The organism is Verrucomicrobiia bacterium (genome assembly GCA_019634635.1).
Taxonomy (GTDB): Bacteria; Verrucomicrobiota; Verrucomicrobiia; order Limisphaerales; family UBA9464; genus UBA9464.
In genome coordinates this window covers 115,344-172,824 of the sequence record JAHCBB010000003.1, presented here as the reverse complement: position 1 = coordinate 172,824, position 57,481 = coordinate 115,344, and the positions used below count along the sequence as shown (strand labels likewise).

The window sequence follows — 57,481 nt, the reverse complement described above, 5'->3', positions numbered from 1 at the left end:
GAAGTGTTGGAGGTGGTCCGAAACGGCGAGGTGATCGGTGAGGTGAAGGTCACAGGACCGTTCCGGGCCAGTACCGTGGGCGCCGATATCGTGCGCGGCGATCCGGAGGCGGGGGATGTGGTGCGTCCCGCACCGGTGGCGTCCACTTTGCCGTGACAGGCGGCCTGGCGGTGCCTGGTGGTGCCGGGTGGACCCGGCGGGCGACCTTGGTGGGGGCACAAATGAGCTGTCCCACTGCTTTGGTGGGGTGAGGGGGCCACCAATGACCTGTCCCTCTGCTTTGGTGGGGCAAGGCTCCTGCCGCGCCGTACGCGAAACAGTGAGGCGACCTTGTGGGGACTCCACGGGGGCACGGCTCGCCGGAGGCTCCCACCGGGGCGGGGGGCCCGGGCGGGTGACCCCGGTGGTGGGGTGCGAGGGGGCCACCAATGACCTGTCCCTTTGCTTTGGTGGGGCAAGGCTCCTGCCGCGCCGTACGCGGAACAGCAAGGCGACCTTGTGGGGACTCCACGGGGCACGGCTCGCCGGAGGCTCCCACCGGGGCGGGGGGCCCGGGCGGGTGACCCCGGTGGTGGGGTGCGAGGGGGCCACCAATGACCTGTCCCTTTGCTTCGGGCAACAATTGACCTGTCCCTCTGCTGTCAGCCGTACCAACCCTGATGCACCGGATCCGGTCCGCCGCAGGGAAATGGATTTACCTTCAGAGGACCCGCAATATCGTCTCACGAAATCGAGACGGTTGTGTCCGTTGGGTCGCATGCATTCCATCAATGAATTGTTCGGATGGGGGGTCAGACGCCGCCGCTGGGTGACGGGAGTCCTGGCGGCGCTGGGCGCCTTTTCGTGGGTGCCGGGAGCGGACACGGCGAACGGCGTCCTGAGGACCATCACCTCTCAAGGTGCCAGTGACGTGGCGGTTGTTGGGGAGCTTGCGCTTTTTGTCCCTGCCGGAGAGCCGGCGACGCCCCTGGTGCCTCCGGGACCATTCACGGCGCGGTGGGAGGGGTTCATCAGTTCAGACCTGCGGGCTGAGTACGGGTTCGCCGCAGCGCTTGCCGGAGAAATCCGGCTGACGGTCAACGGCACCCTGGCATTGGAGGCCGCATCGGACGGCGATGGTTTGTTGACCGGACGCATGGTGCGGCTTGGCAAGGGACCCAACCCGTTCCGGCTGGAGTACACGGCTCCGGCCCGGGGCGATGCGTGGATGCGCCTGTACTGGACGAACAGCGAAACCCCTCTGAATCCGGTGCCCATCGCGGTGCTGACGCCGACCAACCATCCGGGTCTCGACGCGTCCGGGGCGGTGCGAGCCGGTCGTGATCTGGTGTACGAGTGGCGTTGCGTGCGCTGCCATGGGACCTCCGGGACGTCCCCCGAGCTGTCCATGGATGCCCCTTCCTTCAATGGCATCGGCGGCCGGAGGCAGACCGAATGGATGGCCCGTTGGATTGCGAATCCGGAGGCGATGCGTCCGGGTGCGAGCATGCCGCAACTGTTCCACGGGGCGGGTGCGGCCGTGAAGTCGGCGTCGGTGGCGGCCTATCTGGGAACCCTCAAAGGGCCCGCCACGGAACCGATGTCGGGCGACACGGAGGCCGGACGTGCGTTGTTCGAACGGTTTCACTGCATCGCGTGTCACGGGGAGCCCACCGACTCTTCGGTGGGTCCCGGCCTGGTTTCTCAGAGGCAGGTCCGTGCCAAGTTCTCCCCGGGGGCTCTCGCCGCGTTTCTGAAGAAGCCCGAGGAGCACTATCAATGGATCCGGATGCCAAACTTTCAGTTGAGCGACACCGAGGCGCGGGATCTCGCATCGTACCTGGATTCGGTGGCGGATCCCGCTGGTTCCGCCACGGAACCGCCAGGAGACGAACAGATTGCCGAAGGGCGGACCCTGGTCGCCACATCCGGCTGCCTCAACTGCCACCAACTCGACGGGGTGAATAACGAGTTCTCCGCAGCGGCGCTGGCGGACCTCCCTGCGGCGGCGTGGACCCGCGGGTGCCTGGCCGAAGCGGCATCGGGAGACGGAAAGGCGCCCCGCTTTCCCTTCGGCGGAGAGCAACGAACGGCATTGCGGGCCTTTGCGTCCACCGACCGGTCGTCGCTGGCCCGTTTCACGGATGCTGACTTCCTGGACCGACAGTCACGGCACCTGCAGTGCGCGGCCTGCCATGGCCCGTTTGAGGGCGTTCCCCACTGGGAGTTGTTGAAGGGCAAACTAAACCCGGAGTGGGCAGCCCGCTTCATCGCGGGCGGCGAAACCCGTAAGCCGCGCCCGTGGCTGGAGGCGCGCATGCCCGGGTTTCCGGCCTATGCCGGCCCGCTCGCCCGTGGCCTTGCCACGATCGCGGGGCATGGCCCCGGGGCGCCCGCGGATCCGGTGCCGCCCGATGCGTCCGAACTGGCGGTGGCCGGCCAGAAGCTGGTCTCGGGCAATGGGGGCTTCGCCTGCGTCAGCTGCCACGGTGTCGGCGACTTCGCGGCCACCCAGGTGTTTGAGGCTCCGGGCATCAACCTGGCCTACAGCCACGAACGCCTGCTGCCGGACTTTTTCGGACGCTGGTTGCGCGCGCCAACCAGCCTCGATCCGGAGTCCAAGATGCCCGTGTATTTTGACGAGTATGGGCGCAGTCCCCTGCCGGACGTGCTCGACGGGGACGGCCCAAGAACGATCTCTGCGATCTGGGAGTATTTGCGGCCCGGCTGGAAGGCCCCGCGGCCGGAGTGAGCACCAGCCGGGATGCGGGCGTTCACCGCGGCGGCGGCGTCAGCTCAATCCCCACCGGGCAATGATCGGAGCCGGGGATGTGGGAGGCGATGAACGCCCGCCGGAGGTGCGGGCGGAGCCGGGGACTGATCAGGAAATAGTCAATGCGCCAGCCGACGTTTCGGGCCCGGGCGCCGGACATCGGGCTCCACCAGGTGTAATGGCCGCCACCGGTTTCAAACTCCCGGAAGGTGTCCACGAACCCCGCGTCGAGGAATGCGGAGAACCCGGCGCGCTCCTCGGCGGTAAATCCGTGGTTCCGCGTATTGGCCTTGGGGTTCGCGAGGTCCAGTTCGGTATGGGCGACGTTGAGGTCGCCACACCAGATCACCGGTTTGGTCGTCTCCAGGGACTTCAGATAAGCGAGGAGATCGCGGTCCCACTCCTGGCGATAGGGCAGGCGCACGAGATCGCGCCTGGAATTCGGGACGTAGACATTGACCAGGAAGAAGCCGGCGTACTCCGCGGTGAGCACCCGGCCTTCCCGATCGTGGTGCGGCTGCCCGATTCCGGTGATGATCCGCTGTGGACGCTCCCGGGTGAAGATCGCCGTGCCCGAGTAGCCCTTCTTTTCGGCGCAGTTCCAGTAGGTGGTGTAGGCCGCGGGCCAGAGGGCCTCGATCTGGTCCGGGGAACACTTGGTCTCCTGGAGACACAGGATGTCCGGTGATTCCGCGGCGAGGAATTCGAGGAAGTTGCGGCGCAGGACCGCCCGGAGCCCGTTGACGTTCCATGACACCAGCTTCAACGGCGGCCTCCTGGCGCGGGTCAGCGGCATCGGAACCCCCGAAACAGCCCGAAACCCGTGAAGAATCCCGTGGGCAGGATTCCGGTGGCCCAATGACGGGCGGTTTCCGCCTGGTGCTGGGTCCAGGAGGCACCCTCCCGGACCTGACGCTCGAACCCCTGCCAGTCGAGTTGGAAGATGCCGGTCAGCTTGAGCACGGCCAGGCCGCCCAGCAGTGCCCCGGCTGCCACGAGCGCGAAGCGGGTGATCCCACGGAGTGCGAATCCGATCAGGAAGCCGCCTGCGTATCCGCCGGCAAGCCGGACGGCTGCGAGAGAGGACGGTCGGGGATCTCCGGTCCCGGTGAGGCGTCCGTAGATCCAGAAGGCGAGGCCGGCGATCACCGCCACGGCGGCGAGTCGAAGCGTGCGTGACCGCCACAGGGGCAGCAGTTCCCGTTGCATCCTCGATTGAAGCCGTTCGGACAGGCTTGGTTCCGGGGCGTCCATGGCGGGGTGCTGTGTACCCGTGCCGGCTCGCGGATCACAACCGAAACTTTCCGGGTACGGCGCGTTCCTCAACGGCGGTCTTGCATCGGGCATGGCGCGGCAGAGATTGCTCCGAAGATGCCCATGTCTGCCCACACGCGGCGCCGTTTCCTGATGCTGGCCGCCCATGGCCCGGCACTGGCGGTTGCGGCGCCGCCGGACGTCCTGTCGCTGGACGACCTCCTGCGCTCGGGCCGGCGCCTGGCGGAGGAGTCTCTGGACGAATCGGCCCTGAAGACGATCCGCGGCGGGGTGGATCCGACTCAAGCCGAGGCGCTGTTGAAAGGTCTGCAACAACAGTTCCAAGGGGACTACGTGGTGGATGTTGCCCGCTTTCGCAGCACGGCCGAAACGGTGCTGCCGATCCTGGAACGGGTCCCGGCAATCCGGCCCTATGCCGGATGGCTGCGGCCCCGGATGGATTACTTCGACGTGGCAGACCAGTTGACGGTGAGGGTCCCAGCGCCGCGCCCCGACCGGCCGGTGCCTCCGCGGACCAATCCAACCCCGGTGCGGGAGCGGCAGGCCTGGGAGGCGCAGGTGCGGCGGACGCCGGCTCCGAAGGGCGCTCAGGCCTGGGTGCCACGCCTCAAGCCGGTCTTTCGTGGGCAACGGGTTCCTCAAGAACTGGTCTGGCTGGCCGAGGTGGAGTCCTCGTTCGATCCACAGGCGCGCAGCCCGGCGGGTGCGGTGGGATTGTACCAGCTCATGCCGGCCACCGCTGAATCCCTGGGGCTGAAGCTCCGGCCCCAGGACGAGCGGCTCTTGGGCGACAAGAATGCCCGGGGTGCGGCAGCGTACCTGAGGACGTTGTACCTTCAGTTTCGGGAATGGCGGCTGACGCTGGCGGCGTACAATGCTGGGCCCGGGCGGGTCGGAGGTCTCCTCAAGTCCCGCAACGCACGCAGCTACGATGAGATCGCCACCCGGCTTCCCGCGGAGACCCAGATGTACGTCCCCAAGGTGGAGGCCGTTGTGCAGCGTCGGGAGGGGAAGGCGTTGACCCGGCTCCCACCGGCCGCAAGCTGATCCGGACCTTGGTCGAGCCGTGAACGGGGCCCTTCGCTCCTCGGGGGGAGGGCTCGTTGAAAACGAAAAAGCCCGCTGTGAAGCGGGCCTGTGGGCGGAGACCTCCGCTGTAGAAATCCGGGATGCTCCCTCAGGACTGGTCACCAAAATTGCCGATGGCCTCGACGGGGCAGCCCTCCATGGCCTCCTTGCAGGCCGCCTCCTCCTCGGGGCTTTCGGGCTGCTTCTTCACATAGCTGTAGCCGCCCTCCTCCCAACGCGTGAAGTTGTTGGGCGCGGTTTCGCGACACAGGTCGCAGTCAATGCACTGGTTGTCCACGAAGTAGCGTCCCGTGACGTTCTCCGGATACTTGTTTGCGATGTCAGCCATGGGGTGGGGCGATGGATAAAAGTGGCCCGCGATATATGGGATGGGACGCCCCGGGCGGCAAGCCGGTTTTTTGATCGAAGGCCGGAAATCGGTGCGGCGCGCCGCCCGATGCCGGCCCCGGGATCACGGACCGGTCGGATGCAGGTCCACCACCTCGCCACCGATGACCCGGAGCCCGGGGGGCAGGCTGACGAGAAATGGCAGGCCGTACTCGATGGTGCTGGGGGAGGCGGCGCGGGGAAGCAGTTGCGGCAGGATCGGCTCCATCTGCGTGCCAATCGCCACCACCCTCCCAACCCCGGTGTCGTGGTGCCGCGAACGGGACCGGACCGTCATGAGCGTATTGGTGGTGAGCTCCAGATTGGCGGGTTGGCGGAGATACCCGACAACCTGGCGGGATTCCAGGGCGCTGATCGTCAGGAAAATTTCCCCGGCGAGGACGTGCTCGCCGACCCGACGGAGCACGCTCGAGACGGTGCCGTCCATCGGAGCCACCAGCGTGATCGGTTGCACCTGGGATTCCATGGCCCGCAGCTCCTGATCCTCGAAATCCAGAACGGCGCGCACCACCGCCGGCATTTCCGCGTCAATGCGCCCGGCCTCGGGCTTCAAGTCCTCCATGGCCCGCTCGATCCCCGCGACCAGTTGCTCCCGCTCCCGGATCTGGCCGGTGACGTCCGCAAGGTCACGGGTGGCGATCTGGTAGTCGGCCACCCGTTCCAGCCCGGCACCGGACAGGATCCAGGTGGGCGACTGCGGCGCCGGGGTGGTTGCGGCTTCGGCTTCGGCTTCGGCTTCGGCTTCGGCTTCGGAATCGGGGGCGCCGGAAACGCCACCGGAGCCGGGCGCGGCCTCGTCATGAAAGCGGGACTCGGTGATCCGGGCGCGTTCGCGCAGCCAGTTCATCAGCTGCTCCTGGCGGTCGAGCTCGAGCTGGAAATAGGTCTGATGCGCCTTCAGGGAGGCGAGTTGGGCGCGCTGATCCATCCACTCCAGTTGCAGCCGCAGGAGGGAGATCTGGTTGTTTTGCTGACGCAGACGCGCGTCGAGGCTCTCGCGCAGCAGTTCGAGGCGCTGGCGTCCGAGGTCGAGTTTTGCAGCGATGGCCCGGGGGTCGGTCGGGATGACGACCGCGAGCGGCTGGCCGGCGCGGACCTGCTCAAGTAAGCGGACCTGCAGTGCGGCAATCTCGCCGCTCTGCGGGGGCGCGATCTGGGCCCGGATGGCCTCGACCTCGCCCACAAGCTGGGACGGCCCGACGTAGCGCTTCCAGGTGACCACGGTCATCCCGAGCACCGTGGCAAACACCACCACCGGCAGGACCGCGATGCGGAACTCTCGAAAGACGGCGCCCGGGGGCGCCGGAATGCGGGGGAGGGGTTCCATCAGGGTCACACTTCGGATTCATCCTCCGCCCGCAGGCTGGTCACCCGGGACACTCCGGGAAGGGCCCGAAGCTCGCCGAGCAGTTCCTCCAGCCGGGAGTGGTCGCGCAGCAGCAGCCGGTAGCTCAGATCCGTGCCCTCGTAGCCGACGTTGGACCGCTGGCTGGCAATCGTGGTCCGCCGCGCGTGCCGGTCGAGCAGTCCCGACAACTCGCCCAGATCCCCCTGCGGACGCCCCCAGTGCAGATTGAGGATCAGGTCGTACCGGTGGCGCACCCCGAACTGCGTCCAGTGCAGGTAGAGCATGAGGATCGCGAACACGAGGGTGCCCACGATGGCGGTGGTGAACTTCCGGGTGCCGCAGGCCATCCCGATGGTGATCGAGGCGAGGATGTAGGTGGTGTCGAGTGTGTCGCGCAGGATGTTGCGGAACCGGACGATGGCGAACACGGCCATCAGCCCGAAGGCGATGAGCAGGTTGTTCGCCATCACCATCATCACCACCGAAACAATCAGGCAGAGGACCACCAGGGCGTTGACGAAGGAGCGGGAGTAGCTGAGGCCGCTGTGGCAGGCCATGTACACCCAGGCCACAACGTGCCCGCCCAGGAAGGCGAGCATCATCCCAAGGGCCATGCCCATGAGATCATCCGGCCCGCTGCTGTAGTCGCCGTGCAGGAGGAAGTTGCCCATGCCTCACCCGGGTTATGCCGCGGTCGCGAGGAGGTTGTCGAGCCGGCTCAGGCGGGCCTCGCGCCGTCGTTCGGATGCCGCCGCCGACATCGCCGCAAACGGGGTGACGCCCGCCGGGCAGAAGGAGGCTTCGCCCTTCCGCGCCACGCCGTCGGCATACTTGGACGCCGACCCCTGGCGCAGGTTGAAAACGCGCACGAGTTCCTTGAACCAGTCCGGGAACCGTCCGGTGAACTTCAACTCGAGCACGACCAGCCGGCCAAACACGCAGGTCGGGTCGTCCATCTGCTCGGAAAACCGGGTCACGAACTCGGGCGAAATCGCGACGTTGCGGTCCAGGGTCACCCGCACCGAGTTGTCGGCCACGCTGATCCAGGCCTCCCGGTCGTAGCGCACGTGCGCCACCGGGACCGCGCGGTCCCGGTGCATGAGGTCCACGAAGCGCTGGATCGCCACCAGCTGGCGGGGATCCCCGGACACGAGTTCCGATGGCGACGGCAGGTGACCCGCGAGCACCGGTTCCACCGCCGAGCGCTTGATGCCGGAGCGCTGTTTGAGAATGGCGTCGTTCATCCGGCGCTTGATCTCGAAGAAGACCGGGGCGTGCGTGTTGTCCTCGTAGAATCGCAGGCGCAGCTTGTAGCGGTTCTTGTTGCCGTTGATCGTGCCCCAGTAGATGGCGAGGTCCGTGGAATCGAGATAGAGGTTGTGGATGGTGTAGCTGAGGTCGGGCCGCTTGGCGCCATACTCGTCGAGCTCCAGGTACGGGCGGACGAATTCCCGCACGGCCAGTGCGAGTTCCTCGGGAACCACGTACTTCAGCTCCCATCGCTGCAATTGTAGCTTGTCCTCGCCCATGTCGTGCGTCGTCCGTTGCCCCGAGGGTTGCACCCGTCCGTCACTTCGATGACACAAAATTGTCACGCAATTCTCAAAGAAATTCTGGAGGCCGTCTCCCGGTTGCAGCCGTCGCGGAGTACGCCCATCCTAGCACACGCTGTGCCGTTACAAAGTTCCCCCGATCTGGAGTTCGGATTGCCTTTGACCTGCGCCGGGGTGGCGACTCAGCCTCCCGTCCGTTTGATCGCATGAACACCGCAAATCGAGTCCTCACATCCCTGGGCCTCCTCACCGGGGCCGTCGTCCTCTGCATCGCCGGGGTGGATCCCGGCAAACTCCCGGCCCCGGCCCCGGTCCAGGGCGTCACCTTCGACAAGGACATCAAGCCGCTCTTCGAAAAGTCCTGCGTCAAGTGTCATGGGGCGGAGAAACAGAAGGGCAAGTACCGGCTGGATTCCCTCGAGGCGGCGCTGAAACCCGGGGAGAGCGGGGACGCCGTCCTGAAGGGAGACAGCGCCGGAAGCCCGCTGGTGCACAGCATTTCGAGGCTGGACCCGGACATCGAGATGCCCCCGGACGGCAAGGCGGATCCGTTGACGCCGGAGCAGGTGGCTTTGGTCCGTGCCTGGATTGATCAGGGCGCGAAGTAGGCGCCGGCCACGCTGCGGCTCGCCGGGTTTCAGGACGGATCGCCGTCCTCAAGGGGCAGATCCAGTGTCGGGTCCTCCGCAACTTCGCGGATCGGCGTGACCCATTCGGGATCCGGGACGCGGTTTTCCCGGGGTGACGTTTCTTCCTCGGCGACGGTCACCAGGATGCGTCGGAGCGCCTGCCCCTGGTAGGTGTAGCCGCACGCGATGGTGGACGCGATCCGGGCTCCGGGGCCGGGCTCGCGGGATTCCGGAGTCTGGTGGGCGGTGGGGTCGAACGGCTCCCCGGACTGGGCTTCGTACGAGACGAGTCCGATCCGGCGGACGGCATCCAGACAGGCCGCACGAAACTGCCCCAGCTGGGTCACCAGCGGGGTGTTCCCGTGACGTGCTGCGGCTTGGAACAGGGCGTGGACGTGGTCGAGCACATGGACCAGCACCTGCAGGTGCTCGGTGCCGCCGCGGCGGAGTTTCTCAGCCTCCAACCGCAGGGCCTGCTTCTCCTGGTCGTTGGCCCGTCCAAGGGCCTCGGTCAAATCCCGGGCCTCCTTCGTCACCTGCTCCACCGTGGTTGCAGCGGCCCTCGAAGCCTGGAGCGTGCCGTCGTGGATCGCCTGCCATTGGGCGGTGGTGTCCCGGACGGCATCCGCGACGGACCGGAGCTCACCAATCTGTCGTGCGGTATCGGCAAGGCCGAGTTGTTCCTGGAGCCGGACGGCCGCCGCATGCTCCTTGAGGAACGGCAGGATCATCACCCAGGCGCCCGCGGCACACAGACCGGCGATGACCAGCGCGTGCGACGGGGTCAGCGGCCGGTGACCCAGAAGGACCACCGTCGCCGCCGCAGTGACCAGGACGAGATCCCCGACGACGAAGGGCCAGCGTGGAAGCCGGGGCGGTGCGATCGCTGCCATGTCGGCGGCATCATAGGGAGACGGGGATTGGCGGCAACGCAGGTTTCCTGTCCGCCGCCGCCCTCGCGGTGATCCCGGGGCCCGGCACCAGGTTCCCGCGCTTGTTCCCGGGGATGGATGCGTGTTGATTGCACGGGTTCGTCGCATGCCACGATTTCACAGCATCCATCGGCCGGCCTTCCTACTGGGGGCCTTCGTGGTGTTGCTGGCCCAGCTTGGCGCCGCCGGGACCGGCCTTCCGGATCCCTCCGATCCGGCGGCCGTGCGCCGCGGCGGCCAGCTTGCCCGGACCTACTGTGTCACCTGTCACCTTTTCCCGGAGCCTCAGGCGCTGGACCGGGCCACCTGGCACGACCAGGTGCTGCCGCGGATGAAGTACCGGCTGGGGTTCTCGTCTCCCGATCTGGAACAAAGCGCCAACATCCGTCTCCTGCGCGAACAACGTCGCATCCCGGATAAGCCGGTGATCTCCGAAACGCAGTGGCTGGACCTCGCGGCCTACTATCTTGCAACCGCCCCCGAACAGTCGTTGCCCCAGGAGGCACCGCCGCCCATCGCGGTTGGCATTCCGGGATTTGAGGTGGTGGTTCCCGAGGTCCGTGTACCCCGGCCCTCGGTGACTTCCGTAAGGGTGCTTCCGGACGGTGGGGCGCTCGTGGCGGACAACGAGCGGCAGGCGGTGGTGGTGGTCGGACGCGACGGCCGGTTCGCCGGGGTGGTGCCGGTGGGCAATGCCGTGGCGTCGCTTCGGCATTTCCCCGGGGGCATCCTGACCGGCGGCCTTGGCAGCTTCCTGCCGGCGGACGACCTCCGGGGCGCGGTGTTCTGGCTGACCAATTCGGCGGGATGGCAGCGGGGTCCGGACCTGATCGCGGATCTGCCGCGCACGGCCGATGCCAACGCCGCGGACCTCAACGGCGATGGCCGGCTCGACTACGTCGTCAGCGTCTTCGGCAACAACGTGGGCCGGCTCTCCTGGTGGGAGGCGCGTCCGGATGGCGGTCTGACGGAGCACGAGCTCTTTGGGCTGCCGGGCACGCTGCGGACGGAAATCGCGGACTTCAACGGCGACGGGCATCCCGACATTGCGGCCCTGGTGGCCCAGGAGACCGAGGCGTTGTTCCTGTTCCTAGGCAACGGCCGCGGCGGATTCGAGCGCACCACGGTGTTCCAGCGTCCCCCGTATTGGGGGCACAGCCATTTCGAGACCGCGGACTTCAACGGCGACGGTCGCCCCGACTTCCTGGTGACCAACGGCGACAATGGCGAATTCACCTCGCCCTCGAAGCGCTACCACGGCATCCGGATCCATCTGTCCCAGCCGGAGGGTGGATGGAAGGAGGCGTCTTTTTTCCCGATGTACGGCGCCTACAGGGCGGTGGCGCGGGACGTGGACCTGGATGGCGATCTGGACATCGCCGCCATCGCGTTCTTCCCGGACTACCAACGCTCGCCCCGGGGAAGTTTTGTGTTCCTGCAGAACGACGGGACGGGTCGCTTTCAGGCCAGCACGTTTGCCGAGAGCGCGACCGGACGCTGGCTTGCCCTGGATGGCGGGGACTTCGACGGGGATGGCGCCGTGGACTTCCTGCTCGGCTCGTACATCAAGGGACCCACCCCGGTTCCAGCCTTCCTGATGGAGGCATGGGAGGAGGCGCAACGGCCTTTGATCCTCCTGAGAAATGTCCGGCCGCGACCGTCGGCACCGTCGGGGAGCGCCGTCGGTGCACCAAGGTGACCCGGACGGGTCTCTCAGTTCAGTTGAAACCAATCGCGGGAGAACCGGGTCGTCACATGGCGGCGGGTTGCCGGAGATGAATTCCGGTCCGTTGACGAATCATGAGACTTTCCCGGAGACGTTGGATGGCGGTGCTGTTCGGTGGATTGCTGGCGTCACTCGTTGGAGCGATGGCGGGGTGGTGGGTCCGCGGGTATCGGATGGCCACCACGGTGACCACAGTCTCGGGCCGGACCTGGAACCTGGAAGATTTCGTCCATGCCCGGTCCTTTTCCCTGGTCGAGGTCGCACGCGCCGAACTTGCAGGCCTCGCCCAGCTCTACCGCTCCGAGGCGCGGGTGCGCCTCCTCCAGGGTGCCGTGACCCCGGTGTCCGGCGATGCGCGCTGGATGGAAATGCTTGCGGACCTCGAGCGAGCCTGCCGCGAATTCCGCGATACTCCGGGCGAGGCGCCGGTGCTGCAGGATTACCTTCTCCTGTTGCGGCGAACTGCGGCCCATGACCGCTGGCTCGATGCCTACCTGGATTTCGCGTACCGGCGTCCCACTGAGGAGGTCATCGGCCTGTTCGCGCGCGACGCCGTGGACATCGCCGCCAGGGTCGGACGGGAGTCCGAAGTGGCCGCGGTGCTGCGACACGTGCTGGAGATTCCCCTGGAGTTTCCGGGCAAACTGCAAATCACCCTCCCGCTCGTGCGCCTGAACCCCCATGACCTTCCGTCGTCCGTTCTCTAAGGGGCGTCGGCGCGGCGATCGCGCCCGGCGACTGTGGGTCCTCGCCGCCGTGCTGTCCCTGGTCGGGCTGTTCTCCCTCCGATACCGGCTGATCTGGGTGGTCGGAGACAGCATGCTGCCCACGTACGCGTCCGGAAATCTCCTGGTCGTGGACCGCTGGGCCTACCACCGGTCGGTTCCGGGGCGGGGTGACGTCGTGGTAGCGAGGCACCAGGCGGACTGGATGGTCAAACGAGTGGTCGGCCTTCCGGGCGAGCTGATCGCCGTGCGCGACGGGCAGGTGCAGGTGGACGGCGTTTCCGTGCCGGAGTGGCATCCGGTTCGCGAAGGATCTTTGCAAATCGAGCCGGGCCGCCTGCCCGCCGACCGCTACGCCCTGCTGGGAGACAATCGGGAGCTTCCACCGGATGCCCTGGTCCACGCGGTGGTGCATCGCGACCGGTTGATGGGGCGGGTGGTGTTTCCGGCGCGTTCTTCCATTTCGCCAGCGAAGGAGAGCCGCAACCTCCCCTCAGAACGGATCGCGCAGGGAACCGGGGGGGCGGGCGCGCCTCCAGAACGAGGGTCCTGACGGCGCCTCAAGAAACGAGCGTCCGAGGAGCCGCAGCAGCAGAGCGGTCGGCACGAGAATCAGCACGAAGATTAGGCCCAGCACGAGTGCGAGGAGTCGGTGGCCGATCCAGGATTGGATCCGCTGAACACCCCGGTGCCAGCCCTGAAAGGGCCTGGGGATGACCAGGCCCAGCAGGACGACGAGAGGCATTGCCACCAGGCACGCCACGGGAGGCACGGGCACCCACCCGGCACGCGCCGCCGCCCAGAGCAATGCGACGGGCGGCAGCAGCGAAGCTCCGATCTGAAACCGCTGCCCGGCCGATATGCGACCCGTCATGCGGGCAGGCTATCGCGGGGGTCTGAATTGAACACTCCCGATTCCGGCGGACCGCCAGGATCGCTCCTTCGTCGGCATTGGTCGGAAACGAACAAATCCGGTCGAAATGAGTGTCCCTTGGGTCTCCGGGCGATCCTCTCGGAATGCCGGCGCCCCCGTTCAGATTCAACGGCGCCGGCTGCGATGAGCCGCGACGCCGGCCTCCAGGGCTTCCATCTCGGCCTGGGCGACCGGGGCGTAGTCGTATTGTTCGACAAAATCCCGACCGCGCCGCGACTGCTGCAGTCGCGCGGCATCGTCCGCAAGCCAGTGAACCACCCGCGCCGCGGCCCGGGCGGTGTCCCCCATCGGCACCAGGTCCACCTGGCCGGGAAACACGTGATCGAAGATGGGCAGGTGCATCGCAACCACCGGCATGCCAAAGCCGAGGCATTCGGTGACGGACAGGCCCCAGCCTTCCTCTCGGGAGAGACTCAGTCCCACCCGGCATCGGGACATGAGCCGGTTCTTTTCAGCATCCGCGATCCCGCCGGTGAAGTGGATGCGGTCGCCGAATCCGGCGGTGGTGCACCGACGTTCCAGTTCCGCGCGGTCCGGTCCCTCTCCGATCACCAGGAGGCGGGCCTCCGGACGCCGGGCCAGCACGGCGCCCCAGAGGGCCGGCACGTCGAACACCCCCTTGTGACGGTGGATGCGACCGAGCAGGACGGCATCGAATTCCTTGGGGGCCCCGGCACTGTAGGCCACCTCCGAGAAGTCCAGGCCGTATCCGACCACTGCCGTGACTCGTGGTGTCAGTCCGAGGCGCCGTTCCAGGCGTGCGAAGTCCGCGGCCACCGGCGGGGTGCTGCACAGGATGACGTCGGCATGACGGTTCAGCAGGCGCGTGCTCCAGCGTTCCGAGAGGAGGTACAGCCGGTCGAAGAATCCGGCACGGCTCTGCTGCGCATCCAGGACGTGATGCACCTTGGCGCCAAAGGCGGCCCCGAGGCGTCGCGCAAGGACCCGCGACGGGTAGGTTTCAAAGATCGCCTGACAGCAGGCGTAAATCATGTCGTAGCCCGACGCCATCGGGACCCTGTGCGCGCTGATCATCCGCCATCCGTAGGGAAAAACGTATCGCCACGTCTTGTTCAGCCACCCGGTGGCATCGAACCAGTTGTCCGGGCTGATCAGCTGTGCGTGGGGATAGAGATCGCGGAATACCGGCCACGCCGCGCGCGCCACCAGGAAATCCACGGTGTGCCCGCCCGCGACCCAGTGGCGGGTGACGCCCGCGAAATGCCGCTGCACTCCCGACACCGACCGGCCGTCGAGCGCGGTGTTGTAGACAATCAGAACTCGCACTGGCGCACCGACCATGCCGGGCCGGTGCACGAACCTTCAATGCTGATCCCGTCCACAGGACGGCCGCGGAGTGTCATCTCCCGGGTCACCCCCCGGTGGGGCAAAGGTCCTCCTGAGCCGCGCGGGGAGCCCCCCCCGGAATGGCATGGAAACCCGCCTGAAGCTTGTCCTGCATTTGACTCGACGGGCGGTCGGGTCAGAGTCGGCCCGCTGTCGCGACTCCATGAAGCATCCGTACCAAGGCCTCTGGTCGCGCATTGCCTTTTGCGTCCGGCGGAACGGGTTGGCCGAGGTGTTCCTCATCCCGCTGCGCATGGGGGTCGGCCCGGTGCTGATCCCGCTGTTGCCACGCCGCGAATTTCCCTTCGAGGGCCGGATGCTGCCGTACGGCTACCACCGGTACAATGTCACCTGGGCCAACGAGCGGGCGCTCGAGATTCCCATCGCGCGTGCCGTCATCGAGGGAATCGCTTCTGAACGTCTGCTGGAAGTCGGCAACGTGCTTTCCCACTACCTGCCCGTGAGGCACACGGTGCTCGACAAATTCGAGGCCGGTGTCGGCGTGGTGAACGAGGACATTCTTTCTTGGAACCCCGGGCGTTCCTTTGACCTCATTCTGTCGGTGTCCACCTACGAGCACATCGGGTTCGATGACGACGACCGGGATCCGACCGGCGCACGCATCCTGGAGGCCATCCATCGGAGCCGGGGCTGGTTGAATCCGGGGGGGCGGCTGGTGCTCACCGCGGCGTCCGGATACAACCCGGCATTCGATGCCCTGGTCGCCGGCAACCGGTTTGGCGCCGCCCGCCGGCACTTTTATTGGCGGGCCACCTGGGGCCGTTGGGAGGTCTGTGACGAGGCGCGCTATCTGGCGACGCACTACAACCGGCCGCACGCTTTTGGGAATGCACTGGTGGTTGCTGAATTCCGGTCCCCCGAGTCCGCGGATCCGTCCAGCCACGCCCGATGAACCTGACACCGGAAACCGTGCCGGAAGCCCGGCGCCTGAACATCGGATGTGGCCTCGATCTGCGGGCCGGCTGGGTCAACTTGGACACCGTGGATTACGGGGGGAACACCGTGTGTGACCTGAACCGTCATCCGTGGCCCTTTCCGGACAACCACTTTGACGAGGTCCTGGCCAGTCACATCCTGGAGCATCTCGCCAACTTCAACGCGACCGTGACGGAGATCTGGAGGGTCTGCCGGCCGGGCGCCTTGGTCGTCGTGCGGGTGCCCTTCTTCCTGAGCACCAAATACTACTCCGAACCGGACCACCGCATCCCGTTCGGCATCCGGTCCTTTGACAATTACGAGGACATCTCCAGCCGTTCCCTGCGCTTCTACGAGCGATGGAAACTGGGGCACCGGACCAACTACGGTTCACCGGCACGGTTCCGGGTCGAGGATAAGCGCTTTCACTTCTCGAATTTCGCACTCCTGCGGTGGCTGAACGCCCCGATCAATCTCGAACCGGTGATCTACGAACGGTTCTTCGCCACGTGGCTGACACCCGAAGAAGTCTGGTTTCGGCTCCGGGTGAGCCAGAAGGGGGTGAGTTCATGATCCTGACACAGCTCATGTGGCGGTTTGCGCGTCACGGAGATGATGAAGAGTTCTACCGGCTTCAGGCGAGCGATGCGATCCGCTGGATTGCGAGCAGTGGAGTGCCGTTGGGCGCGCAAACCGAGGTCCTTGATCTGGGTTGTGGGCATGGCATCTTTGGAGGCCGGCTCGAGAAGTCTGGATGCCCGGTCACATTTGCAGATGCCGACAATTTCCTCCGACCCGAATATCGCCAGCACACGTTTCTCAAGGTAGATCTCGACCGGGATCCCCTGGACTCCCTGGGCCGGTATGACCTCGTGGTGTGCTCCAACGTCCTGGAGCACCTGTCCGCGCCCGGGCGCTTCCTCAAGGACGCCCACTGTTTGCTCAAGCCGGACGGTCTATTCTATCTGAGCTGGACCAACTGGCTATCGCCCTGGGGCGGGCACGAATTCTCCCCGCTGCATTATCTGGGTCCGCGGCTTGGACCTCGCCTTTACGACGCCCTGGCGAGGCGTCCCCGCTTCCACAAACCCTACGTCAACCTCTTTCCCACCTACATCGGATCCATCCTCGGCACCCTCAGGGACCAGACGGCATTCCGGGTGATCAGGATGGCGCCCAGGTACTATACGGAGGTTGAATGGATCATGCGGGTGCCGCTGGTGAGGGAGTTTCTCGCCTGGAACTGCTCGCTTCTGCTCGGGCAACGCCGTCAGAATGACTGAATTTGTTGAACGCCCGGATGTTTGTGCGGATTCTGGAAAGGGTGATTGACAGCAGGGCCGCTGTGGCAATAGCCTTCGTTAAGAGGTGGTCGAACCCTGATTCTCGGACGACCTCGGCGAGGCGGCCCAACCCATTGCGAATCCATATCATGTCCAACCGGCCAGGATGGTTCCGGAGCACCCCCGGGGTCTTCGAATTCGTGTTCGTCATCCTCGGAGTGCTGCTCTCAACATCCGGAATGGCATCCGCGGCCGCAGCGGAGTTCTGGCCGCCCTCAAACAGGCGAGATCCGGTCGGTTTCCAAGGTGCCGCCGGACCCGCAGGTGAGTTGATCAACGTCAATTTTGGAGTCAATGACACTCCCAATCGGACCGGCCCCGCTGCATTCGGACTCTCCACAGAGGACCATTGGAACCTCTACAGCCGCGACGATGGAAGTGGCGGCTACCTCGAACGCGGGGTGATTGCTGGGCTCAAGAACTCTCTGGGAATGGTGACGGATGCCGGCCTGGTGGTTTCCAATGCCCCCGGGGCGTGGGGCAATGGGGTTGAGGATCCGATGTACGGAGTCTTCCTGCACCCCTTGGGGACGGATCGGGTGGTTAGTGTGACCGTGACCAATTTGCCGCCTGGAACCTATCAAATCTATTGCTTCGGACATGGCGACACCGACTCGCTGAACACGGAGTTTGAAATCTTCGCCGGTTCGCAAAGTCTGGGGAGCCTGCGCACGACCACGGGCGCCGCCTGGCGGTCAACAGAGTGGAACCATGGAGACCAGTACGTGCATTTTGAAAATGTCGTCCTCGGTCCGCGGGAACCCCTGGTGATTCTAGCGCATCCTGGCAGCGGCCAATTCGGGGTGATCAACGGGATTCAGATCCACCGGGTTGATGACAATTTTCAGCGACGATTGATCAATATCAATTTTGGCATTGATGACACGCCGACACGAGCCGGTCCGGCCGCTTTCGGGATTGCGGGGGACGACTTCTGGAACCTTTACAGCAGGGACGATGGATTGGGGGGCTATCTCTCCTCGGGAAGGCTGGAGGATCTCAGGGACGCATCGGGTGCACGTTCCGGCGCATCCGTGGAAGTGGAGAATGCCCCCGGAGCCTGGGGGAATGGGTCCGCTGATCCGATGTTCGGAGTCTTCCTGTATCCGCTGGGTGCAGATCCCGTGGTTCGGGTCACGCTCAACGCCCTGCCTCCCGGCGTTTATTCGGTCTATTGCTACGGGCATGGCGAGCAGGATGCGCAGAACGTCGAGTTCGAAGTCATTGCCGGACCCCGGTCCGCCGGCGTGTCGCGGACAACCGAGTCGGATTCCTGGCGGATGACAGAATGGAAGGAAGGGGATCAGTACGTGGTCTTCAGGGAGGTCAGAGTCCATTGGGGAGATTCATTGATGATCCTTGGGAGACCAGCCGCCGCTTCCTCGGGTCTCATCAACGGTCTGCAGCTCTATCGTGCGGGAGATCTCCCACCGGATCGGTTGGTCAACGTGAACTTTGGTGTCAAAGATACACCGCAGCGAAGGGGCCCTGCAGCCGTTGGGGAGTCTCCGTTGGATTATTGGAACCTTTACAGCCGCGACGGAGAACCTGGGGAATATCGCCACCGAGGAGAGATTGCCAACCTGAGGTATGAATCCGGAAGGTTTTCCGGTGTGAGGCTTGGCATAACCAATGCACCGGGTGCCTGGGGCAATGGAGTCGAGGATTCGATGTTCGGGGTTTTCTTGTATCCCCTGGGAGCGGACCCGGTTGTTGCCGTGGGATTGGAGAACCTGCCGAGTGGGTATTATTCGTTTTATGCCTACGGTCACGGGGAGCTCGACATTCACAATTCAACATTTGAGGTGTTGAGTGGAGGTGTTTCGTTCGGCGTTCAATCCACCACGACATCCAGTGGATGGCGGGAGCCCGGATGGACCCGTGGGAGTCAGTATGTGCTCTTTGAGAGGGTCGTGGTCCGGGCGGGGGAGCCGGTCGTTGTCCGCGCTGGATCGGCCGAGGCTGGGCTGGGTATCGTGAACGGTCTGCAGGTGCTGCAACTGGAGGAAACAGGTCCCATGCTGCTTCCGATTGGGGATGCAGAGACGCCGGAAGGAGCCGCCTGGATGCTTGGCTTGATGGGGCTTCACCCGACTCAGGCGCTCGAGACACTGACGTATCGGCTGGTGGAGTCACCGGAGGGCATGGCAGTGGTGGATGGGGGGCAGATCCTGTGGACTCCGACGGAGAGCCAGGGTCCCGGGGACCACACGGTGAGGGTGGAGGTCCGCGACGCGGAGGGAATGACCGCTTCGCAGGAGTTCAGGGTCCGTGTATTGGAGGTGAATTCGCCACCGGATCCAGCACCGGTGGCTGATAAGGAGGTGGACGAGGGTGCGGAGTTCGCGTTGGAGTTGCTGGCGACGGACTCGGACCTCCCACCAAACTCAATCGCATTCGAGTTGATTGCCGGTCCGGTCGGGCTCTCGGTGTCTGGAGACGGGCAACTGGCCTGGATCCCCTCGGAGGCCCAGGGGCCCTCCACCAACGAGGTGGTGGTGCGGGTCACCGATGACGGCGTACCGCCCTTGTCGGCGACGAACCGGTTCCAGATCGTGGTCCGCGAGGTGAACCAGGCGCCGGTGCCGGTCGGGATTTCTGAGGAGGTGGTTCCCGCGGGAAGCGTGGTGAGCTTCCACCTGGGCGCGGTGGATCCGGACCTGCCGGCCCAGCAGTTGATTCACAGCCTGATTTCCGGGCCTGAGGGATTGGGCGTGACAGCGGATGGGGTGGTGACGTGGAGCGCCGGCGATTCCGTCGTGCCGGGGGTGTACCCGGTCTCCGTGCGCGTCACCGACGACGGGTCCCCCCCGTTGTCGGGCACCAATTCCTTCAGCCTGGTGGTGCCGGAACCCTCACCGATGGCGACGTTGTCCGGCTGGTCTTGGCTTGCGGATCCGGGACGATTCGAGGTGATACCCGGCGCATTCACCTGGGACGAGGCCCGGAGCGACGCGGCGGTCCGCGGAGGTCATCTGGCGACGTTTGGAAGCCTTGCCGAATGGGAGGCGGGACGCCGGGCCTGGGAGGATCAGGGAGGCCGGGTCTGGCTCGGCGGGTTGCGGTCGGGTGACGACACGAATCCCCGCCTGGGATGGGCCTGGATCACCGGGGAACCGTGGAGGTTCGAGGCCTGGTCGCCCGGGGAACCGAACCATCTGGGGGAGGATCGCCTTGATTTGTTTCCCTGGGGGGCGTGGAACAACGCGTCGGGGGATACCCGCCTGGGTTACCTGATGGAGCACCCCGACCGCGGAGGGGTCCGCGCGTTTGCGCCGGTGACGGTGGACGAAGGGGAGACGTTTGGCGTCGCCCTGCGTTGGTCGGGGCCGCCGGAGGGCGGAAGGCGGGGGACGGTTGAATTGGTGTTGGGTCCGGACGGCATGGTCCTGACGCCGACCGGGGCATTGATCTGGACGCCCACGGAAGCCCAGGGGCCGTCCACCAACGAGGTGGTCCTTCGCGTGACGGGTGACGGGGCGCCGGCGACGGACGTCACTTTCCAGGTGAGGGTCCTGGAAGGGAATCAAGCCCCGTGGGTGGCTTCGGAATGGTTCCTTGATTTTGAGACGGACCCCGCGGCTTTCGGGACGTTGGCGGGCAGCACCGAGGCTGCCTGGGCGCTCACGGGGGGGAATCCGGGCGGATTCCTGGGCCTGACGTATTCCCGCACGAACCGGTACACGGCGCTGGTATTTCCGGCGATTCCCGATCCCGATGCCGTGATTGCGGGATTCCGCATGTCGTGCGATCTCCGCTCTGGGAACGGAACCCGCGAACGCGCCGCGGATGGCTTCAGCTTCAACTTTGCGCGGGTTGGGGATCCGGTGCTGGAGTCCCCCGAGAATCACTCGGGATACGCTGGCGACTGGGGCGCGGAGACGGGAACACGCACCGGCATCGCGATTTCCTTTGATACCTGGTCGGGCAACTATTTCCCGGGAGACCCCGGGGATACCAATGACATCGAGGGACTCATTGTCCGCGTGGACAATGTGACCGTCGCCAAGATTCCGTTGCCGACGCGAAACGGGGCCGCCACGGACCCGGGCAGCCCCCAGACCGGTCCTCACGACCCGGAGTATTGGGCCGCGGGCGGTTACTTCCTGCATCCGGCGGCGTGGGCCACGCTGTCGTGGCAGCCGTTGGTGCTGGAGTTGAGTCCGGACGGCCGGTTCTCGGCCTGGTGGAAGGGCGCCGCGTTGGTGGAGGATCTCGATGTCGGCTTCGAGGCGGGGCGGGGCCGGTTTGTGCTGGCGGGGCGCACGGGTGGATCGGACGGCAACATTCATGTGGACAACCTGCGCCTCGGCGTGGTGGTCCGGCATGAGCTGGATGAGGAGGTGGCCTGGACCCTGCCGCTGGACGCGTCCGATCCCGACCTGCCGCCGCAGGTCCTGAACCATGAGGTGGTGGCGGGACCGTCCGGCCTGGGGGTGAACGCGGCGGGCGCGCTGGTCTGGACGCCTGCGGAGGACCAAGGGCCGTCCACGAACACGGTGATTGTCCGGGTCCGTGACACGGGTTCCCCGCCCCTGACGGTCACCACGACCCATCAGTTGGTGGTGCGGGAGGTGAACCGTCCGCCGGTGATGGCGTCCGTGCCGGAGCAGGCGGTGGATGAGAACACGGAATTCGGGCTGACGCTCCTGGCCACCGATCCGGACCTGCCCGTGCAGTCGCTGGCGTTTTCCCTGGTGGACGGGCCGGAGGGGATGACGCTGGCCCCGGGCGGGGCCTTGCGCTGGACGCCGGGTGAGGCGGACGGGCCGTCCACGGTGGTGGCGCAGGTGCGGGTGACGGATGACGGTGTGCCGCCGTTGTCGGCGACGAACCGCATTGTGATCGTGGTACGCGAGGTCAACGAGGCGCCGGTCTTCACGCCGGTGCCGGACCAGGCGGTGGACGAGGGGGTTCCGTGGAGCCTTGCGCTGGAGGCGACGGACCCGGACTGGCCGGTGCAGCGTCTGCAGTTCCTGCTGGTGGCCGGTCCCGCAGGGCTGACCGTGAGCTCGACGGGAGTGATGACATGGATCCCGGGGGAGGCCGACGGTCCGGGCGAATTTGAGGTGCAGGTGGCCGTCCGGGATGATGGGACGCCCCCGCGGACGACGGTCCAGCGATTCCGGGTCACCGTGCGCGAGGTCAACGAGCCGCCGGTGATCGCTCCGGTGCCGGACCAGGAGCTGGATGAGCACACGGAGCTCAGGTTGACCCTGCGGGCCACCGACCCGAACCTGCCGCCGCAGGCGGTGACGTTCTCGCTGGCGGGCGGGCCGGCCGGGATGACCGTGACGCCGGGCGGGGAGTTGCGGTGGACTCCGGGTGAAGCGGATGGCCCCTCGACCGTCATCGCGGAGGTGCGGGTGACGGATGACGGGGTGCCGCCGTTGTCGGTGACGAACCGCCTGGTGATCACCGTGCGGGAGGTCAACGAGCCGCCCGTGCTGGATCCCGTGGCGGACCTGGTGGCGATGGCGGGGGCGCCCTTCGAGTGGCTGCTGACCGGCAGCGATCCGGATCTGCCGGCGCAACCGCTCACCTTCGCGCTGGTTTCCGGGCCTGCCGGGCTGGCGATTGGGCGCGATGGATGGTTGCGATGGACGCCCCCGCCCACGGCGGCGCCCTCGACGAATGAGGCGACCGTGGCGCTACTGGACGGGACCTTGAGCGTCCGCGGGGCGTTTCGGATCGTGGTGGTGGAGAGCATCCAGCTGCAGATCGAACCACCCCGTGCGGACGGGCGGATGGTCCTGAAGATCCGGGCGCCGCTGTTGAAGCCGATCGTGGTGGAGCAGGCGACCGTGCTGGGGGACTGGACGGAGTTCCAGCGTCTGCTGGGGCTGGGGATGGAGAGTCCGATCGAGCTGTTGCTCAGTCCGGGGGCGGGCTCGGAGCCCAGCTTCTGGCACGTCCGCGGCGAGTAGGGGTGCCGAGAGGCCTGGCGCTGCCCACGTTCCCCGTTGCTTTTGCACGAACGCAGCGGAATCGAAGTGGGGGACGCGCTTCTGCACGTCCGTGACGTTCTCCGATGCGCGCGCGGAGTGGTTGCGGGGATCGTGGGGAGGCTCTGGCGCCTCGCGCTGCCCGCGTTCCCCGTTGCTTTTGCACGAACGCAGCGGAATTGAAGTGGGTCGCGGTGAAACACGCCCCTACCAAGTGGAGGGCCTCGCTGGTGTGCGCGTAAAATATAGTGACAGGTTCATTGCACCTCTGGCACATCCGCGGCGAGTCGGGGCGCCGAGCGGCTTGGCGCTGCCCGCGTTCCCCGTTGCTTTTGCCCGAACGCGGCGGAATCGAAGTGGGGGTAGGGACGCGCTTCTGCACGTCCGTGACGTTCTCCGATGCGCGCGTGGAGTGGTTGCGGGGATCGTGGGGAGGCTCTGGCGCCTGGCGCTGCCCACGTTCCCCGTTGCTTTTTGCCCGAACGCAGCGGAATTGATTTGGGTCGCGGTGAAACACGCCCCTACCAATGTGCCGGGGGGCCATCGCTACCCGTTGGAGGAGGCGGCCATAGAGTGACAGGTTCATTGCGTGACGTTCTCCGATGCGCGCGCGGAGTGGTTGCGGGGATCGTGGGGAGGCTCTGGCGCCTGGCGCTGCCCGCGTTCCCCGTTGCTCATGCCCGACCGCAGCGGAATTGAAGTGGGTCGCGGTGAAACACGCCCCTACCAAGTTGCCGGGGGGCCAGCGCTACCCGTTGGGGGAGGCGGCCGGTTGCGGGCGCTTCCAGATCGGGACCACCTGCTTCATCGAATCAATGAGCCACTGGCAGGCGGCAAATGCCTCGCCACGGTGCGGGGCGGCGACTTCGATCCACAGGCTGGGTTCCCCGGCAGCCACAAAACCAAGACGATGCACCAGTTGCACGGAACCGACCCCGGGCCATCGGGCCTCCAGTTCGTCCAGCAGCCGGTGGAACTGGTGGATGGCCATGGCTTCAAAGGCCTCATACGCCAGCCCGCGAATGGGCGCACCCGCCTCGGTCGCGCGGACCACCCCGCTGAATCGGACCACCGCGCCCCAGCGATCGGAGGCTGCCCGGGGAAGCACCGGGATCGGGTCCGGCGTCAAGGTGACGGTGCGGTCCATGCGTCGGGGTCGCCGGCGGGTTCAGCCCCCCTGTACCGGCGGAAACAATGAGACCTCGTCGCCTTCGAGGAGCACGTGGCGGGCATCCTGGTAGTCGAGGCCCACCGCAATCAGCGTGCACTGCCGCAGCGCGGCGAGGCGGGGATGGGCGGCATACACGGCCTGCAGGGCCGTCTCGACGGTTCCGCCCGCCGGAACCTCCACCCGCATCTGATCGGTGCCGGTGAGGTCGCGAAAGTAGCTCCAGAAATGGACCGGGATGGTCATCGCACCTGTCGCGACGGAAGGTGAGGTGAAGTGCGGATGGGAACCAGCCGGAACTGGAAGCGGGAGCCGCCATCCGTCGTCAAGGATTGACCCCTGTTTCCTGGGACTCGCATGCTCCGGACATGAAATTTTCCCGCTTTCGAGGGCTCCAGGAGCGCGCCGCGCTGCTGGGAGCCGCTGGACTGATCTGCGGGCTGATGGCGCCCCTGCTGTGCGCCGCCGATGGGGAGACTCCGAACGCCGTTGGGGTGGTGGCCACCAACGGCGTGGTCCGGGTGACCCTCGGCGGAAAGCCCTTCACCGAGTACCGGTACCAGGACGTATCGCGTCCGTTCCTGTTCCCCATTCTGGGTCCGGATGGACAGCATTTCACCCGTCGCTGGCCGCAGGAGGATCCGGGCGGCGAGGACCGGGATCATCCACATCATCGCGGACTCTGGTGGGCGCACGGCGACGCCAACGGGGTGGACTTCTGGAGCGAATCCGCGGACGCAGGACGGATCGTTCACGAGGGATTTGACGTGCTGGAGTCCGGACGCGACCAGGGCGTCATCACGGCGCGCAACCGTTGGGTCTCGAAGGACGGCCGGACGATTGCCACCGACCGGCGCACCCTGCGGTTCCATGCGCCCAGGGGCCCGCAACGGATCGTGGACTTCGAGATCACCGTGCAGGCCACGGCTGGCGACCTGGTGCTCGGGGACACCAAGGAGGGGACCATGGCCATCCGCATCGCCGAATCCATGCGGTTGACCCAGCCCAAGGGGCGCCCGGGGGAGGGACGGATCATCAATTCCGAGGGGGATCGGGACGGGGCCACCTGGGGCCGCCGGGCGGCATGGTGCGATTACGTCGGGCCGGTGGGTGGCGAGGTGATGGGCGTGGCGATCCTGGATCACCCGTCGAATCCGCGGCACCCGACCTGGTGGCATGTGCGGGATTACGGGCTGTTTGCTGCAAACCCCTTTGGCGTTCACGACTTTGAGAAAAAGGAGGCCGGGACCGGCAATCTGAAGATTCCCGCCGCCGACGAGGTCACCTTCCGGTACCGATTCATTTTCCATCCCGGGGACACGGAAGCGGCGGGCATTCCAGTCCGCCATGAAGAATGGGTGAAAACGGCGCCCCGCTGAATCGTCTTGTTCGCGTATCGTACGTCTGGTCTGCTCACGACTGAATTCCCATGAAGACGAACCGCAGAGACTTCCTTCGTCGGTCGGCCGCGGCCGGCACCGCCCTCGCCCTTCCCGGTGGCCTGCTCTCCCTCCGCGGCGCCCCGGCTCCCGGATCGGTGCTCGGCGCCAATGGCGATATCCGCGTCGCCGTTGTCGGATTCAACAGCCGCGGCATGGACCACATCCATGGCTTCCGCAAGCTGCCCGGTGTCCGCCTGGTCGCCCTGTGCGATGTGGACCGCACGGTGCTCGATCGGGAGGCCACCCGGCTGGCCGACGACGGCAACCCGGTCGCCACGTACACCGACGTCCGGAAACTGCTCGAGAGCAAGGAAGTGGACGCCATCGCCACGGCGACCCCCAACCATTGGCACGCCTTGATCAGCATCTGGGCCTGTCAGGCCGGCAAGGACGTGTACGTGGAGAAGCCGGTGTCCCACAATGCGTGGGAGGGCCGGCAGATCGTCAATGCCGCACGCCAGTACAACCGCATCGTCCAGACCGGCACCCAGAGCCGGTCGAATCCGGGCCTGCAGGAGGCCGTGGCCTGGATCCGCGACGGCAATCTCGGGGACATCACGCTGGTGCGCGGCCTCTGCTACAAGCCCCGCCAGAGCATCGGCAAGGTGTCCGGCCCGACCCCGGTGCCGGACACGGTGGACTACGACCTGTGGTGCGGCCCGGCGCCGATGGAGCCGCTGATGCGCGAGAAGCTCCACTACGACTGGCACTGGGTGTTCTCGACGGGCAACGGCGACCTGGGCAACCAGGGCATCCACCAGATGGACATCGGCCGCTGGGTGCTGGGCGAGAATCATCTCAGCCCGCTGGTGTTCAGCGTGGGCGGTCGCTTCGGTTATGTGGATGACGGCAACACGCCCAACACGCAGATCGTCTATCACGGTTACGCAAAGGCGCCGTTGATCTTCGAGGTGCGCGGGCTGCCCCGCTCCCGGGAGTTCCACGATCCCAAGGCATGGGGCCAGAACATGGATGACCTTCGCGGCGCCCGGGTCGGGGTGATCGTCGAGTGCCGGAATGGCACCCTGGTGATCCCCAGCTACGACAGCGCGATCGCCTACGACCGCGACGGCAACGAAGTGAAGCGGTTCAAGGGCGGTGCCGATCACTACGCCAACTTCATTGCCGCAGTCCGCAGCCGGAACGCCGGCACGCTGAACGCCGAGATCCTGGAGGGACATCTCAGCAGCGCCCTGTGTCACACCGGCAACGTGAGCTACCGCATGGGGGAAACGCTCGCGCCCGGGGCGATCCGGGAGCGCTTCCAGGACCTGCCGGCAATGGCCGAGTCCTTTGACCGCATGGCCGCACACCTCACGGCCAACTGGGTGGATCTGACCGCGTCGCCCATCACCCTCGGCGCCTTTCTCAAAATGGATCCGGCCTCGGAGCAGTTCGAGAAGAACCGGGAAGCCAACCACCAGCTCGCCGGGGCGTACCGGAAGGGCTTTGAGGTTCCGGCACGCGTCTGAAGACCCCTGACCCAGTTCCGCCGCCGACCCGCCGCCGTTCCCGGAGGCGCGTGGGCGGCGCCCCCGTCCCATGAATCGGATTGACGCCTTCGCCACCCCCATCTGGCTGGAGGATCTCACGGAGTTGGAGCCCATCCGCGGCGCGCTGGTCGAGGCGGTGCGCGACCTTCGGCGAAGCGGCGGGGAGGCGGCGGAGCGCAAGTCCAACCGCAATGGCTGGCGCAGCGCCAGCAACCTCTTTGATCTCCCGGCGTTTGCCCCCCTGCGGGATCGTCTCGTTCCCTCCATCCGGGCCGTGCTGGACGACTACGGCGTGCGGCGCGGGAGCCTCACCTTCACGGTCCCCGCCTGGGCCAATGTCCACGACCGGGGCGGCTACAACGTCGTGCATGTGCATCCCGGATGCTGGCTGAGCGGCACGGTGTATCTGGAGACACCGCCCGGCGCCGGCCGTCTTTTCTTCAACGATCCGCGGCCGGCGGCGGTGATGGAGTGCCTGCCGCTGCGTCCGGACCGCCCGATGACCCCGGCCCGCGCGCGGGAGAAGTTCGTGGCCCAGCCCCGGAACCTGTTGCTGGTGCTGTTTCCGAGCTGGCTGCCCCATGGCGTGGAGGCGGGGGACTGCGAGGAACGCATCAGCATCGCCTTCAATGTCCAGCCGGCGCTGGCGCGCCCTGACGCGTTGACACCTCCTCCCGGGGAATCCTAGCTTCCCGGGGCAAAGACCGGCGGGCCGCCCCGAACTTGCGTTCGGGGCATTTTTCTGCCGGAGACACCGAGTTTCCATGGCCAATACGATTCTGGTCGGCGCCCAGTGGGGCGACGAGGGCAAGGGCAAGATCATTGATGTGCTCACGGAGCAGGCGGAGATCGTGGTCCGGACCGCCGGGGGCAACAATGCCGGGCACACGGTGTACGTCGGGCCCACCAAGTACGTGCTGCACCTCATCCCGAGCGGGATCCTCCGCCCGTCCAAGGTGTGCGTGATCGGCAACGGCGTCGTGCTGGACCCGGTCGGGGTCGTCGCCGAACTGGACGGCCTCGAAAAGCTTCAGGTGCCGGTTTCGCCGGACAACCTGCAGATCTCCGAGACCGCGCACGTCGTCTTCCCGTGGCACCGCGAACTCGACGGCCGGCGGGAAGTGCGCAAGGGACAGCAGAAACTCGGCACCACCAAGCGCGGCATCGGGCCGACCTACGGCGACAAGGCCGCCCGGGTCGGTTTGCGGATGATTGACCTGATCAACACCCGGCGGTTCCCCGAACGGCTCCGGGAGCGGCTGGATGAAAACAACGAAGTTCTCCGGGCCCTCGGCGCCGCACCGCTTGATTACGAGACCCTCCTTCGCGATTACTCGGCCGCCGCCGACCGCCTCCGCCCCTTCGTCCGGAACACCGTCCTCTACCTCCATGAGGCCACCCGCCGGAGCGCCAACATTCTGTTCGAGGGCGCCCAGGGCACCTTCCTCGACATTGATCACGGCACCTACCCGTACGTGACCTCGTCCAGCACCACCGCCGGTGGCGCCTGCACCGGCTCCGGGGTCCCGCCCAACCGCATGGATTGCGTCGTGGGCGTGATGAAGGCCTATACCACCCGGGTGGGCGAGGGGCCGCTGCCGACCGAGGATCCCGGCGTCAGCGGCATGCTGCACGGCATGGGGCGTGAATTTGGGGCGACGACCGGGCGGGCGCGCCGCTGCGGATGGTTCGATGCGGTCGCCACCCGTCACGCCGCGATGGTCAACGGGATTGACGAACTGGCGGTGACCAATGTGGACGGCCTCGACACGCTCGGCACCATCCGGGTGTGCACCGCGTACCGGCTCGACGGGGTCCGGATTCAGCACGTGCCTGCGGATGCCGAGGCCCTCGCGCGCTGCGAGCCGGTGTATGAGGAATTCCCGGGATGGCAGGCGCCGACCGAGGCGATCACCCGGTGGGAGGATCTGCCGGTGAACTGCCGGCATTACCTGCTCACCCTCGCGCAGTTGACCGGTGCACGCCTGACCCTGGTTTCCGTGGGCCCGGCGCGCGAGCAGACCCTGTTTCTCTGAGGCGCCCGCGTGAGTGCCGAGCCCCGTCTTTCGGCGGCCGCGATGGCCAGCCTGCCGCAGCACGTCGCCCTCATCATGGATGGCAACGGCCGCTGGGCCAAGGCACGCATGCGGCCGCGGGTCGAAGGGCATCGGGCGGGCGCCGAGTCCGTCCGGGCCATCGTCCGGGCCGCCGGTGAGCTGGGAATCAAGTACCTCACCCTGTACGCGTTCTCCGTCGAGAACTGGAACCGCCCCAAGGACGAGGTGGACACGCTCATGAAATTCCTCGCGCGCTACCTGCGCAACGAGGCGGCGGAATTGCAGCGGAACAACGTGCGGCTGGAGGCCATCGGACAGATCTGGCGGCTGCCCGAGGCGGTCCAGGCGCAGCTCGAAAGCACCCGCCAGCTCCTGGCGCGCAACAACGGCCTCACCCTCATCGTCGCCCTCAGCTATGGCGGGCGCACGGAGATCGTGGAGGCGGTGCGGGCCATCGCCGACCAGGTGAAACGTGGGGGAGTGGACCCGGCCGAGATCAACGAGCGGATGGTGTCCGAACACCTGTACACCCGTCACTGGCCGGATCCCGACCTCCTCATCCGCACCAGCGGTGAAATGAGGGTCAGCAATTTCCTCCTCTGGCAGATCTCCTATGCGGAGTTCGTGGTCACCCCCACGCTCTGGCCCGACTTCCGAAAGGCGCAGTTCTGCGAGGCGCTGGAGGAATACGCCCGGCGTCACCGCCGGTTCGGCGCCGTCTGAGCCGGTCTCAAGCGGTTTCCAGCACGCTGACGTGGACCGGCACCGGCGCGGCGCGGTCCACCAGGTCCACCGTCTCGCTGTGCAGGCGGCTCCCCATCCTTCGCGTGGTGATGCGCGTGCGCGGCGGGAGGGGTTCCTCGGAGGCGGCCGCCGCTGCTGGCGTTGCAAGCCACGCCGTCACGGCGGCCGGATCGGGATCCGCCGGCACACGCCCGCCCGACCGCTCGCCCAGGGCCTCCAGCGCCGCGGCCCGGAGCAACTTCCGCCACACCTTCCTGAAAACGACGGGGCTGGCATAGACGTCGGCATGACTGAGGCGGCCATTGATCGCCCAAACCACGCCCATGGCGGCAGGGTCCGGCGGAGCGCCCAGTTGGCGGAGGTAGTCCTCGACCGCCACGACCACCTCCCGCTTTTCAACCGAGAGCTGGAGGCTGGAGGGGGAGAGTCCGGAGGTGGCGTCGGCCTGCACGCCATGACCGAGCTTTTGCTGCATTTCGGCCACCGATTCCCAGACGGCCCCCTGATTCCCACGGGTGCGAAGGAGGGCCCGCAGCTTCTTCGAGGACGCCATGTCGCTCGACTTCGAGAACTGGAACTCCGACTCACCGCGGCGCCGGCTCCAGCGTCCGGACTCCACGCAGAACGCAGGAATCGGGACCCTGCCGGAACGCGCCGGAACGATGAAGTCGGCACCCAGGGTGCGGTCCTGCCGGCCGCCCTTCACCAGGTCGCCCGCCTGGATGAACAGATCGGCGTCCCCGAGGTTTTCGATCACCAGCTCGTTGACGTTGCCCGTCTCGTGCAGGACGGCCTCCTTCCGGTCGAGGGCCTCCTCGAGGACGGCATAGTCGGGTCCGGAATCGGGGTCCGGTCCGGAGCCGGTCGGCAGGACAAACCAGGCGGTCAGGTTGGCGGCGGTGCGGTGCGGGGTGAGGGCGGGGCGGGAGAGGATGCGCATGTCGCCCGCGAGTTCATCCCAGCGGGTCGGACATCTGCAGGGGGAGGCTCGGCTGCCCCGTCAGACCCCGTAATAGGTCTCGTACACCCGGACGGCCTGCTGCTGCGCCTCCTCCCACGACACCCCGAGATCATTGAAGCGATCCGGGCTCAGGCTGCGCACATACGCCCCCGGATGAGGCTCGACCAGGGCTTCCACCAGCAGCCGGCCGATGCCGCCGGAACCGGAGATGCCGTGGGCGTTGCAACCGCCCGCCATGACGAAGCCGGGGACCCGGGAACTCTCGCCGATGAGGAAGCGGCCGTCGGGCGTGAAGGTTGGCCATCCCTTGCCCACCCGCGCCTTTGCCGCGGTCTGTGCGGTGGGAAACAACCGGGAGAAGTCCGCCTCGAAACCCCTCAGAACTCCCCAGTCCGTCACCACCGGCGGCGGTTCGTTGTCGGGGGTGAAGCTGCGCGGATCCCGGCTCTGCGCCGCGCGCTCCCAGCCTCCCAGCAGCAGGCCGCCTTCGCGAACCCGGCCGTACAGGGTGAGCTCCGGAATCCGGAAGCAGGGCAGATCCGGGGTCAGGCCCTCCATCGGCACGGTCACAAAATATTCATGACGCACGGGAAAAATCGGGAGCTCGAGGCCGGCCATGCGCGCGACGTGATAGGCATTGGCGCCCGCCGCATTGATGACGTAACGGCACGCCGCCGTCCCCCGGTTGGTCCGGACCCCGCAGATGCGGCCCTCGCGGATCACGAGGCCCTCCAGGGCCGTGGCCGTGGCGAAGCGCACTCCGAGATTCGTGGCATGATGCCGGTAGGAGGCGGCGACGCAGGACGGTGTCATGCAGCCGTCGGTCGGACACCACAGCACGGCGGTGACCCCGTCGAAGTTCATCAACGGCCAGAGCCGTCGCGCCTCCCCCGCATCGAGCAGCTCCACCCCGAGCCCCGCCTCATCAGCGACGGCCTTCAGTCTGCGGAACTCCCCGGCGCGTTCCGGGCTCAACGCGATCCGCAGGGAGCCCACCTCGTTCCAGTCGGGGGGAACCTCGGACCGCTGCAGCTCCCGGAAGACCCTCACGGAATGCATGGCCAGGCGGGTGCGCTCCACCGTGTCGCGCACCTGGCCGCAAAGTCCGGCCCCCTGCGAAGTCGTCACGGTGCCGACGTCGTCAGCCCGCTCCAGCACGAGCACGTCAGTCTTGCCAGCTTGCGCCAGCGCATGGGCGCAGCCTGCGCCGACGGCGCCGCCGCCAATGATGATGAACTCGGAATCGGGCAGTGTGGACATGCGAACGGGATCAGCGGGGTCCGGCGGATTGCAGCGGCACGGGCGAATCGTCATCGGGGGCTGCCGCCATGGCCGGCGGTGCTTCGGCGCCGGCACCGAGGCAGGTCAGGTACCAGGCGACGAAGGCCTCGACGTTGTACTCTTTGAAGGTGGAGTACGGTCCCGGCTGGTAGGCGCTGGACCGGATGCCTTTCTGCTGGCGTTCGCAGATGAGCCAGTCCTGCTCGCTGGTCAGCTGCCAGAATGGCATCAGGGTCGCCGGATCGTAGTCGCGGCCCTCGACGGCATCGGCGGCCACCAGCCACCAGACGCGGACCGCTGTGGCTTCCGGACCGAGGGGCAGCAGCCGGGTGCTGACGGCATGGTCGCAACTGGAGTGGTTCCAGAAATTCGGGAGCGTCCGCACGCGCAGCGTGCCGACGTCGGCATCGGGATAATCCCCCATCAGCGGCGCCACCTGACGGCCGTCCATGGACTCGCTCACCCAGCCGTCCACAAGTGGCGTGCGGTTGGCACTGAACCAGATGCCGCGCGCGGCATCCGGAAACGGAGTCATCCCGGGATCGGTGCGGGTTGGTGCCAGGCCGGCCGAGGCCCATCGGGCCTCGCTTCGGGACACCACCGCGGCCATCACCTCACGCACCCGCGGCGGGGTGTCGTCGGCATTGTAGTGGTCGAAGTTGGCCTGGGTGTACTGGGGGTGGTTGACGTTGCAGTGGTAGCACTCGCGGTTGTTTTCCCAGACCACCTTCCAGTTGGCGTGCACCACGTAGTCCACCGCACGGGCGACGCGTGCCCGGTCCAACCCCTGCGGACGCGCCACGGGTCCCAGACAGGCGGCTGCGGCGTCAAACGACGGCGGCGAACCGGCGAGGCAGATGAAGATCAGACCGGCCACTTCCCGGGCCGCGACCCGGTTCAGCGGGAAGTCCGCCTTGTCGAGATCGGACTGCATCCCGCGCCATGCCACGAGGCGTCCGTCGAGGTCGTAGGACCACTGGTGGTACGGGCAGACCAGCCGGGTGGCATGACCCTCGCGCTCCGTGCAGATCACGGAACCGCGGTGGCGGCAAACGTTGTGCAGCGCGTGAATCGCCCCTTGCGCGCCGCGGATCACGATCACGGACTCGGTGTCGAACTCGACGAGGAAATAATCCCCAGTCTGCGGAATCTCGCAGGCGTGACCCGCAAACAACCAGCCCTGCTTCCAGATCCGCTCGATGTCCAACCGGTAGATCCCCGTGTCGGTGAAGTAGGGCTGCGGCAGGGTCCAGCCCGGACGCCGCGCCGGCAGTCCGCAAGGCGCCCCATCCGGGGAACGTCCGCCACCCGGCAACGGATTCAGCGATCCCATGGCCGCAGCCTATTCCCAGCCTCCCGGAGCTCAATGGCCCGTTTCAGGGGGACGGCGGCACGCCCGATCGGGACGGACCGCGTGTCGCGGTCCCCGATCAGGTCCGCGCCTGCAATGGGTGGGGTTGCCGTACGGTCCTCATTTCTGCAGGTACTTCACCGCGGCCTCGGTTCGCGAATGAACCCCCAGCTTCTCAAAGATCCGCTTCGCGTGGCCATGCACGGTCCACACGCTGATGCGGAGGCGATGGGCGATCTCCTTGTCGAGGAATCCACGGGAAATCAGGCCGAGGATTTCGAGCTCGCGGGGGGTCAGCCGGGAAAGGCGGGGCGAGGCGGGGGCAAATCCAGGCTCGCCAACGAGCCGCTGGAAATAGCCGGTCACGGTCCGCATCCAGGCGCCGTGATCGCCATGGCGCGGTGCCGGACACCCCTCAAGCGGCTCCAGCATGCGGTCTGGAGTCGTGCGTCGGAGAAAATAGGCCGAGGCACCCCCGGGCGTGGATCGAAACAGTTCCTCGCTGTCCGAGAACGCCGCGTACTCGACACACACCAGGCGCGGACGGAGATGGCGGAGCCGTGCGATGAGATCCGCACCCGAAATCTCCCCGAGCACCTGGCTGACCAGCAGCAGGTCGGCCGGGGAATTCTCCAGGCCGCCGGGGACTTCCGCCGCACGCCCCCACGCCACGAGGGGCCGGCAATCAGGATGCTGGCTCAAGTGACTCCAGAGGGCCTGGCGCAGCCCGGGGTCCGGCTCGACCAGCGCCACCCGCCAGGCCGGCGGATCCGACGTCCCCGCCCTGGCCCCGCCGGGGGACGCCGCCTTCGGCAGCGTGTGCAGCGAGCAGTAGGTCCACATCACCGGATCCGCGCACCATCGCAGGGCGAGCGTCACCTCCCGGGGCTCCCGCGAGCGGACCGTCTGCAGGCCCTCCGACCGCACCGCGGCGAGCAACCCGTGGGCGCGACGGGCGGCCTCGGTGGCGTCGGGAGTCGCCAGCGGGTAGTAATCTCCAAGTCCGTCGGTCTCCAGCCACACCGACCAGCCGGCCTCCGATCCGATCCGGGGTGCATGCGGCCGTTGCACCAGATGGATCCGCTCCGGCACGGCAGCTGGGACAGCCTCCGACGGGGCCCCGGTTGCCTCCCGTGCGGCCTCGACATCTCCGATCAGGGACCGGTACAGGGCCAGAGCTTCCGCGGCGGCTGCGCCCCGCGGCGTGGCCCGCAGCGCGTAGGTTCGCCGCCGCCCGCCCACCTGAATCTTCACGTGCCAGCCGCGGACCCGGTATCGGCGTCCACGTCGTGTGTACGAATTCCGGAAGATTCGTGAACTCCAGTACCGGACCTCGAGGCGCGTGACCCTGGCGGATGACTTGGACACTGCTTGGACAGTGTCGCGCCGGGCCGCCAATCATCGCAAGCGAACGAGGCGGTCCGGACCAGCGACAGCGCCCTGACCGCGGCCGGAGGGTTCTGATGGAGGTCCATCCAACAGTTCGACCCCGGGATTGCGGGGGTGCTGGCGACAAGGGGGTGACGGCAGGGTCACGACCGCGCGGAGTTCGTCCCCCCGAAACAGGCAATGGGCGGAGGCAGGGAACTCCCTATGGTGGCCCGGTCGTTTGAAGCCATGCGCGTGAAGCATCCAAGGGGCGGGCGGCTCTTGCGGGTTGCCGTGTCGAGAGGCGGCCGTGCCTTCACGCTGATTGAGTTGCTGGTCGTCATCGCCATCATCGCGATCCTCGCCTCGATGCTGCTGCCCTCGCTGAGCAAGGCCAAGGCCCGGGCGACCGGCATCGCGTGCCTCAACAATCTCCGCCAACTGGCCCTCGCGACCCACATGTATTCCGGGGACAATTCGGAATGGCTGCCACCCATCCAGGCGCGGATCCCCGGAGGTGAGACGTGCTGGCGACCGTACCTGTTTGCCTACACGGGCCGGACGCCCGCGGTGTACGACTGTCCGGCGGAGAAGGTGGAGGTGTACGCTTCGGGCCGTCGGGCGGGCGTGAGGCAGGGACGGGGCAACACGGCGATTCTCGGGACCTTTGTGGACGCCGAGCTGGACATCCCCAGCGGCCTCGGCGGGGTGAATGTGCACTGGACGGCCGGGGGCGCGCGGCCGCCGTTTGGACGCCCGGCCGGCTACGAGGACAACCTCTGCCGATGGCCTCAGATCGTTGCCCCCTCCCAGCTCATCCTCTTCGGCGACGGTCACAGCGATGCCAACGGGGTTTGGCCGAGGGACCGCTGGTGGATTTGGAAGGAGCTTGGCGATGCGCGCAGCGCCGGCTTCAACCGGATTGCCCAGGGCGACAAGGGATCGGTGCGGCACGCGGGCCAGTCCAACTATGCCTTCGCCGATGGCAGTGGCCGCCTGATGAATGCCGGACGAATCCCGTGCAACACCAACGAATGCTGGTGGGCGGCGGAGGCGGACCCGCATTGAAGCGCCAAGCATGAGCCCCGCCCGGGACCAGATGTGGAAGCTGGTGACGGCCCTGGTCCTGCTCGCGGGGGCCGCCGGACTGGTCTGGAAATTCGTCCGATCAAATGAGGGGGTGTCGGAGAAGGCATTCTTCTATGACCTGAGCGAGCGCCGGTTGTTTGTGGCCGAGCGCGGCCTCGTGCCTCCCATCCGCGGGGTCAACGATGCGGTCGAGGATGGCGTCCGGGCCGTCGTCGTTTCCACGAACGGCCGTCCGGACGACCGGCGCACATGGACCATCGCCTACCTGGAGACCTCCACGCCGGAGTTGAAGCGTCAGCTCGACGCCGCCCGCGCCGCCGGAACCGCCCCGGAGTTGGGGCGCACGGCGGCCCAGGCGATGCGGCTGGTGCGGCGTCCAGGCGACGCGGAGTGGGTGTCGCTCGCCTCCCCGGAGGGCGAGCGAATCGTCACCGAATGGGTGACTGCCGGTACCGGCGACCGCCCACCGGTGGTGTGCACCCCGTAATCGGCGGTGACCCATCCCGGTGGGGCAACGCTCCGCGGAGCCGTCCGCGTGTGGGGTCGCCAAAGGTCCGGCTTGCGGCGACACGTACGGTTCGGCGGGAGCCTCACCCCACCGGGTCAAGGCCTCACCCCACCGGGTGAGATCCCCAGCCCATCAGACCACCCATCGGTCCCCCAACCCGGTGGGGATTCTCCCGGTGAGCCGTGCGCCCATGCAGTCCCCACCACGTCACCCCGCGGTCCCACGTACGGTTCGGCGGGAGCCTCACCCCACCGGGTTACCCCCCGGTAGGGCGACGCTCCGCGGAGCCGTCCGCGTGTGGAGTCGCCAAAGGTCCGGCTTGCGGCGACACGTACGGTTCGGCAGGAGCCTCACCCCACCGGGTAACCCCCGGTACGACGCTCCGCGGAGCCGTCCGCGTGTGGGGTCCCTAAAGCCCTGGCTATTGGTTTCGCCCCCGGCCCGCCTACACCGAGTAGTCCAGATACACCGACTTGATCCGGCTGTAGAAGTCGAGGCCGGCGGTGCCCTGTTCGCGGAAGCTGTCGGTGCTGCTGTGTTTCACGCCGCCAAAGGGTGCCTGGAGCGCGAGTCCGGTGCTGATCTGGTTCACTTTCACGACGCCGCATTCGATCCGTTCGGCATAGAGCATGGCCTTGCGGAAATCGCGGGTGACCAGGCTGGCGCTCAGCCCGTAATCCACGCCGTTGGCGACCGCGATCGCCTCGTCGAAGCTGTCCACCGCCAGCACGGCGACCACGGGGCCAAAGACCTCCTCACGGGCGATGCGCATGCCGGGCAACACCCCGCCGAGGACGGAGGGTTGCATGAACCAGCCATGCGCGAGGTCGCCGGTCTCGATCCGGGCACCGCCCCAAATCAGGTCCGCACCCTCGGCGCGGGCGTGCCGGATGGCCGCGAGATTGCCCTCGAGCTCGGACTGACGGACCGCGGGACCCATCTGGACCCCTTCCACCAGTCCGGGCCCGACTTTCCAGGATCGGGCGAGGGCGACGAGCTTCTCGGTGAACGACTCCAGCACCGGACGCTCCACGATCACCCGGCTGGTCGCAGTGCAGGCCTGTCCGGTGAGCCCGAACCCCGCGACCGCCACCAGCCGGGCCGCCAGATCCAGGTCGGCATCGGCCAGCACCAGGGTGGGATTCTTGGATCCCATTTCGAGCTGACACCGGAGCCGCCGCGGCGCCACGGCCTGATAGAGCTGCGTGCCGATGGCGTGGGAGCCGGTGAAGCTGAGCGCCTGCACGGCCGGGTGGGCGGCCACGGCCTCGCCGAAGGCGCGTCCCTCACCGGACACCACGTTGAGCACCCCGGGCGGCAACCCCGCCTCGTGCAGCGCCCGTGCGAGCTCCAGCGCCATGGCCGGGGCGGCGGAGGCCGGCTTGAGGATCACCGTGTTGCCGCACACGAGGGCGGGGGCCAGCTTCCAGGCGGGGATCGCGATGGGGAAATTCCACGGCGTGATCAGGGCCACCACCCCGAGCGGCTCGCGGCGCGTGATCAGCAGATTCTGGGGCAGGTCGTGCGGCAGGGTCTGGCCGCCCAGCGTGTAGCTCAACCCGCCATGGAAGCGGAAGATGTCCACGGCGCGCTGCACCTCGCCGGTGGCCTCGGCCAGCGTCTTGCCCTCCTCGCGCACCAGCAACTCCGCTAGGGCGGGCTTGCGGGACTCCAGGATCTGGGAGGCACGACTCAGGAAGCGTCCGCGGGCCACGGAAGTCTGCGCAGCCCACTTGGGAAACGCCTCGCTGGCCGCGGCAATGGCGGCGGCGGCATCCGCCGCGCCCCCCTGGGCATACTCGGCCACCGTCTCGCGACGATCGGCCGGGTTCTGGGTCGTGAAACGTCTGCCGCCGGCGGCCGGCACAAAGTCGCCGTTGATGAAGAGTCCGTAGGAGGTCATGACGCCCTCATCGTACCCGGGAATTCCGCACCGTTGTCCATCATTCCCTTGTCACATCCCGCGACGCTACTCCCGACGGGAAGCCGGGATCATCCGCCGCTGAGTGTCTGATCCGGCCAGCGATCGAGGAACGCCTCCTGGGCCTCCCGATCCGGAATCGAGTGCCGCGCCGGATCTTCCAGAAACCGTCGCGGATAAGCCGGCTCCAGGCTCCGGATTTCCACCGCGGTCTCCCGCACCGCAAACACGGCCCGCCATGCGCCACAGCCGATTACACGAAGCCCGGGACCGCGCGCGCGAATCCGCCGGCCGCGATGCACGGACGGATCCCGCGACAGCAGCTCCACCAGCCGCGGACGGAACTCCACCCCCCAGTGCGTGCGCAGCCAGTCCGCCTGCACCTGCGCATGGGAGTCAAAGGACACGGTGAAGCGTGGCGCCTCGCGATCCGCACGTTCCACGGACTCCGTCCAGCCGGCGTCCGCCAGCGGGAAGGCGTCGTACGCCGGGAGGTAGGGCTTGAGGTCCAGGACCGGGGTTCCGTCCATCAGGTCGCAGGGGCCCACGGTGACGTGGCGTCCGGAGACCGACACCAGGCGCGCCGCGGTGAGCCCGATGGGATTGGGGCGATGCGGGGAGCGGGTGGCGAAGACCCCCCGCCTGCGGGCGGGTCCGCGGGGTGGCAACACCAGCGGTCTCCATCCCTCATTGCGATCGAACCACGAAAGGATCCAGACCCGCGAGAATCCCGCCAGGTCGCGCAGGGCCTGCTCATAGCCGTGGCCCGGGAGGAGTTCGATCCGGTTTTCCTCGCAGACCGACTCGTCGGGCTGGTGCCGTGTATCGAACTTCACCTGTTTCGCCACGCGCAGGAACCCGATCGGACGCACGGTCAGGGTGCGTGCCCCATCGCCGGCCGCCGCATGGAAGTCCATCGCCGGAGAATGGCGGAACCCTCAACTCCCGGACAAGCGTCGTGGAGTGCGGCGGCCCTCCGCCGCTTTCGGTACGGGCCGGAGCGCCACCGCAGGGCGACGGATCATGCGGACGCCTGGCCCGAGCATGGGGAACGTCGAAGCGTCGCGTAGTTCCAAAACCGCGCGGGGGGCACCGTACTGCCCGGTGGGGCCCTTGCCTGGTGGGGCGAGGCTCCCGCCAAGCCGTACGGGTAACTCGTGGCCTGGCCTGTGGAGACTCCCCGCACGTACGGCTCGTGAGGACCCTCGCCCCACCGGTATGCCCACCGGGACTTCGCGGCGCACTGGACCGGCGCTTGGCGCCGGCCATCGGTGGCGGTGGTCCGAATCCGGCCCAACTCGGGAATTGGAAAATATTTCCGGCGCGCTCCGCGCGCTGCAGAAAAGGACTAAGGACCAAGGACCCAATGATCAAGAACAAGTCCAGCCTACTGTGCCGTGCGCTCCGTCTCGTAAATCTGATACACGAGACGATGCTGGATGTTGATGCGGTGCGAATACGCAGCCGACAGGTCGCCAACCATCTTCTCGTACGGCGGTGGTGTCTGAAAAGGACTCCTGGCGATGATGTCCAGGAGCCGCTGGGCCTGTGGCCGGAGGTTGGAGGACGCAATCTTCCTGGCATCCTTCTGCGCCTGCCGGGTGAAAACAACGGACCGGCTCACCGGCCGGGCTTGGAGGAGGCTTTGTCGAGCGGCTCACCCAGTCCCTTGCGAATGGAGTCACGCATTCCCCGAATGGAGAGGAGGTGCAGCGTCTCCTGGATGCTCCGCCAGTCGTCCTCGGACACCAGAACCGCATTGGAACGTTTGCCGGTGATCTGGATGGGTTCGTGAGACGCAGCGGCCGCGTCGAGAAGCTGATAAAGCCTCGAACGGGCTTGAGTTACCGGAAGCGAAGTCGTGGAAAAAACGTCCGTAAAAGCGTTCGTTTTGTCAAGCGGACCGCGCGCCGCAGCAGGTGCCGTTTCACCGCCGGATTGCGCAGAGCGCCGTGGAGTGCGGCGGCCCTCCGCCGCTTTGGTGCGGGGTGACGCGCGACGTCAGGGCGGCGGGTGGCATTACCGTACGGTGCCGTGGGACGTCGTGGTCGCGGACTTAAATGGGGCCGACGGGACGCCAGCCCTACCCGGTGGTGGGACGCCGCCGGCTTGCGCGAAGCGCCACCCTCCCTACGGGACCGGAACCCGCGAAACCGGCTTGCCCGGCACCTCGTGAATCGTCTGCTGGATCTCCTGCGAGACGCGGGTGCCGTCCGCAGCCTCAAGGTCCCACTTCAGGGACTGCTGCATCACCGGCCTCAGATCCTCGATGGTCAACGTCACGGTCCGGCCATCCGCACCCAGTCGCGCCCCGGAGATGTTGATGGTGTCGCGGCCCTTTTTCGAGGGGTCCGCCACCGAGACCTCCGGCGATCCATAGCCTTCGCTCCGCACGTAGTTCCATCGCTTGCCACTCCAGTTCTCCAGATCCTCGGCGGACGCCTTGTCGAGCGGCTGGGTGAAGGTGAGTTCCACACCGCCGGGGACGACACGCACCCCGCTCACGGAATACACGGGCTTGCCGGTGTAGCGGACGCGGTCAAAGCCGGTCTGCCGGGCGGCATTGCTCTGCCATTCGCTGAGTCCGGCGATGTAGAGCTGGCCGTCCGCGGGGCCCCAGCGTCCGCGCATCACCGAGCTGGTGAACCGCAGCGGGAACCGGGTGGCCGCGGCCTGCTGGCGGCCGTTGGGCAGCTCCTGGCGCATGACGAGGAACAGGGACGACTTGCCGTAGGACTGGTGCAGCAGCTCGCCCTGGTAGGGACCCCACCGGTCGCTGGTCACCCAGATCTGGCCGCCGCCCGAATTGTCGTAGTCGTTGTGCGAGAGCCACAGGATCGGCGGGGCAAACTGCTCCGCGACCTCCGGTGGCGTGAGATCATTGATCACCCCGTGAAAGGTCTGCCCGTCCACCCAGTTCAAGGGCGTCGTCGGCACCCAGGTGCCCTCGTTGTCCGACGTCGTCACCTGGCCGTCCGGACGCACCCCGATCCCGTTTGGCGCCCGGAAGCCCCGGGCGACGACCTCGAAGCGCGAGCCGTCCGAGCTCACCTTGAACAGGCAGCCGGCGTGCGAGCACACGGACCCGTTGCCGCGCGACGCGTTGCGGTCGCCGAATCCCCGTCCACCGCTGTTCACCGGATTGGCTTTCACGAAGTAAAAATTCCCGTCGCGATCCCGGTGCAAATCAAAGACGAACTCGTGGAATCCTTCGGTGGACATCACGTCATGGTTGAACGCCTCATATTCGTCAGCCTCGCCGTCCCCGTTCAGGTCCCGGAAGCGCGTGATGCCGTCACGGCCGCTGGTGTAGATCACGTCGTCCACGATCACGAGCCCCAGCGGCTCGTAGAGGCCGGAGGCGAACCGGGTCCACTCCAGGTTTTCCAGGGCATCGTCAATCCCGCGGACGATCCAGATGTCGCCGTCGTGGGTGCAGAACGCGGCACTGCGGCCATCGGGGAAAAAATCAAAGCCCCCAAAGCGGACCCGGCGGTTCCATGGGTTGGTATCCGGGGCGGTAATGGCATCCGTGACATAGGCGCCATCGGGCGTGGCACTGGTATTCAGCCGGCCCTGGACCGCGACGGATTCGGTCCATCGCCGCGGACCACCCTTGGAGAAGTCCGCAAGGTCCGGAGCCTGCGCGGCTGCACCGGCCACCGCGGCGGATTCGGCGGCCGGCCCGCTCCAGAGCGCGATGCGCACGGTTCCACCGGGGGCACCCTTGGGCATCTGCAGGAAGATCCGACCCTCGCGCAACGTGAGCCGGGCTCCGGCCGGCAGCCCGGCGGCACCGACGCGGACCGTGCGGTCACCATCCGCGACCGTGATTTCGTCGCCGGAGGCCGAGGATCCTGTGTCTGCCACATCGGCAAGCGCGATGGAGAACGCCTCCGGGATCTTCCCGTCGGCCACCGCGGGCTCGATGCCGAGGGTGCGGGTAAGCACCACCTGGTCCCCGATCTTCACGCTGCCGGGTTGCTCGGCAACCCGCGTGCCGCCAGCGACGGTGTATTTCAGGAGCACGTGGTCGCCGTGGACCGAAAGCCCGCGCCACTTGGCCACCGCGGCATCCATGGGGCCGAACGGCTCGGACCGCCGGTCGGCAAAGCTGCCGTCGGGCCCGGCCACTCCGGGACCGTTGCCCACGCCGAACACCTGGTTGCCCTCCATCTCCGGATGATGCCCGTGCGCGCCATCAAAGGCGACGCCGCGGCTGGTGATGAAGCCACCGGTCCAACCTGCGGCCATCCGGCACAAATCGGTGTCGAACAGCAGGGTGGCGTCGTTGCCGACCCGGATGGCGATGCCCTTCATCGCGGTGTTGCCCTCCGGCTGCGCCGCGCTGATGCAGGCCATCTGGAAGGGAAACGATTCCTCGAAGTACTTCGGGACAGGCTTGCGCTCCTGGGCGATGGACGGCAGCGCGAGGGCTGCGAGCAGGAGGGCAACCGGGAACCGGCGGGGCGGCAGGCGGCGGAGGTGGCGGTCGTGGCGGAACATGTCTCGAATGCGGGGTTCTTGAGGAACGGACCGCGCTCAGACTGCCCTCGATTCGCGCGCATTCAACCTCCGGCTTGTCGCGTCTGCACCCCCTCCGCCGGGGACCTCGCGAACGGATTCGCCTTTTTCAATGCGTGGGCGGATGCTGTCGCCTCGCATGAGTGCGCTCGTGTTCAACCCCCAGGTGACCGGTCTGCCGGTGTACGTGCCGGGGAGGCCGATCGAAGCGGTGGCCCGGGATCTGGGCCTTGATCCGTCGGCAATCATCAAACTGGCCTCCAACGAGAATCCCCTGGGGCCGTCGCCGCAGGCCGTGGAGGCCATGACCCGGGCCGTGCGTGAGGTGCATCTGTATCCGGACGGCGGCGCCATCCGCCTGAAGCAGGCCCTGGCTGCGCGCCTCTACCTGTCTCCCGACCAGCTGGTGCTGGGCAATGGCTCCAATGAGATCCTCGAACTGGTCGGCCATGCGCTGTTGCGTCCGGACGACGAGGTCGTGGTGGCCGAGTACTCGTTTGCGGTCTATGCGATCGTGACCGCCCTGTTTGGCGCCCGGCTGGTGACGGTTCCGGCGCATGGATTCGGCGCCGACGTTCCCGCGATGCTCCGGGCCATCACGCCCCGCACCCGGGTGGTGTTTCTGGCCAATCCCAACAACCCGACGGGCACCCTGATCACCCGCGAAGCCCTGAGCGGACTGCTCGCCGGCGTGCCGTCCCACGTGCTGCTGGTTCTCGACGAGGCCTACCTGGAATTCCTTGAGGATCCCCCGGACTGCCTGCCGCTGATCCGCGAGGGCACGCATCCGAACCTGCTGCTGGTGCGCACGTTCTCCAAGATCTTTGGCCTCGCCGGACTCCGCCTCGGGTACGGCATGGGCGTCGCGGAACTGATCGGTGGGCTGGAACGGCTGCGGCAGCCGTTCAACATCAATTCCGTGGCCCAGGCGGGGGCACTCGCCGCGCTGGACGACGTCGGGCATCTGGCGGCCACCCGCGCCAACAACCGGCTGGGACTCGGCTACCTGCACGCGGCGTTGTCCCAGATGGGACTGCAGCATGTGCCCAGCCACGCCAACTTTGTGCTCGCGAGGGTCGGGGACGGCGCCGCGGTGTTTGCCGCGCTCCAGGAGCGCGGAGTGATCACACGGCCGATGGCCAGTTACGGGCTCCCGGACTGGATCCGGATTTCCGTGGGACTGCCTGCGGAGAATCACCGATGCGTGTCGGCGCTCCGCGAGATCCTGGCCGACCGGGCCGTGGCCGGGGCATGACACCCCGGGAGAGGCTTCGAGGCCCCCTCGCTATCTGCCGGCGGCGTGGGCGTGGGCGTCGGCGATGGCTTCGGCCATGCGCTCCGCCCAAGAGTTGATGATTCCGCGGCCGCGCGCGTTATCCCACCACGAACCCAGCTGCGCGGGTGCCAGCTCGGTCTTCATGACCGCGGCCGCCTGAAACGCGGACGCCGAGTCCACGATGGAGCCCTCGACCGTCAAGCCGATCTGGCTGCGGGACCTGTACACGTCGGTGATCGCCACGCGAATCTCGCCGATCTCCCCAAAAGCCCGGGGAACGACCTCGAAGCCGCGGGATTCGAGTGCCCGGGTCACGGACTCCCGGATGAAGTCGGTCGCGCGGGCCTTTTCCTCTTCCGTGATCGGCCGGCCGTCGAATTCCGTGGGCAGGATCTGGATCGGGCCGATCATGAACTTGCTGTAGAGCGCGAGCCGGTTGGTGTTGACGAAGCGCCAGGTGGTCTCGTCCACCTGCCTGAGGTTGGAATAGTTGAAGAGAAAGCCCGACTTCTTCGGCGGGCGTGGCGTGCCGGCGCATCCGGTGGCGAGAATGACAACGGCGAGGGAGAGAACGGCGGTTAGAGCGGCGATGAGACGCGTCCAGCGGGTATTCATGATCGAGTGTTCCAGGGAGCCGGTCCGGGGCGGGATGGCCCGGGACCGGACGCGCATCGTGGCCGGAGGCCTCGGAGCTGTCACGACTTTCCAATTTCGTCGGTGGGCCACTGGGCGATTGGGGTTTGGCCGGGGGCCATAGCCTCTGGTGGGGCAAGGCTCCTGCCGAACCGTACGTGGGACTGCGGGGTGACGTGGTGGGGACTCCATGGGCGCACGGCTCACCGGGAGATTGCCCCACCGGGTTGGGGGACCGATGGGTGCTCTGATGAGCTGCGGGTCTCGCCCGGTGGGGTGAGGCTCCCGCCGAACCGTACGTGTCGCCGCGAGCAGGGCCTTTGGCGACCCCACACGCGGATGGCTCCGCGTACCCCCACCGGGATTGGAGGGCTTCGAGGGACGACGGGACATGGAATGCCCGGCGGCCCGTGGCACAACGCTCGACGCGCAATGGCCCTCCGCCCTAAACTCGAACCGTGTTTCGCCTTCCCAGAGTTCGTGCCCTCCGAAATCCGCGCCCGCGCCGGGCAACGCTGCTGCTGGTCCCGGTCCTCGCTGCCCTGACCGCTGGCGCCTCCGTGATCGTGCCGCAACCGGAGGGCAGCACGCTGGACACAGGGGAATTGTTGCTGGGTGAACTGAACTGCACTGCCTGCCACGCCGCCACGCCCGCCTCGGCGGCCCGCCTGGAGTCGCGCGCGGCGCCGCGACTGGGGCGGGACGGGCTGCGGCTGACACCGGGATGGATCCGCTCGTGGCTCGCGGATCCCGAGGGGACCAAGCCCGGCAGCCTCATGCCCGACCTGCTCCATGGCCTTCCGGAGGCCGGACGCGCCGAGGCCATCGAGGCCCTGACCCAGTTCCTGGTGTCCGTGCAGCCCCCGGGGCCTGCGGACGCCGTCAGCGCCGACCCGGCAAGGGCTGTCATCGGACGGCGGCTCTATCATTCGCTCGGCTGTGCGGCGTGCCACGCGCCATTGGAACGTGGCGAGGCCGGTGAACAGACGTTCGATGCGGCCCAGGCCGGCGCGGTTCCCCTTGGGAACCTTGCCCGGAAATATCCTGCCGGTGAACTCGTGCGGTTCCTTCGGGATCCGGGCGCCCACCGGCCCTCGGGCCGGATGCCCTCCCTCAGCCTGTCGGAGTCCGAGGCGACGGATCTCGCGGTCTATCTGCTCCGGGCCCAGCTGGACCTGCCGCCCGCGGACTCGGCGCCCGTCGCGGGCCTGCGCTGGGACTATTTTGAAGGGGAGTTCCGCAAATGCGCCGACCTCGTGGCCGCGTCACCGGTGGCCTCCGGGGTCACCAACCAGGTGACCGCGGAGGTCGCACGCCGCGATGCGCTGTTCGGTCTGCGCTTCAACGGCGGCATCGAGGTGCCGGCCGACGGGGAGTACACCTTTTGGGCCCGTTCCGACGACGGCTCCCAGGTGCTGGTGGATGGTCGGGTGGTGGTGGACAACGACGGGGAGCATGGAGCCGAGACCCGTTCCGGGCGCGTGGCGCTGACCGCCGGCTACCATCCGTTCCAGGTGCTGTTCACCCAGGTGGGTGGGGGCTTTGAATTGAAGGTCGAGTGGGCGGGACCGGGATTCCGGCGGCAGGTGATCCCCCCCGAGGTGTTCCGCCATTTCGCGCGGCCCATGCGTCCGGTGGACGATGTCCCGTGGGTCGCCGATGCCGCAGGCGTGGCGAAGGGGCGCGACTGGTTCGAGCGTCTGAACTGTGGGGCCTGCCATGCGGGTGCGGATCTGCCCCCGGGGCGGCCGGCGTCCGCCCTGGAAGCCCTCGCCTCGCAGGCCGCCTCCGGCTGCCTCGCGGATCCGGCGCCCGCGACGGTCCCGCGATACGCGTTGAGCGCGGAACAGCGCATGGCGCTGCGGGCCGCGACGAGCCGGTCGGGCGAGCTCGCAGCGCCGGTGGCCCCCGCCCGGCGGGTCGAGGCAACACTGACGCGGTTCAATTGCCTGGCCTGTCACGAGAGGGACGGCGTGGGCGGTCCGGTCGCGGGCGGCCGGGCGGACTGGTTCGAGGCGGTCGGCGAAGTGGATCTTGGAGATGAGGGACGGATCCCTCCGGCGCTCACCGGCGTCGGGGCAAAGCTCCGGCCGGAATGGCTGGCCCAGGTGCTTTCCGAGGGGTCCAAGGTGCGTCCGTACATGGCGACCCGGATGCCCGTGTTCGGTACCCCGCAAGTCTCCGGGCTTCCGGCGGCACTGCGTGCGGTGGACCGGCGGGCGGACGCTCCCGGGGCTCCTGCGGTGACCGATCGTGATGCGAAACTGGGTTGGAAACTGGTCGGCAACGACGGCCTGGGCTGCGTGGCCTGCCACACGTTCGGCAAGTTGGGTTCCCTGGGGATCCCAGCCCTTGGACTCGACACCATGGGACACCGGCTGGAGTGGGACTGGTTCCGAAGGTATCTTCCTGATCCCGCCGCCCTGCGTCCGGGCACGCGCATGCCGACGTTCTGGCCCGATGGACGGGCGGTGAATGACGCGATTCTCGGTGGTGACACCGACGCCCAGATCCGGGCCCTCTGGGCCTACCTCGCCGCGGGTGCCCGTGCCGAGGTCCCCGCCGGGCTCATCCGCGGACGCCAGGAACTCGTGCCGGCGGGCGAGCCCCTGATTTATCGGAACTTCATCGAGGGCGCCGGATCGAGGGCGATTGCCGTCGGCTATCCGGAGCGCGTCCACCTGGCCTACGATGCCGGAACGGTCCGCCCGGCGTTGATCTGGCAGGGCAGCTTCATGGATGGCGCACGCCACGCCGCCGGACGCGGGGTGGGCTTCGAGCCCCCGCTGGGCGATCATGTGATCGCCCTTCCGGACGGGCCGCCGCTGGCCGTGCTGACCGATCCATCGGCGCCCTGGCCGTCGGCAACCGGTGCCGACGCCGGCTACCGGTTTCTCGGCTACCGCTTTGATGCCAGCCGCCGCCCGGTTTTCCGCTACACGTTTTCCGGCGTCACCGTGGAGGAGTCCTTCGAGCCGCGCCCCGGCGAGGTGGACATGACCCTGGTGCGCACCCTGCGCCTCACCGGAAGCGCCCCCGGTCCGATCTGGTTTCGCGCCGCCGCCAGCGACGTCGAGGCGAATCCCGACGGGACCTGGACCGTGGGCAAGCAACTGCTCCTCCACCTGGAAGGAGATGGACGTCCCGAAATCTTCCATGGCGAACTCCGCGTCCCGGTCCGCGTCCCGGGTGTCCTTCGCGAGGAACTGACGTGGTAGCCACCCGTCGAGAACGAAATCTGGATCAAGACGAACCGCAATCGCCCGCCCCCACTTCGACCTGGCCCGTCCCCTCCAGGGATCAGGGCTCAACCCATCCTCGACCCATGCCCACCCGCCTCCTCCCCCTGTTGCTCCTGCCTTTGTTCGCGGCCGCCGCACCGTCCCAAGCGGAGCGCGAAGCGACGTATTATCCGCTGGTACCGATCCCGATTCCGGAAGGCATCGTCCTGGAGGCCGGTGCCATCCAACTGCTGCCCGACCAGCGCCTTGCGGTGTCCACACGACTGGGGGACATCTACATCGTCTCCGGCGCCTTTGATGATCCGCCCGACCTCGTGACCTTCACACGGTTCGCGTCGGGTCTCCACGAGGTGCTTGGGCTCTGGCGCTCACCCGACGGCTGGATTTACGCCACCCAGCGCGGCGAGGTCACCCGGTTGAAGGATGAGGACGGGGACGGCCGGGCGGATCTGGTCGAGACCGTGGCGGACGGCTGGGGCATCAACGGCGATTATCACGAATATGCGTTCGGATCGAAACCCGACCGCGACGGCAACATCTGGGTGGCCCTCTGCCTCACCGGTTCCTTCAACAGCGAAAGCCTCTACCGGGGCTGGGCCCTCCGGGTGACACCCGACGGCCGGGTTCTCCCCACAACCAGCGGCCTTCGATCCCCCGGCGGGATCGCCACCAACTCGGTGGGGGACATGTTCTACACCGACAATCAGGGACCGTGGAACGGCACGTGCTGGCTGAAGCCCCTCACTCCGGGGGGCTTCGTCGGGCATCCGGGCGGGTTCCGGTGGTATGGGCAGGCGCCTCACTTGGGGCCGGCACCCAGGGAACCCGAGAGCGGCGGCCGCATCGCCACCGAACGCGCCCGGATTCCGGAGCTGGTGCCGCCGGCGATCGCGTTTCCGTACAACAAGCTTGGGCAGAGCGCATCCGGCATCGCCAATGACCACACCGGGGGAAAATTTGGCCCGTTCACCAACCAGTTGTTCGTTGGCGACCAGACGTGGAGCATTGTGATGCGCGTTTTCCTCGAGCAGGTGAACGGCGTGTACCAGGGCGCGTGCTTTCCCTTCCGCGAGGGATTCGGCTCGGGATCCCTCAGCCTGGAGATGGCACCGGACGGGTCCCTGTTCGTGGGAGGCACGGACCGCGGCTGGGGAGCCCGCGGGGGCAAGCCCTTCTCACTGGACCGCCTGCGCTGGAGCGGGCGCACCCCGTTTGAGGTTCATGAGATGCGGGCGCGTCCGGATGGCTTCGAACTGACCTTCACGGCGCCCGTGGATCCCGAGACCGCCGGTCGCACCGCAGCGTACGACTTCGAGAACTACACCTACATCTTCCAGTCCAGCTACGGATCCCCCGAGGTGGATCGGGCGAAGCCGCCCATCGAAGCCGCCCTCGTTGCGCCGGACCGGCGGAGCGTGCGCCTCCGCGTGGCCCTGACTCCGGGTCACGTGCACGAACTCAAGCTGCCCGGGGTTCGTTCCGCGGATGGCGAACCGCTCCTGCATCCGGTCGCCTACTACTGGCTCAACGAAATCCCGGCCCCCTGAAACCATGAACGAAATATCCGGAAAATCCCGCGTCCACCATTCCGGTCGTGGACTCCACCGCGCCCTGGGCCATGCCCTCCTGTGGACCCTGACCGTCCCCCTGCTTCACGCGGCGGACTTCGTGCCGCTCTTCAACGGACGCGATCTTTCCGGCTGGGTAAACGTCAATTGCGCCCCCGGCACCTGGACGATGACCAACGGCGTTCTGCATTGCACCGGGGTGCCCACCGGCGAACTGCGGACCACGCGGATGTACCAGAATTTCATCCTCGAGCTGGAGTGGCGCCATTTGCGTCCGAAGGGCAACGCCGGGGTGTTTGTCTGGGCCGATGCACTGACCGCGCGCGGGCAACCCTTCATCCGGGGCATTGAGGTCCAGGTGCTCGACGGTCTGGAGGGCGACGGGTACACCTCCGATGGCGACATCTTCCCCATCCATGGCGCCCGCATGACGCCCCTCAACGGCCGCGGCGGAGACCGGGCGTTTCCGACCGAGAAGCGGATGAAGCCGTCCCCGGAATGGAACCACTACCGCATCGAGTGCGTGGATGGAAACATCAGCCTCGCCGTCAATGGCAGGATCGTCACCCGCGGCACAGACGCCTCACCCCGCAAGGGATACCTCTGCCTCGAGTCCGAGGGATCGCCGGTGGAGTTCCGAAACGTGAGGATCCGGGAACTGCCGGCTGCCACCGCGCTGGACCCCGCCCATATCGCCCAACCGGACGAGGGGTTCCGTCCACTCTACAACGGGCTCGATCTGGCGGGCTGGCAGGAGACCCCGGATGTGCTGCGCCACTGGAAGGCGGCAGACTGGATCCTGGAACACGACGGTGGGCGCGGCGACACCGAGCCCCACCTCTGGACCGTGGAGGAATTCGGCGACTTCGTGCTGATCGCCGACTGGCGCTGGACCGGGACGCCGCGGGAGGCCGACCTTCCGGTGATTCTTCCCGATGGCACCATTCCCCGGAATCCGGACGGCACCCCACGGACGGAGCGCGTTCCCGATGCGGGCGACAGCGGCATATACCTCCGCGGCAACGATCGCAGCCAGGTCAACATCTGGTGCTGGCCGGCGGGATCCGGTGAGGTCTATGGGTATCGTGAGGACCCCACGATGCCGGCGCACGTCCGCGCCGCGCTGACGCCCCGGGAGAAGGCCGACCGGCCGATCGGCGAATGGAACCGCTTCGTGATCACGCTGCGTGGAGACCGGCTCACGGTTGAGCTCAACGGACGGACCGTCATCGAAAATGCACAACTCCCGGGCGTGCCACCCAAAGGCCGGATTGCGCTCCAGCACCACGGCGCCCCAATCCAGTTCGCCAACCTCTTCATCAAGCGCCTCGACTAGCCCGGGTCACCAAACCTGCGAATGCCGGCCGTTCCACCCAAAGGAGGAAGAGGGAGAGCAGCGCCATGATGAGGATCGAGGGGTTCAACAGTCCCTCACCCCGCGTGACGAACACGTGAAAGGCCACGATGTTCAGCAGGATGGGCCCCAACACCAGGAGACCGATGTTGCGCGTCCGCGGCACCGCCACCAGCACGCCGCCCACGACTTCGAGAACTTTCACGAAGGTCAGGTAGCCGGTGGGGACAAAGGCGGCCATGAAGTGTGCCGCGGGCGACCCCTCCGGCATGGCCTCGGCGGGCGCCAGGTTCAGCAGCACCACGATGCCGGCGCCGGCAAACATGATGCCCAGGAGAATGCCGGCGACGATCGGCAGATACTTCATGGGCTCAGGGTCTGCCAGAACCGGGAATGCAGGCAAGTCCCGGAACCGACAGGTGCAGGCCGCGGGGTCGCCCCGGATCCCGGGGATGACCGCACCGCTAAAAGAGCCAGTCGCCCTGGGTGTCCATCCATTTCCGGAAGTCCGCAATCAGCTGCCGGACCTCGTGGGCGGCGTCCGGAGTTGCCAGGGCCCCTGCCGATTGCTGCATGACCTGGATCTCGAATTCCAGCTCCCGTCGCAGACGCATCGGATCCAGACGCGCCAGTCCGGGGATCCCCGGCCCATACCGGGCGAGTGCGGCAAATCGCCGTTGGTGTCCCACCGATCGCAATTCGGTCTCCAGGGCCGCCACCTGTCCCTTGAGGATCGTGTTGTACACCCGGAGTTTCTCATCGGTCAGCCGGGCAACGTCCGTCTGTTCCCTCTGGATCCACTCCAGCTCCAGGCGCAGCATCGCGTGGAGATCCTTTTCCTTGTAGGCGGAGGTCAACTCCTTCATCGCCGCCTCCTTGCCGGCGCGTTGCTGGGGATCCGGCTCGAGGTCGGGATGCAGCAGCTTGGCGAGCTGCTTGTAGAGGGCTCCGAGGTCCCGCTCGCGCGCCTCTTCCTGGGCCCGGGCACGCTCGGCCGCACGGCTCGGACGCCTGGACCGGGCCTTGGAACCGTTCCCGGACTTCAGGCGTTCCTGATCCTCCATCTGCCGGTTCAGTTCCCAAAGCGTCTCCTCAAGTTCCTCCGGAGTCATTCCCATCCGGAATTTCGACAGATCCACATCGTACCCCATCTGCGTCATTTGCACCTCGGACAGCACCTTGAGGACGTCCAGCAGGGAGTCGGGGGCATCAGTGTCCATGCCGGGTTCGGGACGCTGATCCACCTCCACGCGCAGCGCCTCAAGGTCTGCATCCTGAAGACCTCCCTCCACGTCGGCGATGTGAACGAGGTGATGCCGGATGAGTTCGCGAAGCGTGGCACGCTGCCGGCGTCCGGGAAGCGCCCGGACCTTCAAGAACGGGCGCAGCCGTCTGACGATCTCCTTCCGGAGCCCAAGCGCCCGCTGCTCCAGGGGATGCAATTCGGCGGAGTAAAACGCCAGCAGGTCATTCCACAGTCCGGTCTGCCGTTCGATTTCCCGACGCAGCCGTTCGATCCGCCGGACGCGACGGTTGAACTCCGCCTGCGCCCGGGACAACGGCGCACGCGCCGGCTTCCGAAGCACCAAGTCGCGGGTGCCGGCCCGATGGGTCGCTCCCCCGTCTTGCGGCGGTCCCGGGTTCATTCGGGAATCTTCAATGGAGGAGTCGGAGATGCCGCAAGGCAGTCCCCGCCGGAAGATCCAGCGACCCGGCAAGCTCGCGATGTCACGAGCATCGGACTATTTCAATTCGTGATCCTGGACCTTGACCCCTTTGGCGAACTGATTGAATCCAAACATGCGGGGCTTGAATTCGCCCACCGGGTCCACGTCCGCGCGCGGGGGTACCGGGAGGCCTGTGAGATCGTACGTCGCATTGACGAACAGGCGCCGCAGATCGGCGCTCTCCAGATCGGTTGCGGCACCAATGGTGGAACACAGGATCCGCGAAACCTTGCCATCAGAACCCCGGTAATCGCGCAGCCAGACCAGCGGCATCAGGGCCTTCTTCAGGTTCGGCGGGTCCGTGGGATTCATCCCGGTCAGGGTCATGCCGTGCATGAGCACCACGGCATCGCCGGGAAAGTCGGCGTTCACCCCGTACACATCGGTCGGTCCCCAGACATCCACGACGTCCGTGAGGATTGCATGCTTGCGGTTCTTTCCATCCACCAGTCCCCGGGCCGATTCCCTGCCGTGATCGCCATGGTGGAACGTCCACGTTTCGCCCACCACCCGGCCGCCGAAACCGCCGTCCGGAGCCGTCCACGAATACACGGCATACGGGCTCTGCTTGTTGCGCTCGTAGTTGAAGGCGTGGGTCGCGGTGCGCAGGACGATCATCGGGCGGCCCGAGTTCAGGTAGTCCACGAAGTGCTTCATGTCCGCATCGGGCAGCTCACGAAAGCGGAACTGGTTCACCACCAGGTCGGCATCCCCGAGGAGGTGCATGCCCGGGACATTGGTCGAGTTGTTGGGGTTGATCGTGCCGTCGGGATCCTGCGAGAACAGCACGGTGGCCTGAAATCCATGACGCTGACTCAGGATCTTGGCGAGCTGCGGCAACCCCTCCTCCGACCGGTATTCCTCGTCGCCAGCCAGCAGCACAACCTTCTTCCCGTTGGCCTTTCCAGCAGGCGGCTCATAGGTGACCCACTGGACCGGTTGCGCCCCAAGGCCCAAGGCGGTCAGGAGTGACAAGGCAAGCAGGCGGGCGAACTTCATGGACGGCAGCCTACCGGCCCCCGCGCCGGAGTTGAACGCGAATCTTCCAACAGAATTCCGGCGGCAGCGCGATCGGAGGCCGTCCGGAGCCGCTTCAGCGGCTTGGCGGATGCGACGACATCCGGTCCAATGCCTGCGTGCTGCTGGCCTTCCACAAGCCGTATGGCGTGTTGTCCCAATTCACCCGGGACGGCTCGCCGCACCGCACACTCGCCGGGTTCGGGCTGCCCCCGCACGTGTATCCACTGGGTCGTCTGGATGCCGATTCCGAGGGCCTCCTGCTGCTGAGCGACGAGCCCGGACTCAACACCCGGTTGCTGGATCCCCGAAATGCGCATCGGCGGACGTACTGGGTGCTGGTCGAACGGATCCCGGACCCGGGAGCCCTCCAGGCAGTGGCCCGCGGCGTGGAGCTCCAGGGGCGGCGGACCCGTCCGGCCCGGGCATGGATCCTGTCGCCACAACCTGTGGTGCCGCCGCGCGACCCGCCCGTGCGATTCCGACGCGTGGTCCCGGATTGCTGGATTGGGGTGGAGTTGACGGAAGGGCGCAACCGTCAGGTGCGCCGGATGACCGCGGCGGTGGGGCATCCAACGCTCCGGCTGATCCGCACCGCGATCGGAGCCCTGCCGCTGGGAGACCTCGCGGCCGGCAAATGGCGCAGGCTCGGACCCGCGGATCGGCGTCGGATGCTTGCCGGGAATCCGGCCGTGGTTGACTTGCCACAGGCATCTGGATAACTGGCCCGATGCATGTGAATTCCCGCCTCCATCGCCTCCTCGGGTCCGTCCTCCTCCTGAGCACGCTTGCGGCCGCCGGGGCCCCGGTTTCGTTCCCGGTGGGTGGACTCAACTTCCAGCGTCCGGAGGGATGGACCTGGATTGAAAGCACCTCGGCGATGCGCAAGGCCCAACTGGCCGTGCCGGGAACCGGGGGATCGCCCGGTGGGGAAGTGGTGTTCTTCCATTTCGGGCCGAACGACGGCGGCGGCGTCAAGGCCAACGTGGACCGATGGCTGGGGCAGTTTCAGGAAAAAGGGGATGCATTGAAGTCCAAGGTTGAGGAGCTCCCGGTTCGCGGCAAAACCCTGACGCTCGTCCGGGCGGAAGGCACCTACCTGAGCGGGCTGCCCGGCGGTCCCCGAACCCCGGTCCCGGACACCGTCCTTCTCGGTGCGATCGTGCCGGGTCCCGAAGGGGCGGTGTTCATCCGCTTCACCGGCCCCTCAAGTCTCGGAGGCTCGGTGGAGCCCGTGTTCCGCAAGATGGCGGAAGGCGGGATTCCCTGAGCCATTGCCGCGAGTTGCGGGAGGCCTGAAGGGTTGCATTCGCGCCTATTCTGCGCCGTCAACGTCCTCCGCGCCCGGACGGCGCTTCTTGGCCTTCTGGGATTTTGGGCGGGTGGGGGAACGCGCCTGCTCCTGTCGGCGGCCCGCAAGCGCCAGTCGTTCGACATCCAGCTTGAGGTACGCGTCGTACCGGGCCCTCGGAAGGCTGCCGAATTCGACCGCGGAACGGACCTCACAACCCGGCTCGCCACCGTGGCGGCAATCCCGAAACCGGCATCCGGCCGCCAGTTCCAAGATCTCCGGAAACGCCTGGGCAAGCCCTTCCTGGTCCGACCACGCTTGGAGCTCCCTCAGCCCGGGAGTGTCCACCACGAGCCCGCCTCCCGGGAGCGCGATCAGTTCCCGCCATGTGGTGGCATGACGTCCCTTGGAGTCGGATTCCCGAACTTCAAGGGTGGGCAGCAGGGGCTCACCGCAAAGGCAGTTGATCAGGCTGGATTTCCCGACGCCGGACGATCCGATGAAGGCGACGGTCTCCGAAGGACGGATCGCCGCCGCCATGGCCTTGATGCCCAGCCGGCGACGAACGCTGGTGATGAGGACCGGTGTCCGCGCACAGACGGCCGACGCGCGCGCGCGGAGTGCCTCCACGTCGGGGCACAAGTCCGCCTTGTTCAACACGACGATGGGACGCACCCCGCCGTCATGAACCATCATCAAGAACCGTTCCAGGCGGCGGGGGTTGAAATTCCCGTCGAGCGACTGAACCACGAAGGCCAGGTCCACGTTGGCGGCCAGCACCTGCTCGCGGGTCTCGCGTCCGGCCACGCAGCGGGCAAGTCGTGTCCGCCGGGGCAGGAGGTGGCGGATGACCCCCCGGCTCTCTCCCGGCAATCGCGCGAGCGCCACCCAGTCTCCAACCGCCGGCAGCGCCGAGGCTTCCCCGGCCATGTGAAACAGTCTGCCGGCCAGGGTCGCGGACACTTCGCCTGCCGCGGTGATCACGCCATACCGCCGGCGTTCCTCGTGGGCGACCCGGCCCGGAACCAGCGCGGGATCCTTCAGGTCCGCAAAGGCCTGCGCATGGCCGCCGTCCCAGCCAAGCCGGCCGAGATCGCCTTCCGCAGGTCCTGAATCCGGGGCCGTCAATCGGAGTTGCCCAGATCCTGCGACAGCTCCAGCCGGCGCCGAAACTGCTTTCCGGGAATCCATTCGGCGTGGCCGTCGCAAAAAACCGCGTTGTAACCGTCCCCCCGGTGGTTGTCCCAGACATCCGGCCGGTCGTTCAACCCACGGGCCACCCCGTTGTACACCCCGCCCTCGTCGGCATCCACGAAGATCCAGATATTGGCCGGTCCGGGCACATCCCCCTTCTGCAGCCCGAACCGGGGAGAGGAATAGTGGCGGACGTAGGTCTGCACGTTTTGCGACGTCTTGGGGACAGCCCCCGCCGATTCCGTGCCAATGACCCGCATGTGTCCGTAAATCTCGTAGCTGTACCCGTTGGTGTCGCGGTTGGGGGCGACATCCTTCAGGTCGATCAGCGACGTGTACTGGTTGAGCCGTCGGTCATACTCGCGGTTGGTGCGCACCACGTTGCGCGTACTGGGGCAGAGGTAGGTGCGGACCGACGGCACGTAACGGGGGTACAGGAAATTGATGTCGTCGTCGAGGTAGCTGGTCAGCGGTGTGAACCGGCCGTTGCGATCCTCGTCCGAGTACATGATGCAGCCATAACCCATCTGTTTGATATTGTTGAGACACGAGATCCGCAGGGCCCGCTCCTTCGCCTTCGCCAGCGCCGGCAGGAGCATGCCGGCGAGGATGGCGATGATGGCGATCACCACCAGGAGTTCGATGAGCGTGAAGCCGCGGTTGCGGCGGGGAGAGGGGACGGCGCGATCGCTCATGAGGTCAGCCCGCAATGGTGGGCCATCAAAAAAGGGGCTCCGGGACCAATCCCGGAGCCCCTCGTGACACACAGTGCGCAACATTCCGATTTTGCCAAGATGATCCGGCCAATTACTGCCCGGAGACTTGGAAAAAGCCCACGCCGTCGGGCGGTGCGGGGACCGTCGCAACGGGCTCCGTCAACGGTCCGCCGACGTCCGCCCACGATCCCGTGGCGAGCGAGGAACGGCCCTGCACCTGGAAGGGGGGCGTGCCCCCGGTCCAGGTGAGCCGCAGATTGGTCCCATCCACGGTGACCTGCAGATCGGCGATGGGCAGGCTGCCCCCCGTCGGCAGGGCGTTGGACACCGGGCTCACGACCGCCGTGCCCGGATTGGTGGAGCCCTCCTCCTTCTGGTACGACGCCACGACCACCAGCTCCCTGCCCGGCGGCACGTCCAGGGCGGCGAGGTTGAACTCAAACTCCCCGGGCGTCAGGTTGGCATCGTCGTCCGGAAGGTTTTCACTGAACGTGCCGAGGTATTGACCGGGAAGGACGACGCCTGACGGGGCGCCGGGATCGGCGAGGTAGATGTCCACATCCACGAACGGGAAGTTGTCGAACATCTGCAGGGCCACGGTGCCCTTCAGGAGGTTGTCCTCGTAGGAGATCAGC

Annotated in this window: 49 protein-coding genes and 2 pseudogenes (2 of these 51 only partly in view); 24 read left to right on the top strand and 27 right to left on the bottom strand. The window is 67.1% G+C overall.

Features of this window, described 5'->3' with window-relative positions; genetic code table 11:
• A protein-coding gene (locus KF791_03250) for a hypothetical protein (protein ID MBX3731592.1) crosses the window boundary here: on the top strand, window positions 1-156 show its final stretch. It extends 219 nt beyond the left edge of the window; only the last 156 of its 375 coding nucleotides appear in the window; the start codon falls outside the window, past its left edge; its stop codon occupies window positions 154-156.
• Between the two features lie 601 nt (window positions 157-757).
• Window positions 758-2,731: a c-type cytochrome gene (locus KF791_03245; GenBank protein ID MBX3731591.1), complete on the top strand. Its 1,974-nt coding sequence runs from the start codon at window positions 758-760 to the stop codon at window positions 2,729-2,731.
• A 22-nt stretch (window positions 2,732-2,753) separates the two neighbouring features.
• Here the strand turns inward: KF791_03245 and xth are convergent, their stop codons facing one another.
• Both xth and KF791_03235 read right to left on the bottom strand, forming a co-directional pair.
• The gene (xth, locus tag KF791_03240; protein ID MBX3731590.1) at window positions 2,754-3,518 is read right to left on the bottom strand and encodes an exodeoxyribonuclease III; all 765 of its coding nucleotides are present in this window, start codon (window positions 3,516-3,518) and stop codon (window positions 2,754-2,756) included.
• A 20-nt stretch (window positions 3,519-3,538) separates the two neighbouring features.
• Complete coding sequence (locus KF791_03235; protein ID MBX3731589.1) at window positions 3,539-4,006, bottom strand: hypothetical protein; 468 nt, start codon at window positions 4,004-4,006, stop codon at window positions 3,539-3,541.
• Window positions 4,007-4,129: 123 nt separating this feature from the next.
• Here KF791_03235 and KF791_03230 point away from each other — a divergent pair, with 123 nt between their 5' ends.
• On the top strand, window positions 4,130-5,074 hold the full coding sequence (locus KF791_03230) for a lytic transglycosylase domain-containing protein (GenBank protein MBX3731588.1): 945 nt from the start codon (window positions 4,130-4,132) through the stop codon (window positions 5,072-5,074).
• A gap of 130 nt (window positions 5,075-5,204) precedes the next feature.
• On the opposite strand, the gene KF791_03225 is transcribed toward KF791_03230, so the two are convergent.
• The 4 genes from KF791_03225 to KF791_03210 form a co-directional block, all read right to left on the bottom strand.
• Window positions 5,205-5,444, bottom strand: a complete 240-nt coding sequence (locus tag KF791_03225; protein ID MBX3731587.1) for a ferredoxin — start codon at window positions 5,442-5,444, stop codon at window positions 5,205-5,207.
• Window positions 5,445-5,567: 123 nt separating this feature from the next.
• Window positions 5,568-6,830, bottom strand: coding sequence for an HlyD family efflux transporter periplasmic adaptor subunit (locus tag KF791_03220; protein ID MBX3731586.1), 1,263 nt, complete (start codon window positions 6,828-6,830; stop codon window positions 5,568-5,570).
• Window positions 6,831-6,835: 5 nt separating this feature from the next.
• A complete protein-coding gene (locus tag KF791_03215; protein MBX3731585.1) occupies window positions 6,836-7,522 on the bottom strand; it encodes a DUF4956 domain-containing protein in 687 nt (228 codons plus the stop codon).
• 12 nt (window positions 7,523-7,534) lie between these two features.
• Window positions 7,535-8,380, bottom strand: coding sequence for a polyphosphate polymerase domain-containing protein (locus KF791_03210; protein ID MBX3731584.1), 846 nt, complete (start codon window positions 8,378-8,380; stop codon window positions 7,535-7,537).
• Between the two features lie 230 nt (window positions 8,381-8,610).
• On the opposite strand from KF791_03210, the gene KF791_03205 reads away from it, so the two are divergent.
• Complete coding sequence (locus KF791_03205; GenBank protein ID MBX3731583.1) at window positions 8,611-9,012, top strand: c-type cytochrome; 402 nt, start codon at window positions 8,611-8,613, stop codon at window positions 9,010-9,012.
• Between the two features lie 29 nt (window positions 9,013-9,041).
• Here KF791_03205 and grpE read toward each other — a convergent pair whose 3' ends face one another.
• Complete coding sequence (gene grpE, locus KF791_03200) at window positions 9,042-9,926, bottom strand: nucleotide exchange factor GrpE (protein MBX3731582.1); 885 nt, start codon at window positions 9,924-9,926, stop codon at window positions 9,042-9,044.
• 145 nt (window positions 9,927-10,071) lie between these two features.
• On the opposite strand from grpE, the gene KF791_03195 reads away from it, so the two are divergent.
• From KF791_03195 to lepB, 3 genes are all read left to right on the top strand, one after another.
• Window positions 10,072-11,664, top strand: coding sequence for a VCBS repeat-containing protein (locus KF791_03195; protein ID MBX3731581.1), 1,593 nt, complete (start codon window positions 10,072-10,074; stop codon window positions 11,662-11,664).
• A 101-nt stretch (window positions 11,665-11,765) separates the two neighbouring features.
• Complete coding sequence (locus KF791_03190) at window positions 11,766-12,398, top strand: hypothetical protein (GenBank protein ID MBX3731580.1); 633 nt, start codon at window positions 11,766-11,768, stop codon at window positions 12,396-12,398.
• On the top strand, window positions 12,373-12,969 hold the full coding sequence (gene lepB / locus KF791_03185) for a signal peptidase I (GenBank protein MBX3731579.1): 597 nt from the start codon (window positions 12,373-12,375) through the stop codon (window positions 12,967-12,969). Before KF791_03190 ends, lepB begins: the two co-directional genes overlap by 26 nt.
• Here the strand turns inward: lepB and KF791_03180 are convergent.
• Together KF791_03180 and KF791_03175 are read right to left on the bottom strand one after the other, a co-directional pair.
• Complete coding sequence (locus KF791_03180) at window positions 12,910-13,290, bottom strand: hypothetical protein (protein ID MBX3731578.1); 381 nt, start codon at window positions 13,288-13,290, stop codon at window positions 12,910-12,912. The genes lepB and KF791_03180 overlap by 60 nt on opposite strands.
• Window positions 13,291-13,455: 165 nt before the next feature.
• Window positions 13,456-14,637 (bottom strand): glycosyltransferase family 4 protein, encoded by a 1,182-nt coding sequence (locus tag KF791_03175; protein MBX3731577.1) that lies wholly within the window; start codon window positions 14,635-14,637, stop codon window positions 13,456-13,458.
• Between the two features lie 223 nt (window positions 14,638-14,860).
• Here KF791_03175 and KF791_03170 point away from each other — a divergent pair, with 223 nt between their 5' ends.
• From KF791_03170 to KF791_03155, 4 genes are all read left to right on the top strand, one after another.
• Window positions 14,861-15,610 (top strand): class I SAM-dependent methyltransferase, encoded by a 750-nt coding sequence (locus tag KF791_03170; GenBank protein ID MBX3731576.1) that lies wholly within the window; start codon window positions 14,861-14,863, stop codon window positions 15,608-15,610.
• A complete protein-coding gene (locus KF791_03165; GenBank protein MBX3731575.1) occupies window positions 15,607-16,206 on the top strand; it encodes a methyltransferase domain-containing protein in 600 nt (199 codons plus the stop codon). The genes KF791_03170 and KF791_03165 overlap by 4 nt, the downstream gene beginning before the upstream one ends.
• Window positions 16,203-16,916 carry a class I SAM-dependent methyltransferase gene (locus KF791_03160; GenBank protein ID MBX3731574.1) on the top strand — a complete coding sequence of 238 codons (714 nt, stop codon included), beginning with the start codon at window positions 16,203-16,205 and terminating at the stop codon, window positions 16,914-16,916. The genes KF791_03165 and KF791_03160 overlap by 4 nt, the downstream gene beginning before the upstream one ends.
• Window positions 16,917-17,065: 149 nt before the next feature.
• Window positions 17,066-22,903: a hypothetical protein gene (locus tag KF791_03155; protein ID MBX3731573.1), complete on the top strand. Its 5,838-nt coding sequence runs from the start codon at window positions 17,066-17,068 to the stop codon at window positions 22,901-22,903.
• A 766-nt stretch (window positions 22,904-23,669) separates the two neighbouring features.
• Here KF791_03155 and KF791_03150 read toward each other — a convergent pair.
• Window positions 23,670-24,068 (bottom strand): molybdenum cofactor biosynthesis protein MoaE, encoded by a 399-nt coding sequence (locus KF791_03150; GenBank protein ID MBX3731572.1) that lies wholly within the window; start codon window positions 24,066-24,068, stop codon window positions 23,670-23,672.
• 21 nt (window positions 24,069-24,089) lie between these two features.
• A complete protein-coding gene (locus KF791_03145; GenBank protein ID MBX3731571.1) occupies window positions 24,090-24,335 on the bottom strand; it encodes a MoaD/ThiS family protein in 246 nt (81 codons plus the stop codon).
• Window positions 24,336-24,457: 122 nt separating this feature from the next.
• On the opposite strand from KF791_03145, the gene KF791_03140 reads away from it, so the two are divergent.
• From KF791_03140 to KF791_03120, 5 genes are all read left to right on the top strand, one after another.
• Window positions 24,458-25,468: a PmoA family protein gene (locus KF791_03140; GenBank protein MBX3731570.1), complete on the top strand. Its 1,011-nt coding sequence runs from the start codon at window positions 24,458-24,460 to the stop codon at window positions 25,466-25,468.
• 50 nt (window positions 25,469-25,518) lie between these two features.
• Window positions 25,519-27,003, top strand: a complete 1,485-nt coding sequence (locus KF791_03135; GenBank protein ID MBX3731569.1) for a Gfo/Idh/MocA family oxidoreductase — start codon at window positions 25,519-25,521, stop codon at window positions 27,001-27,003.
• Window positions 27,004-27,073: 70 nt separating this feature from the next.
• Complete coding sequence (locus tag KF791_03130) at window positions 27,074-27,712, top strand: 2OG-Fe(II) oxygenase family protein (GenBank protein ID MBX3731568.1); 639 nt, start codon at window positions 27,074-27,076, stop codon at window positions 27,710-27,712.
• 76 nt (window positions 27,713-27,788) lie between these two features.
• A complete protein-coding gene (locus KF791_03125) occupies window positions 27,789-29,060 on the top strand; it encodes an adenylosuccinate synthase (GenBank protein MBX3731567.1) in 1,272 nt (423 codons plus the stop codon).
• A gap of 42 nt (window positions 29,061-29,102) precedes the next feature.
• Window positions 29,103-29,804 (top strand): isoprenyl transferase, encoded by a 702-nt coding sequence (locus KF791_03120; GenBank protein MBX3731566.1) that lies wholly within the window; start codon window positions 29,103-29,105, stop codon window positions 29,802-29,804.
• Between the two features lie 7 nt (window positions 29,805-29,811).
• Here the strand turns inward: KF791_03120 and KF791_03115 are convergent, their stop codons facing one another.
• From KF791_03115 to KF791_03100, 4 genes are all read right to left on the bottom strand, one after another.
• Window positions 29,812-30,765: a hypothetical protein gene (locus KF791_03115; protein MBX3731565.1), complete on the bottom strand. Its 954-nt coding sequence runs from the start codon at window positions 30,763-30,765 to the stop codon at window positions 29,812-29,814.
• Window positions 30,766-30,825: 60 nt separating this feature from the next.
• The gene (locus tag KF791_03110) at window positions 30,826-32,046 is read right to left on the bottom strand and encodes an FAD-binding oxidoreductase (GenBank protein ID MBX3731564.1); all 1,221 of its coding nucleotides are present in this window, start codon (window positions 32,044-32,046) and stop codon (window positions 30,826-30,828) included.
• Window positions 32,047-32,056: 10 nt separating this feature from the next.
• Entirely contained in the window at window positions 32,057-33,400 is a 1,344-nt protein-coding gene (locus KF791_03105; GenBank protein ID MBX3731563.1) for an aromatic ring-hydroxylating dioxygenase subunit alpha, read from the bottom strand.
• Window positions 33,401-33,538: 138 nt separating this feature from the next.
• On the bottom strand, window positions 33,539-34,786 hold the full coding sequence (locus KF791_03100) for a response regulator transcription factor (GenBank protein ID MBX3731562.1): 1,248 nt from the start codon (window positions 34,784-34,786) through the stop codon (window positions 33,539-33,541).
• Between the two features lie 249 nt (window positions 34,787-35,035).
• On the opposite strand from KF791_03100, the gene KF791_03095 reads away from it, so the two are divergent.
• Both KF791_03095 and KF791_03090 read left to right on the top strand, forming a co-directional pair.
• Window positions 35,036-35,854: a prepilin-type N-terminal cleavage/methylation domain-containing protein gene (locus KF791_03095; GenBank protein ID MBX3731561.1), complete on the top strand. Its 819-nt coding sequence runs from the start codon at window positions 35,036-35,038 to the stop codon at window positions 35,852-35,854.
• A 10-nt stretch (window positions 35,855-35,864) separates the two neighbouring features.
• Complete coding sequence (locus tag KF791_03090) at window positions 35,865-36,362, top strand: hypothetical protein (protein MBX3731560.1); 498 nt, start codon at window positions 35,865-35,867, stop codon at window positions 36,360-36,362.
• Between the two features lie 466 nt (window positions 36,363-36,828).
• Here KF791_03090 and KF791_03085 read toward each other — a convergent pair whose 3' ends face one another.
• From KF791_03085 to KF791_03065, 5 genes and pseudogenes are all read right to left on the bottom strand, one after another.
• Window positions 36,829-38,286 (bottom strand): aldehyde dehydrogenase family protein, encoded by a 1,458-nt coding sequence (locus tag KF791_03085; GenBank protein MBX3731559.1) that lies wholly within the window; start codon window positions 38,284-38,286, stop codon window positions 36,829-36,831.
• A gap of 89 nt (window positions 38,287-38,375) precedes the next feature.
• The gene (gene tsaA, locus KF791_03080) at window positions 38,376-39,221 is read right to left on the bottom strand and encodes a tRNA (N6-threonylcarbamoyladenosine(37)-N6)-methyltransferase TrmO (protein ID MBX3731558.1); all 846 of its coding nucleotides are present in this window, start codon (window positions 39,219-39,221) and stop codon (window positions 38,376-38,378) included.
• Window positions 39,222-39,691: 470 nt separating this feature from the next.
• Window positions 39,692-39,928: a Txe/YoeB family addiction module toxin gene (locus tag KF791_03075; GenBank protein ID MBX3731557.1), complete on the bottom strand. Its 237-nt coding sequence runs from the start codon at window positions 39,926-39,928 to the stop codon at window positions 39,692-39,694.
• A pseudogene (locus KF791_03070) lies at window positions 39,925-40,149 on the bottom strand (type II toxin-antitoxin system Phd/YefM family antitoxin). The gene KF791_03075 and the pseudogene KF791_03070 overlap by 4 nt, the downstream one beginning before the upstream one ends.
• A 285-nt stretch (window positions 40,150-40,434) precedes the next feature.
• Window positions 40,435-42,810 carry a hypothetical protein gene (locus tag KF791_03065; protein MBX3731556.1) on the bottom strand — a complete coding sequence of 792 codons (2,376 nt, stop codon included), beginning with the start codon at window positions 42,808-42,810 and terminating at the stop codon, window positions 40,435-40,437.
• Window positions 42,811-42,967: 157 nt separating this feature from the next.
• On the opposite strand from KF791_03065, the gene KF791_03060 reads away from it, so the two are divergent.
• Window positions 42,968-44,083, top strand: a complete 1,116-nt coding sequence (locus tag KF791_03060) for a histidinol-phosphate transaminase (protein ID MBX3731555.1) — start codon at window positions 42,968-42,970, stop codon at window positions 44,081-44,083.
• Between the two features lie 30 nt (window positions 44,084-44,113).
• Here the strand turns inward: KF791_03060 and KF791_03055 are convergent, their stop codons facing one another.
• Window positions 44,114-44,719 carry a DUF3313 family protein gene (locus KF791_03055; GenBank protein MBX3731554.1) on the bottom strand — a complete coding sequence of 202 codons (606 nt, stop codon included), beginning with the start codon at window positions 44,717-44,719 and terminating at the stop codon, window positions 44,114-44,116.
• 476 nt (window positions 44,720-45,195) lie between these two features.
• On the opposite strand from KF791_03055, the gene KF791_03050 reads away from it, so the two are divergent.
• From KF791_03050 to KF791_03040, 3 genes are all read left to right on the top strand, one after another.
• Window positions 45,196-47,955 (top strand): c-type cytochrome, encoded by a 2,760-nt coding sequence (locus KF791_03050; protein ID MBX3731553.1) that lies wholly within the window; start codon window positions 45,196-45,198, stop codon window positions 47,953-47,955.
• A gap of 107 nt (window positions 47,956-48,062) precedes the next feature.
• Window positions 48,063-49,526, top strand: coding sequence for a hypothetical protein (locus KF791_03045; protein MBX3731552.1), 1,464 nt, complete (start codon window positions 48,063-48,065; stop codon window positions 49,524-49,526).
• Window positions 49,527-49,530: 4 nt separating this feature from the next.
• Complete coding sequence (locus KF791_03040) at window positions 49,531-50,883, top strand: DUF1080 domain-containing protein (GenBank protein MBX3731551.1); 1,353 nt, start codon at window positions 49,531-49,533, stop codon at window positions 50,881-50,883.
• On the opposite strand, the gene KF791_03035 is transcribed toward KF791_03040, so the two are convergent.
• The 3 genes from KF791_03035 to KF791_03025 all read right to left on the bottom strand — a co-directional run bounded on the left by KF791_03035 (window position 50,867) and on the right by KF791_03025 (window position 53,612).
• A complete protein-coding gene (locus KF791_03035) occupies window positions 50,867-51,268 on the bottom strand; it encodes a DoxX family protein (protein MBX3731550.1) in 402 nt (133 codons plus the stop codon). The genes KF791_03040 and KF791_03035 overlap by 17 nt on opposite strands.
• A gap of 97 nt (window positions 51,269-51,365) precedes the next feature.
• Entirely contained in the window at window positions 51,366-52,547 is a 1,182-nt protein-coding gene (locus KF791_03030) for a J domain-containing protein (GenBank protein MBX3731549.1), read from the bottom strand.
• A gap of 96 nt (window positions 52,548-52,643) precedes the next feature.
• Window positions 52,644-53,612, bottom strand: coding sequence for a hypothetical protein (locus KF791_03025; protein MBX3731548.1), 969 nt, complete (start codon window positions 53,610-53,612; stop codon window positions 52,644-52,646).
• 152 nt (window positions 53,613-53,764) lie between these two features.
• On the opposite strand from KF791_03025, the gene KF791_03020 reads away from it, so the two are divergent.
• Both KF791_03020 and KF791_03015 read left to right on the top strand, forming a co-directional pair.
• Window positions 53,765-54,367 (top strand): pseudouridine synthase, encoded by a 603-nt coding sequence (locus KF791_03020; GenBank protein MBX3731547.1) that lies wholly within the window; start codon window positions 53,765-53,767, stop codon window positions 54,365-54,367.
• Between the two features lie 8 nt (window positions 54,368-54,375).
• The gene (locus KF791_03015; GenBank protein MBX3731546.1) at window positions 54,376-54,915 is read left to right on the top strand and encodes a hypothetical protein; all 540 of its coding nucleotides are present in this window, start codon (window positions 54,376-54,378) and stop codon (window positions 54,913-54,915) included.
• 45 nt (window positions 54,916-54,960) lie between these two features.
• Here the strand turns inward: KF791_03015 and rsgA are convergent, their stop codons facing one another.
• From rsgA to KF791_03000, 3 genes and pseudogenes are all read right to left on the bottom strand, one after another.
• The gene (gene rsgA / locus KF791_03010) at window positions 54,961-56,064 is read right to left on the bottom strand and encodes a ribosome small subunit-dependent GTPase A (protein MBX3731545.1); all 1,104 of its coding nucleotides are present in this window, start codon (window positions 56,062-56,064) and stop codon (window positions 54,961-54,963) included.
• A gap of 560 nt (window positions 56,065-56,624) precedes the next feature.
• Window positions 56,625-56,825, bottom strand: a pseudogene (locus KF791_03005) (prepilin-type N-terminal cleavage/methylation domain-containing protein).
• A gap of 112 nt (window positions 56,826-56,937) precedes the next feature.
• Window positions 56,938-57,481 carry the 3' end of a hypothetical protein gene (locus KF791_03000; GenBank protein ID MBX3731544.1) on the bottom strand. It continues 2,318 nt past the right edge of the window, so the window shows 544 of its 2,862 coding nt (coding positions 2,319-2,862); its start codon lies beyond the right edge, outside the window; the stop codon is at window positions 56,938-56,940.

Excerpts from the sequence above, each read along its gene's own strand:
- KF791_03225 (MBX3731587.1), bottom strand. The coding sequence starts at position 5,444 with ATGGCTGACATCGCAAACAAGTATCCGGAGAACGTCACGGGACGCTAC.
- KF791_03035 (MBX3731550.1), bottom strand. The coding sequence starts at position 51,268 with ATGAAGTATCTGCCGATCGTCGCCGGCATTCTCCTGGGCATCATGTTT.
- KF791_03230 (MBX3731588.1), top strand. The coding sequence starts at position 4,130 with ATGTCTGCCCACACGCGGCGCCGTTTCCTGATGCTGGCCGCCCATGGC.
- lepB (MBX3731579.1), top strand. The coding sequence starts at position 12,373 with ATGACCTTCCGTCGTCCGTTCTCTAAGGGGCGTCGGCGCGGCGATCGC.
- KF791_03045 (MBX3731552.1), top strand. The coding sequence starts at position 48,063 with ATGCCCACCCGCCTCCTCCCCCTGTTGCTCCTGCCTTTGTTCGCGGCC.
- KF791_03040 (MBX3731551.1), top strand. The coding sequence starts at position 49,531 with ATGAACGAAATATCCGGAAAATCCCGCGTCCACCATTCCGGTCGTGGA.
- KF791_03060 (MBX3731555.1), top strand. The coding sequence starts at position 42,968 with ATGAGTGCGCTCGTGTTCAACCCCCAGGTGACCGGTCTGCCGGTGTAC.
- KF791_03105 (MBX3731563.1), bottom strand. The coding sequence starts at position 33,400 with ATGGGATCGCTGAATCCGTTGCCGGGTGGCGGACGTTCCCCGGATGGG.
- KF791_03235 (MBX3731589.1), bottom strand. The coding sequence starts at position 4,006 with ATGGACGCCCCGGAACCAAGCCTGTCCGAACGGCTTCAATCGAGGATG.
- KF791_03210 (MBX3731584.1), bottom strand. The coding sequence starts at position 8,380 with ATGGGCGAGGACAAGCTACAATTGCAGCGATGGGAGCTGAAGTACGTG.
- grpE (MBX3731582.1), bottom strand. The coding sequence starts at position 9,926 with ATGGCAGCGATCGCACCGCCCCGGCTTCCACGCTGGCCCTTCGTCGTC.
- KF791_03140 (MBX3731570.1), top strand. The coding sequence starts at position 24,458 with ATGAAATTTTCCCGCTTTCGAGGGCTCCAGGAGCGCGCCGCGCTGCTG.
- KF791_03085 (MBX3731559.1), bottom strand. The coding sequence starts at position 38,286 with ATGACCTCCTACGGACTCTTCATCAACGGCGACTTTGTGCCGGCCGCC.
- KF791_03215 (MBX3731585.1), bottom strand. The coding sequence starts at position 7,522 with ATGGGCAACTTCCTCCTGCACGGCGACTACAGCAGCGGGCCGGATGAT.
- KF791_03030 (MBX3731549.1), bottom strand. The coding sequence starts at position 52,547 with ATGAACCCGGGACCGCCGCAAGACGGGGGAGCGACCCATCGGGCCGGC.
- KF791_03065 (MBX3731556.1), bottom strand. The coding sequence starts at position 42,810 with ATGTTCCGCCACGACCGCCACCTCCGCCGCCTGCCGCCCCGCCGGTTC.
- KF791_03245 (MBX3731591.1), top strand. The coding sequence starts at position 758 with ATGCATTCCATCAATGAATTGTTCGGATGGGGGGTCAGACGCCGCCGC.
- KF791_03120 (MBX3731566.1), top strand. The coding sequence starts at position 29,103 with ATGGCCAGCCTGCCGCAGCACGTCGCCCTCATCATGGATGGCAACGGC.
- KF791_03130 (MBX3731568.1), top strand. The coding sequence starts at position 27,074 with ATGAATCGGATTGACGCCTTCGCCACCCCCATCTGGCTGGAGGATCTC.
- tsaA (MBX3731558.1), bottom strand. The coding sequence starts at position 39,221 with ATGGACTTCCATGCGGCGGCCGGCGATGGGGCACGCACCCTGACCGTG.
- KF791_03160 (MBX3731574.1), top strand. The coding sequence starts at position 16,203 with ATGATCCTGACACAGCTCATGTGGCGGTTTGCGCGTCACGGAGATGAT.
- KF791_03190 (MBX3731580.1), top strand. The coding sequence starts at position 11,766 with ATGAGACTTTCCCGGAGACGTTGGATGGCGGTGCTGTTCGGTGGATTG.
- KF791_03155 (MBX3731573.1), top strand. The coding sequence starts at position 17,066 with ATGTCCAACCGGCCAGGATGGTTCCGGAGCACCCCCGGGGTCTTCGAA.
- KF791_03180 (MBX3731578.1), bottom strand. The coding sequence starts at position 13,290 with ATGACGGGTCGCATATCGGCCGGGCAGCGGTTTCAGATCGGAGCTTCG.
- KF791_03015 (MBX3731546.1), top strand. The coding sequence starts at position 54,376 with ATGCATGTGAATTCCCGCCTCCATCGCCTCCTCGGGTCCGTCCTCCTC.
- KF791_03165 (MBX3731575.1), top strand. The coding sequence starts at position 15,607 with ATGAACCTGACACCGGAAACCGTGCCGGAAGCCCGGCGCCTGAACATC.
- KF791_03090 (MBX3731560.1), top strand. The coding sequence starts at position 35,865 with ATGAGCCCCGCCCGGGACCAGATGTGGAAGCTGGTGACGGCCCTGGTC.
- KF791_03115 (MBX3731565.1), bottom strand. The coding sequence starts at position 30,765 with ATGCGCATCCTCTCCCGCCCCGCCCTCACCCCGCACCGCACCGCCGCC.
- KF791_03110 (MBX3731564.1), bottom strand. The coding sequence starts at position 32,046 with ATGTCCACACTGCCCGATTCCGAGTTCATCATCATTGGCGGCGGCGCC.
- KF791_03135 (MBX3731569.1), top strand. The coding sequence starts at position 25,519 with ATGAAGACGAACCGCAGAGACTTCCTTCGTCGGTCGGCCGCGGCCGGC.
- KF791_03150 (MBX3731572.1), bottom strand. The coding sequence starts at position 24,068 with ATGGACCGCACCGTCACCTTGACGCCGGACCCGATCCCGGTGCTTCCC.
- KF791_03145 (MBX3731571.1), bottom strand. The coding sequence starts at position 24,335 with ATGACCATCCCGGTCCATTTCTGGAGCTACTTTCGCGACCTCACCGGC.
- KF791_03055 (MBX3731554.1), bottom strand. The coding sequence starts at position 44,719 with ATGAATACCCGCTGGACGCGTCTCATCGCCGCTCTAACCGCCGTTCTC.
- KF791_03205 (MBX3731583.1), top strand. The coding sequence starts at position 8,611 with ATGAACACCGCAAATCGAGTCCTCACATCCCTGGGCCTCCTCACCGGG.
- KF791_03125 (MBX3731567.1), top strand. The coding sequence starts at position 27,789 with ATGGCCAATACGATTCTGGTCGGCGCCCAGTGGGGCGACGAGGGCAAG.
- KF791_03170 (MBX3731576.1), top strand. The coding sequence starts at position 14,861 with ATGAAGCATCCGTACCAAGGCCTCTGGTCGCGCATTGCCTTTTGCGTC.
- KF791_03195 (MBX3731581.1), top strand. The coding sequence starts at position 10,072 with ATGCCACGATTTCACAGCATCCATCGGCCGGCCTTCCTACTGGGGGCC.
- KF791_03095 (MBX3731561.1), top strand. The coding sequence starts at position 35,036 with ATGCGCGTGAAGCATCCAAGGGGCGGGCGGCTCTTGCGGGTTGCCGTG.
- KF791_03220 (MBX3731586.1), bottom strand. The coding sequence starts at position 6,830 with ATGGAACCCCTCCCCCGCATTCCGGCGCCCCCGGGCGCCGTCTTTCGA.